At 34.5% G+C, this 57,671-nt stretch carries 50 protein-coding genes and 3 tRNA genes (2 of these 53 running past the window's edge); 13 read left to right on the top strand and 40 right to left on the bottom strand.

What is annotated here, in order from left to right; genetic code table 11:
• The 3 genes from CGC49_RS10795 to CGC49_RS10785 form a co-directional block, all read left to right on the top strand.
• Window positions 1-2,365 carry the 3' portion of a reprolysin-like metallopeptidase gene (locus CGC49_RS10795; RefSeq protein ID WP_369801088.1) on the top strand. It extends 194 nt beyond the left edge of the window, so 2,365 of the gene's 2,559 nt are visible here — the last part of the coding sequence; its start codon lies beyond the left edge, outside the window; it ends in the stop codon at window positions 2,363-2,365.
• Between the two features lie 5 nt (window positions 2,366-2,370).
• Window positions 2,371-3,270 carry a PorP/SprF family type IX secretion system membrane protein gene (locus CGC49_RS10790; RefSeq protein ID WP_095912762.1) on the top strand — a complete coding sequence of 300 codons (900 nt, stop codon included), beginning with the start codon at window positions 2,371-2,373 and terminating at the stop codon, window positions 3,268-3,270.
• Between the two features lie 188 nt (window positions 3,271-3,458).
• Entirely contained in the window at window positions 3,459-3,869 is a 411-nt protein-coding gene (locus tag CGC49_RS10785) for a DUF4293 domain-containing protein (protein WP_095912608.1), read from the top strand.
• Window positions 3,870-4,043: 174 nt separating this feature from the next.
• Here CGC49_RS10785 and CGC49_RS10780 read toward each other — a convergent pair whose 3' ends face one another.
• From CGC49_RS10780 to CGC49_RS10770, 3 genes are all read right to left on the bottom strand, one after another.
• The gene (locus tag CGC49_RS10780; protein WP_095894363.1) at window positions 4,044-4,577 is read right to left on the bottom strand and encodes a hypothetical protein; all 534 of its coding nucleotides are present in this window, start codon (window positions 4,575-4,577) and stop codon (window positions 4,044-4,046) included.
• Between the two features lie 516 nt (window positions 4,578-5,093).
• On the bottom strand, window positions 5,094-6,752 hold the full coding sequence (locus tag CGC49_RS10775) for a S41 family peptidase (RefSeq protein WP_095912607.1): 1,659 nt from the start codon (window positions 6,750-6,752) through the stop codon (window positions 5,094-5,096).
• Window positions 6,753-6,942: 190 nt separating this feature from the next.
• On the bottom strand, window positions 6,943-8,973 hold the full coding sequence (locus CGC49_RS10770) for a cytochrome c biogenesis protein CcdA (protein WP_095894361.1): 2,031 nt from the start codon (window positions 8,971-8,973) through the stop codon (window positions 6,943-6,945).
• Window positions 8,974-9,251: 278 nt separating this feature from the next.
• On the opposite strand from CGC49_RS10770, the gene CGC49_RS10765 reads away from it, so the two are divergent.
• From CGC49_RS10765 to CGC49_RS10745, 5 genes are all read left to right on the top strand, one after another.
• Complete coding sequence (locus tag CGC49_RS10765) at window positions 9,252-10,451, top strand: 6-bladed beta-propeller (protein WP_095912606.1); 1,200 nt, start codon at window positions 9,252-9,254, stop codon at window positions 10,449-10,451.
• Between the two features lie 67 nt (window positions 10,452-10,518).
• Window positions 10,519-11,577, top strand: coding sequence for an efflux RND transporter periplasmic adaptor subunit (locus CGC49_RS10760; RefSeq protein ID WP_095912761.1), 1,059 nt, complete (start codon window positions 10,519-10,521; stop codon window positions 11,575-11,577).
• A 120-nt stretch (window positions 11,578-11,697) separates the two neighbouring features.
• Window positions 11,698-12,864, top strand: a complete 1,167-nt coding sequence (locus CGC49_RS10755; protein WP_095912605.1) for an ATP-binding protein — start codon at window positions 11,698-11,700, stop codon at window positions 12,862-12,864.
• Between the two features lie 32 nt (window positions 12,865-12,896).
• Window positions 12,897-13,994 carry a BF3164 family lipoprotein gene (locus CGC49_RS10750; protein WP_095912604.1) on the top strand — a complete coding sequence of 366 codons (1,098 nt, stop codon included), beginning with the start codon at window positions 12,897-12,899 and terminating at the stop codon, window positions 13,992-13,994.
• A gap of 28 nt (window positions 13,995-14,022) precedes the next feature.
• Window positions 14,023-17,091, top strand: a complete 3,069-nt coding sequence (locus CGC49_RS10745) for an efflux RND transporter permease subunit (RefSeq protein WP_095912603.1) — start codon at window positions 14,023-14,025, stop codon at window positions 17,089-17,091.
• A gap of 234 nt (window positions 17,092-17,325) precedes the next feature.
• Here the strand turns inward: CGC49_RS10745 and tsf are convergent, their stop codons facing one another.
• The 15 genes from tsf to CGC49_RS10670 form a co-directional block, all read right to left on the bottom strand.
• Window positions 17,326-18,288, bottom strand: a complete 963-nt coding sequence (gene tsf / locus CGC49_RS10740; RefSeq protein ID WP_042344361.1) for a translation elongation factor Ts — start codon at window positions 18,286-18,288, stop codon at window positions 17,326-17,328.
• 279 nt (window positions 18,289-18,567) lie between these two features.
• Complete coding sequence (rpsB, locus tag CGC49_RS10735; RefSeq protein ID WP_042006018.1) at window positions 18,568-19,290, bottom strand: 30S ribosomal protein S2; 723 nt, start codon at window positions 19,288-19,290, stop codon at window positions 18,568-18,570.
• A gap of 149 nt (window positions 19,291-19,439) precedes the next feature.
• Window positions 19,440-19,826, bottom strand: coding sequence for a 30S ribosomal protein S9 (gene rpsI, locus CGC49_RS10730; protein ID WP_042006020.1), 387 nt, complete (start codon window positions 19,824-19,826; stop codon window positions 19,440-19,442).
• The gene (gene rplM / locus CGC49_RS10725) at window positions 19,826-20,281 is read right to left on the bottom strand and encodes a 50S ribosomal protein L13 (protein ID WP_042006021.1); all 456 of its coding nucleotides are present in this window, start codon (window positions 20,279-20,281) and stop codon (window positions 19,826-19,828) included. The genes rpsI and rplM overlap by 1 nt, the downstream gene beginning before the upstream one ends.
• A gap of 919 nt (window positions 20,282-21,200) precedes the next feature.
• A complete protein-coding gene (locus CGC49_RS10720; RefSeq protein ID WP_095912602.1) occupies window positions 21,201-23,363 on the bottom strand; it encodes a polyribonucleotide nucleotidyltransferase in 2,163 nt (720 codons plus the stop codon).
• Between the two features lie 255 nt (window positions 23,364-23,618).
• Window positions 23,619-23,888: a 30S ribosomal protein S15 gene (gene rpsO / locus CGC49_RS10715; protein WP_042344363.1), complete on the bottom strand. Its 270-nt coding sequence runs from the start codon at window positions 23,886-23,888 to the stop codon at window positions 23,619-23,621.
• An 87-nt stretch (window positions 23,889-23,975) separates the two neighbouring features.
• On the bottom strand, window positions 23,976-24,788 hold the full coding sequence (locus CGC49_RS10710) for a (Fe-S)-binding protein (protein ID WP_042005584.1): 813 nt from the start codon (window positions 24,786-24,788) through the stop codon (window positions 23,976-23,978).
• Window positions 24,789-25,040: 252 nt separating this feature from the next.
• Entirely contained in the window at window positions 25,041-26,366 is a 1,326-nt protein-coding gene (locus CGC49_RS10705) for a (Fe-S)-binding protein (protein WP_095912601.1), read from the bottom strand.
• A 176-nt stretch (window positions 26,367-26,542) separates the two neighbouring features.
• Window positions 26,543-27,493 (bottom strand): MlaD family protein, encoded by a 951-nt coding sequence (locus CGC49_RS10700; RefSeq protein WP_042005588.1) that lies wholly within the window; start codon window positions 27,491-27,493, stop codon window positions 26,543-26,545.
• An 87-nt stretch (window positions 27,494-27,580) separates the two neighbouring features.
• Window positions 27,581-28,777: an N-acetylmuramoyl-L-alanine amidase gene (locus CGC49_RS10695; RefSeq protein ID WP_042344367.1), complete on the bottom strand. Its 1,197-nt coding sequence runs from the start codon at window positions 28,775-28,777 to the stop codon at window positions 27,581-27,583.
• Between the two features lie 168 nt (window positions 28,778-28,945).
• Window positions 28,946-29,599: a hypothetical protein gene (locus CGC49_RS10690; RefSeq protein WP_042005591.1), complete on the bottom strand. Its 654-nt coding sequence runs from the start codon at window positions 29,597-29,599 to the stop codon at window positions 28,946-28,948.
• 135 nt (window positions 29,600-29,734) lie between these two features.
• Window positions 29,735-30,079: an arsenate reductase (glutaredoxin) gene (arsC, locus tag CGC49_RS10685; RefSeq protein ID WP_042005593.1), complete on the bottom strand. Its 345-nt coding sequence runs from the start codon at window positions 30,077-30,079 to the stop codon at window positions 29,735-29,737.
• 155 nt (window positions 30,080-30,234) lie between these two features.
• The gene (locus CGC49_RS10680; RefSeq protein ID WP_095894353.1) at window positions 30,235-31,005 is read right to left on the bottom strand and encodes a C40 family peptidase; all 771 of its coding nucleotides are present in this window, start codon (window positions 31,003-31,005) and stop codon (window positions 30,235-30,237) included.
• A gap of 390 nt (window positions 31,006-31,395) precedes the next feature.
• The gene (locus CGC49_RS10675; protein ID WP_095912600.1) at window positions 31,396-32,076 is read right to left on the bottom strand and encodes a hypothetical protein; all 681 of its coding nucleotides are present in this window, start codon (window positions 32,074-32,076) and stop codon (window positions 31,396-31,398) included.
• Between the two features lie 93 nt (window positions 32,077-32,169).
• Window positions 32,170-32,769, bottom strand: coding sequence for a SprT-like domain-containing protein (locus CGC49_RS10670; protein WP_042005597.1), 600 nt, complete (start codon window positions 32,767-32,769; stop codon window positions 32,170-32,172).
• Window positions 32,770-32,933: 164 nt separating this feature from the next.
• Here CGC49_RS10670 and CGC49_RS10665 point away from each other — a divergent pair, with 164 nt between their 5' ends.
• Complete coding sequence (locus tag CGC49_RS10665; RefSeq protein WP_042005600.1) at window positions 32,934-33,617, top strand: PAS domain-containing protein; 684 nt, start codon at window positions 32,934-32,936, stop codon at window positions 33,615-33,617.
• A 68-nt stretch (window positions 33,618-33,685) separates the two neighbouring features.
• Window positions 33,686-34,363 (top strand): PAS domain-containing protein, encoded by a 678-nt coding sequence (locus CGC49_RS10660; RefSeq protein WP_042005602.1) that lies wholly within the window; start codon window positions 33,686-33,688, stop codon window positions 34,361-34,363.
• 642 nt (window positions 34,364-35,005) lie between these two features.
• Here CGC49_RS10660 and metK read toward each other — a convergent pair.
• From metK to CGC49_RS10610, 10 genes are all read right to left on the bottom strand, one after another.
• On the bottom strand, window positions 35,006-36,256 hold the full coding sequence (gene metK, locus CGC49_RS10655) for a methionine adenosyltransferase (protein WP_095912599.1): 1,251 nt from the start codon (window positions 36,254-36,256) through the stop codon (window positions 35,006-35,008).
• Window positions 36,257-36,491: 235 nt separating this feature from the next.
• On the bottom strand, window positions 36,492-37,208 hold the full coding sequence (locus CGC49_RS10650; RefSeq protein ID WP_095912598.1) for a sulfite exporter TauE/SafE family protein: 717 nt from the start codon (window positions 37,206-37,208) through the stop codon (window positions 36,492-36,494).
• A gap of 2 nt (window positions 37,209-37,210) precedes the next feature.
• Window positions 37,211-37,678 (bottom strand): FixH family protein, encoded by a 468-nt coding sequence (locus CGC49_RS10645; RefSeq protein WP_095912597.1) that lies wholly within the window; start codon window positions 37,676-37,678, stop codon window positions 37,211-37,213.
• A 92-nt stretch (window positions 37,679-37,770) separates the two neighbouring features.
• Window positions 37,771-38,505, bottom strand: coding sequence for an energy transducer TonB (locus tag CGC49_RS10640; protein ID WP_042005609.1), 735 nt, complete (start codon window positions 38,503-38,505; stop codon window positions 37,771-37,773).
• Window positions 38,506-38,537: 32 nt separating this feature from the next.
• The gene (locus CGC49_RS10635; RefSeq protein WP_042005611.1) at window positions 38,538-38,930 is read right to left on the bottom strand and encodes a VanZ family protein; all 393 of its coding nucleotides are present in this window, start codon (window positions 38,928-38,930) and stop codon (window positions 38,538-38,540) included.
• Window positions 38,923-39,303 carry a glycine cleavage system protein GcvH gene (gene gcvH / locus CGC49_RS10630; protein ID WP_042005613.1) on the bottom strand — a complete coding sequence of 127 codons (381 nt, stop codon included), beginning with the start codon at window positions 39,301-39,303 and terminating at the stop codon, window positions 38,923-38,925. Before gcvH ends, CGC49_RS10635 begins: the two co-directional genes overlap by 8 nt.
• Window positions 39,304-39,440: 137 nt before the next feature.
• Window positions 39,441-40,481 (bottom strand): o-succinylbenzoate synthase, encoded by a 1,041-nt coding sequence (locus CGC49_RS10625; RefSeq protein ID WP_095912596.1) that lies wholly within the window; start codon window positions 40,479-40,481, stop codon window positions 39,441-39,443.
• Window positions 40,482-40,590: 109 nt separating this feature from the next.
• Window positions 40,591-40,672 (bottom strand) — tRNA-Leu (locus CGC49_RS10620).
• Between the two features lie 46 nt (window positions 40,673-40,718).
• Window positions 40,719-40,791: transfer RNA gene (locus tag CGC49_RS10615), tRNA-Lys, on the bottom strand.
• A gap of 35 nt (window positions 40,792-40,826) precedes the next feature.
• Window positions 40,827-40,899 (bottom strand) — tRNA-Lys (locus CGC49_RS10610).
• Between the two features lie 129 nt (window positions 40,900-41,028).
• Between CGC49_RS10610 and CGC49_RS10605 the strand changes: the two genes are divergently transcribed.
• Window positions 41,029-41,556, top strand: a complete 528-nt coding sequence (locus tag CGC49_RS10605; protein WP_095912595.1) for a shikimate kinase — start codon at window positions 41,029-41,031, stop codon at window positions 41,554-41,556.
• A 475-nt stretch (window positions 41,557-42,031) separates the two neighbouring features.
• Here CGC49_RS10605 and CGC49_RS10600 read toward each other — a convergent pair whose 3' ends face one another.
• A complete protein-coding gene (locus CGC49_RS10600) occupies window positions 42,032-43,255 on the bottom strand; it encodes a 6-bladed beta-propeller (protein WP_095912594.1) in 1,224 nt (407 codons plus the stop codon).
• Window positions 43,256-43,738: 483 nt separating this feature from the next.
• Here CGC49_RS10600 and CGC49_RS11315 point away from each other — a divergent pair, with 483 nt between their 5' ends.
• Window positions 43,739-43,924 (top strand): hypothetical protein, encoded by a 186-nt coding sequence (locus tag CGC49_RS11315; protein ID WP_232745183.1) that lies wholly within the window; start codon window positions 43,739-43,741, stop codon window positions 43,922-43,924.
• Between the two features lie 197 nt (window positions 43,925-44,121).
• Here the strand turns inward: CGC49_RS11315 and CGC49_RS10590 are convergent, their stop codons facing one another.
• From CGC49_RS10590 to CGC49_RS10560, 7 genes are all read right to left on the bottom strand, one after another.
• A complete protein-coding gene (locus CGC49_RS10590) occupies window positions 44,122-46,077 on the bottom strand; it encodes a TonB-dependent siderophore receptor (protein ID WP_095912593.1) in 1,956 nt (651 codons plus the stop codon).
• 77 nt (window positions 46,078-46,154) lie between these two features.
• On the bottom strand, window positions 46,155-46,850 hold the full coding sequence (locus tag CGC49_RS10585) for an HmuY family protein (protein WP_095912592.1): 696 nt from the start codon (window positions 46,848-46,850) through the stop codon (window positions 46,155-46,157).
• Between the two features lie 107 nt (window positions 46,851-46,957).
• Window positions 46,958-47,362, bottom strand: coding sequence for a tRNA (adenosine(37)-N6)-threonylcarbamoyltransferase complex ATPase subunit type 1 TsaE (gene tsaE / locus CGC49_RS10580; protein ID WP_095912591.1), 405 nt, complete (start codon window positions 47,360-47,362; stop codon window positions 46,958-46,960).
• A gap of 10 nt (window positions 47,363-47,372) precedes the next feature.
• Window positions 47,373-48,110 (bottom strand): shikimate dehydrogenase, encoded by a 738-nt coding sequence (locus CGC49_RS10575; RefSeq protein WP_095912760.1) that lies wholly within the window; start codon window positions 48,108-48,110, stop codon window positions 47,373-47,375.
• A gap of 190 nt (window positions 48,111-48,300) precedes the next feature.
• Window positions 48,301-48,828: a DUF4136 domain-containing protein gene (locus CGC49_RS10570; protein ID WP_095894343.1), complete on the bottom strand. Its 528-nt coding sequence runs from the start codon at window positions 48,826-48,828 to the stop codon at window positions 48,301-48,303.
• Window positions 48,829-48,939: 111 nt separating this feature from the next.
• A complete protein-coding gene (locus CGC49_RS10565; RefSeq protein ID WP_095912590.1) occupies window positions 48,940-49,437 on the bottom strand; it encodes a hypothetical protein in 498 nt (165 codons plus the stop codon).
• Window positions 49,438-49,508: 71 nt separating this feature from the next.
• On the bottom strand, window positions 49,509-50,294 hold the full coding sequence (locus CGC49_RS10560; protein WP_095912589.1) for a formate/nitrite transporter family protein: 786 nt from the start codon (window positions 50,292-50,294) through the stop codon (window positions 49,509-49,511).
• A gap of 352 nt (window positions 50,295-50,646) precedes the next feature.
• Here CGC49_RS10560 and CGC49_RS10550 point away from each other — a divergent pair, with 352 nt between their 5' ends.
• Entirely contained in the window at window positions 50,647-52,515 is a 1,869-nt protein-coding gene (locus CGC49_RS10550) for an alpha-1,3-galactosidase B (RefSeq protein WP_095912587.1), read from the top strand.
• A 3-nt stretch (window positions 52,516-52,518) separates the two neighbouring features.
• Here CGC49_RS10550 and CGC49_RS10545 read toward each other — a convergent pair whose 3' ends face one another.
• The 4 genes from CGC49_RS10545 to CGC49_RS10530 form a co-directional block, all read right to left on the bottom strand.
• Complete coding sequence (locus tag CGC49_RS10545; protein WP_095912586.1) at window positions 52,519-53,388, bottom strand: hydroxymethylglutaryl-CoA lyase; 870 nt, start codon at window positions 53,386-53,388, stop codon at window positions 52,519-52,521.
• Between the two features lie 106 nt (window positions 53,389-53,494).
• The gene (locus tag CGC49_RS10540; protein WP_095912759.1) at window positions 53,495-55,534 is read right to left on the bottom strand and encodes a ComEC/Rec2 family competence protein; all 2,040 of its coding nucleotides are present in this window, start codon (window positions 55,532-55,534) and stop codon (window positions 53,495-53,497) included.
• A complete protein-coding gene (locus tag CGC49_RS10535; RefSeq protein ID WP_042005640.1) occupies window positions 55,531-56,160 on the bottom strand; it encodes a C40 family peptidase in 630 nt (209 codons plus the stop codon). The genes CGC49_RS10540 and CGC49_RS10535 overlap by 4 nt, the downstream gene beginning before the upstream one ends.
• A 185-nt stretch (window positions 56,161-56,345) precedes the next feature.
• Window positions 56,346-57,671, bottom strand: the 3' portion of a protein-coding gene (locus CGC49_RS10530; protein ID WP_042344391.1) for an ATP-dependent Clp protease ATP-binding subunit. The gene runs 1,185 nt beyond the window's last position; only the last 1,326 of its 2,511 coding nucleotides appear in the window; the start codon falls outside the window, past its right edge; its stop codon occupies window positions 56,346-56,348.

The raw sequence follows: 57,671 nt of genomic DNA, 5'->3' as shown, positions 1-57,671 counted from the left end.
GGGAGATATTGAATCTTTTCGTTTGCAGGAAACACAGGTACTTTCGTCCGTTTTACAGGAAAAATATCCTCATATAAAAACTTTTGCGGGGGTTTCAGTAACTAATCCTTTGAGGAGCATCCGAATTACTTGGTCGCCTCGTGGGTTAAATGCAATCATGGAAGAAAATTTTCACTACTCTTTCATCGAATCTACTGACGATGAAGGTTTTCTTTATGAAGTATATCACCGTGACATGACCGAGAAAAATCCCATAAAATGTACTACTCAAGCATTTGCCTCAGAAAAAAACCTTACAAAAAGAGCTACGTATAGCACTGAAAATAAGGTACGTACCTTTCGGATTGCCATAGCAGCGACACATGAGTACACTCAATATTTTGGAGGAAAATCCAATGCTTTGATTCAGGTTGTAAACACCATCAATCGGGTTAATCAAGTTTATGGTTCGCAAATGTCAATTCAGTTTCAATTGGTTTCCGACCAAAATATTCTGTTTGATACAGAAGCTGCGGATCCTTTAAAAAATATCAATTATGACCAATGGTTGAATGAACAGGGCAATCTAAAAGAAGCTAAGATTCTACAAGAATTATTTGATAATCAGGTGGGTTCTGTGAATTATGACGTAGGACATCTGTTTCATCATGAAGATGTAGGTGGAAATGCAGGTTGTATAGGTTGTGTGTGTGAAAGTGGTAAAAAAGGAGCAGGCTTTTCGGCGATTAATTTTTCTAAAGTTTCTCCAGATTATTTCGAAATAGATCTTTTTTGTCATGAATTGGGACATCAAATGGGAGCATACCATACCTTTTCGTATGATAATGAAGGTACAGATTCACAAGTTGAGCCTGGGAGTGGTTCAACAATTATGGGATATGCAGGGGTGTTGATGAGCCAAAATTTACAACAACGGTCAGATGCCTATTTTCATCATCGGAGTATTTATGACATCATGCAAAACGTCAAAGAAAAACGATGTGCTATTATTACAGATTCTGGAAATACTGTTCCTGAAATTCACGATATTTTGAGTTATACAATCCCCAAAGGAACAGCTTATTTGTTAGAAGGAACAGCTTCTGATGCTGATGAAGATACTTTGCTTTACAGATGGGAACAAGCCGATAGTCGAACAAATTCGTATAGTTTTTCGCCTAATGCAAAGACCGGTGCAATAGCACGTTCGCTACCTCCTTCAATAAATTCAAAACGCTATATCCCGCGATTGAGTCGCATCGTTTCGGGACAGCTAACTCAAACGCATCCTGCCCAAAATAGTGCTTGGGAAACTGTTACTAATGTGGGACGTACCTTGAACTGGTCATTTGTGGTTTCCGATAGGAATACTTCGGCAACCACTGTTGGGAATACAACTTACAAAACGATACAAGTAGTGGTGAATGACAAAGCTGGGCCTTTTTCGGTACTTTCTCATACTACTCCATCAAATTGGTACGTAGGGCAAACCGAAACTATCCGTTGGGACGTGGCCAATACTGATAGTGATAACATCAACGTAAAAACAATATCAGTTCTGTTTTCCGAAGATGGAGGAGCTACTTTTTCTCATACTTTAGCTACAGGTATTCCTAATAATGGAACTGCAAAAATTACAATTCCGAGTATTCCGATAACAAATCAAGGGAAATTTATGATTAAAGCCGAAGGGAATATATTTTTGGCTGTTAATAAAAGTACGATTACCATCAAGGAAAACGATGATGTTGATGGAGATGGCATTATGTCAAATGCAGATAATTGCCCTGAATTGGCAAATCCGAATCAAGAAGACTTGGACAGAGATGGAATAGGAGATGCTTGTGATGATGATTGGGATGGAGATGGGGTTCATAACGATAATGATAACTGTCCACGACAATCCAACTCCAATCAATTGGATTTGGATAGAGACGGTATTGGTGATGTTTGTGATGATGATTTGGATGGAGATGGTGTACCGAACGACAGTGATAATTGTCCAGAAATCTACAATCCGAATCAAGCAGATCTGGATAACGATGGCATAGGAGATCTGTGCGACAATGACATAGATGGTGATGGCATAGCTAATGATATTGACACGTCTTTGGATTATGTTTTGATTTCCAATGCTTTTTCGCCTAATAATGATGGTATACACGACTATTTTTCGATTCTCAGGGCAGAGGAATATCCGAATAGTACCCTACGCATCTACAATCAATTAGGTCAATTGGTTTATGAAACTAAAGGTTATAAAAATCAATGGAGTGGCATGGGAAGCAATGGAAAGAAAGTGCCTCAGGGGTCTTATTTTTACATTTTTACATTAGATAATACAGAAATGTATACCCGCAAAGGTTGGATATTTATAAATTACTAAATACGATGAAAAAACAAATATATTACATAATACTAATTGGATTTATATCGGTGATAAACATATATGCACAAAATCCTACACACATATTTTATAATCAACATAAAAACTTGGTAAATCCTGCGGCTACAGGCCAAGAGAAAGGACATACCATTTCAGTGGACATACGCAATCAGTGGCAAGGAGATACTGAAGCGCCTCAAAGTCAGACTCTTTTGACCACACACCGAATCAATGAGCGTGTAAGTGTCGGTTTTTCAATTCAAAATAATAAAGTTTTTATCCAAAAACAAGCAGGATTATATGCCGATTTTGCATATGCCATACCCATAAATGAATACAGCAAATTGTACGGAGGATTAAAATTTGGAGGTGATTTTTTTAATATAGACGGAAGTCGGATCAGAACTTATACCTCTCCTCATAACACCTACTACGACCCTTATTTACAGACTATATCAGGGAAATTCCAAATAAATATAGGGACAGGAGTTTACTATGAGCATCGTGATTTTTATGTTGGATTATCTGTTCCCAATCTATTGGCATCGGAAGAAGTTAAAGTAAAAGAAGACGTAATGACTTCAGTAGCCCAACGTTTTCATATCTATGGTTTGGCAGGATATTTTTGGAAACTCTCTCCAGAATTTACTCTAAAACCAATGTTGCAGACTCGTTTTGTGAAAGATGTCAGTCCGTCATTTGATCTGACTTTAGCAGGAGTTTACTTGAAAAACAGTGAATTAGGATTGACTTACAGAACGGATAAAGCGTTTAATGCCTATATTATGTTCCACATACCAAAGTATTATGTAGTTGTGGGATATGGCTACGAAAACAATTCACAGCCACAGCTGAACATCTATGCACGAAGCTCCCATGAATTTTTGGTACAATTCAAATGGTAAATCAATAAAATTAGAAAAGTAGTCTGACTATCAGCATATAGCCTTGAAAAGCTATCTTCGATATGTCATACAAAAAAAGAGTTATGTTCGAAAAAGGGTCTCAACAGGAGCAAATAATGAAAAAAACACACTAAAAACCTTTGTAAAACGAATAAAAAGATTTACATTTGCACGTTCAAATTTTTGAGATGATTCAAAGAGTACAAACAATTTATATGCTATTTGTCTTCATAATTGGAGGCATTCTGCCGTTTATATTTTCGTTATATGTGCAAAATCAGCAGTCTGTTTATGCATACTTAGACGATGTTTTGAGTGGTATCTTTTTTGGAATATCAGCTGTTTTAGCTGTATATACCATATTTAAATATAAAACAAGGCAACTTCAGTTTGTTTTGAATAGACTGAATATCCTTATAAGTCTTACTTTACTAGGAATATTTGTATATCGAGTGCTAAGTTCATCCGGAGAAAGTGGAATTTCTGAGAAGGGTGTTGGGATTTTCTTACCCGTCCTTTCTATCGTTTTTTTGTTTTTAGCTAATAAAGCTATCCGACGGGACGAAGATCTGGTAAAATCAGCAGATCGATTGCGATAAAGCCTATAATCTTAGTAGTGTTAGTGCGTTAAGAGAACCTAAGTTTTTACTTAGGTTTTTTTATTGATAAAGTTTTTTAGAGGCTATTTCTAATTTTTCGCCTTTTTCTGAACAGAAAAAAGATAGAACATGTTTCATAATACAAAAATTAGCCTCAATTAAGGGTGTTTGAAATTATGACTGAACAGGCAATGTCATTTTTTCAATTTCTTTAATTTCAATCATAAACTCATCTCCTAATTGTAAGTTTTTTTTACACCAATATTTTGTTATATCTCCATTATTGGAGTGATTAGTTGCTAAAAAATCTAAATCAATTTCTGTTTTTTCTTCTTTATTCAACACAGTTACAATTAAATGAATACTTCCTTTTTCAACTACTGCCGATAGTTTCTCTTCTTTTAAAGTTAGTTCAACACCAATGTTCTTAGGATGCTCAAAAAAATGACTTTCAATTTCTGGAGCTCGTTGTATTATTGGAGAATTTACAGTGATTTCTTCTACCTTTACAGTAAATTTAGCCCCTAAAAATAATTTTTGAAGAAGCCAAAGTGGATAAGTTTCCGTTTGCATATCATATCCACCAAAATTTACGCTGACACAATTTCGTGTATCTCGTATCATTCTACTGATAATCAATCCAATAGAACCTTCTTTGAGAGAGGCAAAGAAAGTTTTATTATCTGTTGTTAATTTTAATCCTATCATATTTTTGTATTATTAATAATCCAAATATCTTTGGGCTCTACAAAAATGTAGCAGTCATCGTATTTTTTATATTTCAAAGTTATTTTTTCTTGAGGAATCTATACGTTCTTCGCATCTCCGTATGATTTTAAAAGAGTCATAATATCCAACAACAATTCTTCTATAATGCCCGCGACAGCTTCTTCTGAGTGGGTTAGCTCTGCAATAGCTATTGCCTAAATTGTTCCTAATAAAGTCTAGTTATTACATCAACTTCATCAGTTACTACCATTTTCCGAATTTTCATCTTTATCAATTTACCATAATAAATCTTTTTCTAAACGAGCAAGTGTAAGTCTATTTCCAACTCCTTTTGGTCTTCATATAATTAGCTCTTCTTTTACCTTCTCATTTATTTCTCTTAATGCCATTAGTATAAAACAGAAGTAATATACAATAAATCGTTTTGTTCGGACTTAATAAGGGTTAAAATTTCTTTATTGATTTCGGTTGTTTTACAACACGCCTTTTTGGCTTTTAATTTTTCTTTTTTGAATCCTCTTTTGAAGTAGTTTTTTTAACAACTTTCTTTTTTGTTATTTTTTTTCGTTTGGCAGGTTCACCCTTGTAATAATACATGCTCTTTTCAATATACAAATCACCTTGATTACGGAGCATTCCCGCTGTATTATCATCATACCAAATTTCAGCTAAACTTGCTTTCAGATATTTGGATATATCATCTCTATTTTTTTTGAAGTCAATAAATATTTTTCGTTTAGACAGAAATTTAGAGAATGCATTCAGCATTTCTTTGGAGATTTTGTAATCCTTAATAAAGCTGCTCTTCTCGGGTTTTACGTTAACTTTCGGATAAGTATCCAAATACTCAAATAAAAAGAAATTTGTCAATCCTGAATTAAGTAATTCATTGACCAAATAGGTTTCAGGCTTGATGTCAGAATGCAGATACACATCTGGATATATCCCTCCTCCTCCGTAAACTACCTTACCTTTAGGCGTAGTAAACTTCAGTGAATCAGGCATTTTAGAGCTATTTAGTTGGAAATTACGAATTTGTTTTCTGCTGTAAGGCTTTTGAATAGACCTTCCTGTTGGAGTGTAGTAACGAGCTGTGGTCAATCGTATGGCAGACCCGTCAGGTAGAGGCATTTCACTCTGTACTAACCCTTTACCAAAAGTGCGTCGTCCGATAATTACACCGCGATCGTTATCCTGCAAAGCTCCTGAAACAATCTCACTTGCCGAGGCTGTTTGCTCATTTACCAATACAAAAACAGGCTGTTCTTCAAACATACCTCCACCAGTTGCATAGGTTTCATCAATTTCCTGACGATTGTTTTTAGTGAAAACAATCATCTTATCTTCTTTTAAAAATTCATCACTAATATCGATTCCTACATTCAGTAGTCCTCCGGTATTATTTCTTAAATCTAAAATTAAGCTGTTAATTCCTTTATCTATAAGTGTTTGTAAAGCAGACCTAAACTCTTGATGAGTAGTTTCAGCAAAGCGATTCATACGAATATACCCCAAGGTATCGTTCACTTTATAAAAGCAATCTACACTTTTAATAGGAATATGTTTTCGAACTATTGGGAGCGTAAAAATACTATCATTGGATTTACGATAGATGGTTAAAAGTACTTCTGAATCCTTTTCTCCCTTGAACGTATTGCGAACCATCTCTGAAGTTAATTTTTTACCAAAAAGAGTGTCATTGTCAGCTTTTAAGATACGATCGCCTAATTGAATGTTTTTACTGAAAGCGTCACTCTCCTCGATAGGTTTCATTACCGCAATAGTGTCTTTATACATATAAAAACTAATGCCTACACCTACAAATTTACCACTGATGTTTTCTGAAATTTCTTGAATGTTTCTCTTTGAGATATAACTTGAATGTGGATCCAATTTTGATAAAATCCCATTAACAGTCAACTCAACAATACTGTCAGGATTTATTTTATCTACATAATCATTTTCTATGTAATCAATCAGTGTCCCAAGTTTTTTTTTACTTGGACTTTCAACAATAGAGTCAATATCTACCACAGGAGTTGGTGTGGGAAGAGGTTCTTGGATATAAAAATCGGACAGAACACGCCCAAGAAAAATGCCTATTCCCAAAATGACACTTATGATAATGGGCAATATGTATGTTTTTATTCTCATATACTAAAAGAGGTTGTCTGAAAAGTGGTTCTTACATGATTTTGGGATTCCATCGCACGAAAAAGGAACTCCTACACACGATTTCTCAGAATTTTAAATACGAAGGAAAACTAACAGGCAAAGTCATGATGCCAAACTCAACTTCTCGGACAACCCTTTATCTATATACAAATTTCATTGTTCCGAGTGGCTATTTGAAAGCCCCCACTCCTTTCGTTAACCATTGATGAAACTCATCAACATCAGGCGTGTAGCCAATCGGATCAATAAGGTTACTTTCATCGTGGTTCATCAGCACGTAAAAAGGTTGTGAATTAGCTTTATAACGAACTGTTTGAAACTCACTCCATTTTTGACCTATGTATTTAATTTGCTTACCTGGTTTTAACTTTGATTCAACTATTTGATTTTCAGGAAGTGGTCGTTTATCATCCACGTAAAGGGAGATTAACACCACATCGTTTTTCAATATGTCAAGTATATGCGGTTTAGCCCATACGTTTTGTTCCATTTTACGACAATTTACGCATGTCCAACCTGTGAAGTCTAACAAAATAGGTTTATTCACTTTTTTTGCATATGCTATTCCTGTTTCATAATCGTCAAAAGCTAAAATATTGTGAGGTTCCAACAGATGAGCTCCTTCGGGTAGCCTGTCCTCTTGACTTGATACGATGCCTCCTGTTTTAGTATATCCTACTCCATAGGGCGACTCACTATAGTGTTGTGGTGGAGGAAATGCACTAATTAAGTTCAGTGGAGCTCCCCAAAGTCCAGGTATCATATAAATCGTGAAAGTTAAGGATAATAGACCCAAACTCAAACGTCCTACCGAAATTTTGTCTACGGGAGAATCGTGAGGTAATCTGATTTTTCCGAATAAATACAAGGCTAATGTTCCAAAAACAGCTATCCAAATCGCTATAAACACCTCTCTCTCAAGCCAATGATATTGATAAGCTAAATCTGCGTTCGACAAAAATTTGAAAGCTAAAGCCAATTCTAAAAATCCTAAAACGACTTTTACAGTATTCAACCATCCGCCTGATTTTGGCAATGAATTCAACCATCCTGGGAAAGCTGCGAAAATAGCAAATGGCAATGCAATGGCTAATGAGAAACCAAGCATACCAATAATAGGAGCTATACCACCCTTAGAAGCTGCTTCTACCAATAATGTACCTACGATAGGCCCTGTACAAGAGAATGAAACAATAGCCAATGCCAAAGCCATAAAGAAGATACCCACCAAACCACTACGGTCGGCTTGCGCATCCACTTTTGTACTCCACGAACTGGGTAAGGTTAATTCAAACGCTCCTAAAAAAGAAGCTGCAAAGAAGATCAATATCAAGAAAAATATAATATTAAACCAGAAATTACTCGCCAAAGCGTTCAAAGCATCTGCACCGAAAATTGCAGTTACTACTGACCCCAACACAACGTAAATTACGATAATTGATAGTCCGTAGAAAATAGCATTTCTGATACCTTTGATTTTCGATTTACTTTGCTTTGTAAAATAACTTACAGTCATTGGAATCATCGGAAATACACACGGAGTGAGCAAAGCAGCGAACCCAGAAAGGAACGAAATAAAGAAAATACTCCAAAGTCCCTTGTTTGCAACATTTTTATTGTCATTTTCTTCCACTTTTTGTGTTTCCTCCTTAACTGTTTTGTCGTTTGGAGTTTTATCATCTCCTTCTAAAGAAAAAATGCCTGCGTTGGAATTGTCCACAGATTGCGTTTGGTTAGCCTCGGTTGAACCTGTGTTTTCACTAAAGATAAACATCAAATCAACCGTATCAGGAGGCAAACAGTTAGCATCATCACATACCATAAACTCCACACCAGCTTTAATGGAAGATAAAGGTTTTAAGATTTTTATACGCTGTTTGAAAGTTGCATTTTTATAGAAAAAGCCGATTTCCATATCAAAAACAGCATCGTGCTTCACTACCGAACCCGTTTCAACTGTTTTACCAACCAATTCAAAAGTACCATCGTTGATGTATTCAAAAGTTGTAGGAACAGGACCATTTGGTGGAATTGTTTGTGAATAAAGTTTCCATCCTTGGTCGATTGTAGCAGTAGTTACCAAGTCATATTCTTGGTCATTAATTTTTTCTACTTTGGTATCCCATTTGACAGGATCAAAAATTTGAGCATTTACCAAAATAAAACTAACTGATAATAAGAAAGTTAATATTTTTTTCATCGTATCACAAAAGTTTTTTTAATAACAAACGACAAAATTAGTTTTTTTGTGGAAAAAAACAAAAATATTCTTTATTTTATTGAAGTGGCTACCACTTAACAAAATAAAGTTTTGATTTGTTTCGAAAAATTTTTACATTTGCTCCAATGAATAGTTTCTTTTTGAAAGAAATTAATTAGATTCTATGGATAATCAAACTCACAAAAATTGCGTATTTAACGAATAGTCATATAATTACTGTCGTAAAACTTTTTTTACGGCAGTTTTGATTTTATATTATGAAAAAGAATATTTTTATACTTTTTTGTTTAGTTTTTTTCTCTTGCCAACAGAGTAAAAAAGGAACAGTTGTAGTCTGGAATAACGAAGGGGCAGAAACGTTTGTAATAGATGCTGTGAATAAAAAAAGTAATCAAACGACTAATTTGAATGATTACATTGAAAGTTGTAGGGTTGTTCCCTTAGAAACAAGAAAAGATGCTTTGGTAAACAAAATTGAGAAAGTAATTGTAGCCAACAATAAGGTTTATCTACATTGTGATAGAGATAAGATATTAATATTTGAAGCAGATACAGGGAAGTTTATAAACAAGATTCATGCCGTTGGTCAAGGTCCAGAAGAATATACAGAGATTACTGATTTTGCAATAGAAAAAAGAACAAACAACATTTGTACATACGATGAACGCAAGCACAAAGTGATTAAATATACAGCAGATGGACGGTTTATCAATGCAGTTAGGACAAAATTTCATGGGTTGAACATTTATAGCGTTAATGATTCCATCTATGCGGTATATGATGATATTAATATTTTGACATCTGAGAAGAGTGACTTGCTGTTGGTAAATAATGATTTTTCAAAACTTGAAGAACTATATTTTCCACATCAAGAAAGATTTTACAACAGAGCTCCTGAAAAATCTAATTATTCAAAACATCACTACTTTAACACGTATGATGATAGAACTTACATAACCCCTTCAATTTATCATTATACGTACGAAATCATTGGAACAAAATTGAAACCTAAATATAATTTTGATTTTGGAGATAAAAATATAGAGCCTACTGACGATATATTTTTCACAGAGGATTTGGTTGACTCAGGAAAGGTTTTTGGTGTTAACTATTACGAAAATAGTCGTACTCTTTTTGTTGAATATGGTCTAAATATGACCAGGCATTTTCTATATATTGATAAAGAAACAAAAAATCAAGTCTTTATGTTGGGTAAAGATTGGAAAAATATGCCTTTGCTGTACTACATTTTTACAGGCAAAATAGTAAGAGCTGTAAATGAAGATGAGGATACATTTATGACTTTAACTTGGTTTGGGGAAGATGATTTTATAAAAAATAACGAACATTTTCTAAATGCAACAGACAGTCTGTACCTACCCGAAATTGATAAATTGAGAAAAGTTAAAAGTGACGATAATCCTGTATTGATTTTTTTTAGAATGAAAAAGTTTTAACATTATGAAAAGTCACGAACACATGTTTTTATCGTTATATCAATCTATTTTCAGAAATCCAAAAAAAATGAAGAAAATAATACTATCTACCATCGGTTTAATTTTTTTATTATCTTGTAAAACAGATACTACGAACGCAAAAGAAGAAAACGTACAGCAGTTGCTTCCCGAATCGCCTACAGAAGTAACCGTTATGCCATTACAATCTAAGCCATTTACGCACGAACTTGTTAGCAACGGTAAAATACACGCCTCGCAAATGGTAGGTCTCAAATTCAAAGCTAACGAAAAGATTGCTCGTATTTTGGTTAAGAATGGTGATAACGTAACCCAAGGTCAGATAATCGCTGCTTTGGATGGATTTTCTTTTGAAAACAAATTACAACAAGCCCAAGACGATGTGAGTCGTGCCCGTTTGGAGTTACAAGATATGCTTATCGGTCAAGGGTTTAAGCTGAAAGATTCCGCAAATGTCCCTCTGCAAACAATGGAACTTCTCAAAGTAAAAAGCGGTTACAACAAAGCATTAAGCCACTACAAAATGGCTAAAAACGAACTTCAAGGTGTTACTTTGTACGCACCCATCAGCGGAACAATCGCCAACCTGAATAGTAAGCCCAACACATATCCTGATATGTCAAAAGACTTCTGTAATATCGTGAATCGGCACAGTATGGAAGTCAGTTTTCCCATTATGGAAAGTGAATTAGGGTTCATACAAAAAGGAGACGAGGTGGAAGTAATGCCCTTTTCGATGCCCGATGTGAAGATGAAAGGGAAAATTACCGAAATCAATCCATGGATTGACCAAAATGGAATGGTACAACTCAAAGCCTCTGTGGCATATCATCCGAAAATGGTAGAAGGGATGAGCGTTCGCGTAAGTATTTTCCGAGCATTGGAAAAACAGTGGGTAGTTCCAAAATCGGCAGTGGTTCTGCGTACCAACCGAAAAGTTCTTTTCACATTGAAAGACGGAAAAGCCTTTTGGAACTACGTTCAAACAGGTTTGGAAAATGCTACCGAGTACACCATAACAGGCGAAACCCTCAAAGAAGGCGACCCGATTATCGTTTCTGGAAATATTAATTTGGCTCACGAATCGCCTGTGGTGGTGAAAGAGTAAGTTGAGACATTGACATTTTTAAAGTATAACTTTAAAAATGTCTGAAAATTAAATGCAAGAATCTTGTATACATTTGTGGAATATATTATTTTTGGACAAAATTAAAGTTGCACTTTAAAAATGTCGAATATTAATATACATATAAGGAGAGAATTATCAACTGAGCTCATAAGATTGAGTGATTTTTACTCAGTTTTGGTAGTTACAGGGCCGAGGCAGTCGGGAAAAACAACCCTTTGTAAGGTGAATTTTCCTTCCTATCACTATGTGAATATGGAAGATATTGCTTTACGAGAACAAATTATGCTCAATCCGAAAGCATTTTTGAAACAATTTCCAAAAGGGTTAATCATTGATGAGGTTCAAAATGTTCCTGAATTGCTTTCGTATATTCAAGTAGTTGTAGATGAGGATAATTCACGAAAATTTGTTCTCACGGGGAGCAACAATTTTTCATTGATGCAAGGTATCACACAATCTTTGGCAGGTAGAGTTTCCGTTTTTACGCTGTTGCCTCTTTCGCTACAAGAATTAGGAGATATTCCATATAGAACAGACACTAACACATTGATTATCAATGGTGGGTATCCAGCTGTTTGGGCGAAGAAAATCCCTGTCCAAGACGTTAGCCGAAATTATTACAACACTTACATAGAGCGAGATGTGAGGCAGTTGATGAAAGTCAAAAACTTATCTAACTTTCAAACTTTTATGAAGTTATGTGCTGGACGCATAGGCACAGAATTGAACATAAATGCTTTATCGAACGAAATAGGAATTTCATCACCCACACTTAAAGAATGGTTTAGCATTTTGGAAGCATCGTACATTGTTTTCCGTTTGCCTCCATTCTTCAAAAATATAGGGAAAAGATTGGTAAAATCACCTAAAATATATTTTTACGATACAGGATTGGCGTGTTTTCTTTTGGGAATAGAAACACCACAACAATTGGCGGTGCATCCGTTGCGGGGAGTATTGTTTGAAAATATGGTAGTTTTGGAGTTTTTTAAAAATAAGTTTAATAAAGGGGTTTTACCAAACTATTATTTCTATCGGGATAAAAACCAAAAAGAAGTAGATTTGATAGAAGAAAAAGCCAATGAAATGAAGGCTTATGAAATAAAATCAGCACAGCTTTTCAATAAGAATTTTATAAAGAATTTAGACTATATCAAGAATCTATTAGGAGAAGAAGTGATTTCTACCCAAGTGATTTACGATGGAGAATTAACAGTCCATTCATCTGAAAACGGAATGGTTAATTTTAGAAATATTCATTTTTGAAAATTGGATAAAAACCAATAAATTACAGAAACATGACAAAAAGAATTTTACCAATGTTGTTGTTTGCAATCGGATTGTTTTCTTGTAAAGACAAAGAGCAAGATCAAACAAATGGAATACGTATTTTAAAAATTCAAGATTCTGAAAAACAAGAAGTTATTGATAAAATAACGTATCTTCCTATTCAAGAAGATGAACAGTTTTTGTTTTCTGAATTATCGAAGGTAATCATTAAAAACGATTGTATTTATATCTTGGATTTACACCAATCCAACTCGCTTCTATGTTTCTCAAAATCAGGGAATTTTATAAGAAAAATAGGCAATCAAGGACAAGCATCGGATGAGTATATTCGTTTACAAGATTTTGATGTAGATGATTCGTATATATATTTATACGATAGAAGACAAAAGAAAATGTTGACTTATGATTTGGAGGGAATTTTTATCGAAAGTAAAAAAACTCCTTTTGTAGGTAAAAATTTTAAGGTATTGCCAAATCAACAATTTCTTTTTGCTTTGGCGAAAGGGGATGGAAAAGAGCCTTTACTTGTGCAGACATCCGCTGATTTTGCAGATCAGAAAAATATACTAAATTTCCAAAAAGAATACGTTGACGACAACGGAACGCCTACCGTTTTTCAGCCTTCACAAGAGCATATTTTATTTAACAGAGCGGTCAATGACTCTGTATTTGTGTTGAATAAAACTGGCGCGATAGCTTCTACTTATGTCTTTGATTTTGGAACTAAAAAAGTACCTAATGACTTAAAAAACAGCTATGAGACCTTGGTGGAAGTTAGAAAAGAAAATGATTTTGCTTATCTGATAGGTGCACCATTGCTGATTCATAATAGATATTTGGTAAGTGAAATTTTTTATGAGGGTAGTAAAGCTACTTTACTATATGATTTGAACGAAGATAAATGTGAAATAACTCAATGGTTGCCTGAAAAAATGTATTCAACAGACATCATTCTACCAACAGCTGCTTTTGATAATGGGGTTGTTGGCTGGATGGATATCGATGTTTACGATGTTTTGAAAGAAAAACCAACACTTTCTGGTGATTTGATGAAGCATTTAGAAGAAGGGGGTAAAATACTTACGTTTTACCATTTTAAAAAATAAATAGGAATAATCTGTCAGAAAAAGTAACATGATAAAATTCTTACTTACGCGTCCGATAGCAGTACTGATGAGCTTTTTAGGGCTTATCATCGTAGGAGCCATTACTTTTGGTTCGTTGCCTGTTTCTTTGTTGCCTGATATTCCCATTCCCGAAATTACGGTACAGGTTACGGGCGAAAATGTATCGGCACGTGAGTTAGAAAACACAGTCGTTACTCCCATTCGTCAGCAACTGCTACAAGTGGGTAAATTGCGTGATATTACAAGCGAAACCCGTGACGGAAACGCCATTATTCGTCTGAAATTTGATTATGGAACGAATACCGATTTGGCTTTTATTGAAGTCAATGAAAAAATTGACGGTTCTATGAGTCGTTTGCCTCGTGATACCAAACGTCCGCAAGTGGTAAAAGCGAGTGCTACCGATATTCCTGTGTTTTACCTAAACCTTTCTCTTAAAGACGATAAAAGCTATTCCGAACCTGATGAACAGCGTTTTTTGGAACTGTCAGAATTTGCTCAAAACATCGTAAAACGCCGTATTGAACAACTTCCTGAGGTGGCAATGGCTGATATTACGGGCTATATGCAACAGCATATCCGCATCATCCCAAATATGGATTTTTTGGAAACGGTTGGACTTCAACTCTCGGATATTGAAAATACACTACAAGCCAACAACGTAGAGCCTGGTAGTATGGTGGTTCGTGATGGCTATTACGAATATAATATCAAATTTTCATCGGTGCTTCGCACCATAGAAGATGTTAAAAACATTTATTTCAGAAAGGGTGACCGACTTTTGCAACTCAAGGATTTTGCCCAAGTAGAATTATCCAAAAAAGGGGAAACGGGTCTTTCGGTTACAGATGGCAAACGCAGTGTAACGTTGGCAATCATCAAACAGTCCGATGAGACAATGCAAAATCTCAAAGAAAGCCTGTACCAAACCCTTGACAATCTTGAAAAATCATATCCCGATGTTCAGTTTTCCATCAATCGAAATCAAACAGAATTACTTGATTATACCATCAGTAATCTGAATCAAAACTTGTTTTTAGGCTTTGTTTTGGTGTTTTTGGTGGCCATCTTCTTTTTGGGAGATGCCAAATCGCCTATGATCATCGGGCTGAGTATGTTTTCGGCTTTGATTATTTCATTTGTCTTTTTCTATTTGTTTGGCAAATCGCTAAATATCATATCTTTATCAGGAATGATATTAGCTTTGGGAATGATGATTGACAGTGCCATTATCGTTACGGATATCATCACCCAACATCGGGAAAAAGGAGAAACTTTGTTTGACGCTTGCGTAAAAGGGACTAATGAGGTGATTACGCCCATTTTGAGTTCTACTTTTACCACCATTGCCGTTTTTTTACCTCTGATTTTTTTAAGTGGGATTTCGGGAGCCATCTTTTTAGACCAAGCCTTTGCCGTAAGTGTGGGGCTGTTGGTTTCGTATTTTACGGGAATTATTCTGCTTCCGATTTTGTATCATACCTTTTATCACAAAAAATGGCTTTCCAAAACTACTATTTTTCGAAAAACACAACAAAAAATTGATAAAATATTATTTTCAAGCTATGATAAAGGCTTCAATTTTACATTTTCACACAAGAAACCATTGTTTTTAGCAATTACTTTGATGATTCCGCTATGTTTTTTGTTGTTTAGGGTGGTTCCGAAGTCCAATATGCCTCATTTAGACCACATCGAACTCATCGCTAAGGTAGAATGGAATGAAAATATCCATATTGACGAAAATAAAAAACGAACTGACAAACTATTTCAGTCTGTGGATGAGTGGACAGTAGAAAGTGCCGGATATATAGGTAATAAACAGTATTTGTTAGAGAAAGAAAACAACCTATCCATCACGGAATCAGAGGTATATTTCAAAGCAAATTCTCCAAAGGAAATAGAAAAAATTAAAGAAAATCTAAGCCAATGGATGCATAAAAATTATCCACAATCAGTGCTTACATTTGCTCCTCCAAAAAATATTTTTGAAAAGATTTTCGATACCAATGAAGCTGACATAATAGCTCAGTTATACTCAAAAAATCGACAAAAAACCCCTTCCATCGCCGATATTAAGCAAGTACAAACACGCATCAAGCAGAGTTCGGGCATCTCCTCAGTAGATATTGCCTTTGAAGAGCAGTTTGTCATCACCATAGATAAGGAAAAACTGTTACGTTACAAAGTGGATTACAGTGAGGTACATCGTGAGCTTAAAACAGCCTTTAAGAACAACGAAATAGCCACCCTGCGTTCATACCAACAATATTTACCCATAACCCTTTCAGGAAACTTGCAAACCATCAATCAGGTACTTCAAAACACAATGGTTCGCACCAACTTACGGGATGAAAAGGAACAATTTATAAAAATCCCGTTACAATCTTTGCTCAGTATTTCGAAAGGACAAGATTTAAAAACAATCGTTTCGGGTAAAAACGGGGAGTATATTCCGCTTGTATATCCAAGTTTGGAAAATGCAGAAAACTTTATACAAGCCACTGAAAACGAACTTAAAAACGATTCACAGTGGGAAGTACAATTTGCAGGTGGGTTCTTTTCAAGCCAAAAAATGCTTGGTGAATTAGTCGTTGTACTCATTATCTCCATATTATTGATGTACTTTATATTAGCAGCTCAATTTGAGAGTTTTACTCAACCTCTTATAGTGCTTATTGAATTGCCTATTGATATTGCTTTTGCTTTGTTACTTCTGTGGGGTACAGGACACACGCTTAACCTGATGAGTGCCATTGGAATTGTAGTTTCTTGCGGAATTATCATCAATGACAGTATTTTAAAAATTGATATGATTAACGAGCTTCGTAAAGTGAATGTGCCTTTGATGGAAGCCATACATACCGCGGGACAAAGGCGTTTACGTTCCATTATGATGACTTCTTTAACCACAATTTTGGCAATGACACCACTTTTATTTTCGTTTGATATGGGTTCAGAATTGCAAAAGCCTCTTGCTGTCGCAATGATAGGTACAATGATGATGGGAACATTGGTAAGTTTGTTTATTATTCCGCTAATTTATTGGTTGATTTATAGAGATAAAAACAAATAGTTCACTCAGTCCGAAAATTAAAGACAATGTGGTAAAAAATGGTGCTTAAAAACCTTGTAAAGTATTGTTTTTTTAAGAGTTATAATGAAATCACTTCGATTATAACTCCTGCAAATATATAAAAATAAGTAACTATGATTTTTAAAAGACTTTTTTACCACATTGCCAAAAATAAAAGAAGCTGTCTAAAAAACATAGGACAGCTTCTTTATTATAAATTAATTTCCCTATAAATTACAAACTAACGCGTTTGAATGTAGTGATTTCAACTCCTTTTGAAGCCACATACTGAGACACTTTCTTAGTTTCATCAGAGATATATACTTGATCTAATAAAGCCTTCTCTTGGTCTAATGAAGTGTTATCACTAATGAAGCGTTGCAATTTTCCAGGAAGGATTTTGTCCCAAATTTGCTCTGGTTTTCCTTCTGCTTTCAATTCAGCTTTCGCATCTTCTTCCGCTTGTTTCAACACTTCGTCCGTAAGTTGAGCATACGATACATATTTAGGAACATTTTTCAAAGGTTTCCCTAAACGCACTAATTCCTCATTCTCTTTTTCAATAACAGCGATACGAGCCTCTGTTTCTTTCGCAATATAGTCAGCAGAAAAATCTTTGTAAGACAATGTTTCGGCACCCATAGCAGCGATTTGCATAGCCAAGTTTTTAGAAACATCATTAGCGTCAGCGACATTAGCTGATAAACCTACCAAAGCAGCAATCTTATTACCGTGGTGTATATACGCACCTACAAAAGGAGCCTCTATTTTTTCGAAAGCCCCTACTTCGATTTTCTCACCAATAACTCCTGTTTGTTCAGTCAATTTTTCAGCAACTGTTATTCCCTTATAGTCAGCTGCCAACAATTCCTCTTTTGAATTCACAGAAAGAGCCATCTCAGCCAAATCTTTTGCCAAAGCAACAAAGGATTCATTTTTAGCTACGAAATCCGTCTCACAATTCAATGAAACGATAGCTCCTTTAGTGTTATCTCCGTTTACTTTTGCAATAACAGCTCCCTCGCTTGAATCACGGTCAGCTCTTTTTGCAGCAACTTTTTGTCCCTTTTTACGTAGGATTTCAATAGCTTTGTCGAAATCTCCTTCTGCTTCAATCAAAGCACCTTTACAATCCATCATACCAGCTCCTGTGGCTTGTCTCAATTTGTTTACATCTGCGGCTGTAATATTTGCCATAATTTTGTGTTGTATTTTATATTAATAAATTCGTTAAAAAAGAAGAAGTAATTACGTTTTGAAAGGCATATTTCGCAAACATAATTACTTCGTTATCTGATTTTAGAGAGTATCTGAAATATTAAAACTTGAAAAACTCTGTCATTGTTTCCCTACTTGGTCAGGATGGCGTTGAACGAGAGAAAAGAATCTTTGACAAATAAAAAAATCAAATTCTCAATGACTCCGTTACACTACACTCTGAATGACATTCAAACAATCTCTCAAATAGTGTAATAATTATTCAGCAGTTTCTGCCTCTTTATTGTCTGACGTTTTTCCTGCAAGACCTTCGTTAATAGCCTCTGTCACGTACGAGAGAATTTTTTCGATAGATTTTGAAGCATCGTCATTTGCTGGGATAACATAGTCCACCTCACGAGGGTCTGAATTGGTATCCACCATAGCAAAAATAGGAATGTTTAATTTTTGAGCTTCTTTAACTGCAATATGCTCACGCATTGTGTCCACAACAAACAACGCTCCTGGAAGGCGAGACATGTCAGCGATAGAACCTAAGTTCTTCTCTAATTTTTCTCTTAAACGTTCGATTTGTAGTTTTTCTCTCTTTGAAAGGGTTTCAAAAGTGCCATCTTTTTTCATTTTATCAATTGAAGACATCTTTTTAACCGCTTTGCGAATAGTAACAAAGTTAGTTAACATACCTCCTGGCCATCTTTCAGTGATGTAAGGCATCTTAACTGATGCTGCTTTTTCTGCAACAACATCTTTTGCTTGCTTTTTAGTTGCAACAAAAAGAATTTTTTTACCTGATGCTGCAATTTTCTTCAAAGCCTCATTAGCTTCTTCAATTTTAGCTGCAGTTTTGTATAAATTAATTACGTGGATTCCGTTACGCTCCATATAGATATATGGTGCCATATTAGGGTTCCATTTTCTAGTCAAATGCCCAAAGTGAACACCTGCATCTAGTAAATCTTTAATTTCTATGTTATTTGCCATTTTTTTAATAGTTTACGTTCCGTTGAAATTTAGCAATACTGAAGTGGAAACCATAACGTTTGCCAACAATATTTGGATGCTAAACTAAATTCCTTCTGAAAAGGAACAACGACAACAATGTTTTTAAATTCTTTAATAAGTCTAACGTATTAACGTTTAGAGAATTGGAATCTCTTACGAGCTTTTTTCTGACCGAACTTCTTACGTTCCACCATACGAGGGTCTCTCGTTAATAGCCCTTCCGGTTTCAATGTAGCTCTATTTTCAACATCAACTTCGCATAAAGCTCTTGATATTGCCAAACGAATAGCCTCAGCTTGTCCTGTTACTCCACCTCCGTAAACATTCACTTTCACATCATAAGTATCCTCTGTTCCTGTTAAAGCGAAAGGTTGTCTTACTTTGTACTGAAGTGTTGAGGTTGTAAAGTAATCATTTAATTCTCTTTTATTTACACTAATTGCACCATTACCTGGTTTCAAATAAACACGTGCAACCGCTGTTTTTCTTCTTCCAATTTTGTGAATTACTTCCATTATTTCAAATCGTTTAAGTTAACGGCTGTAGGTTGTTGTGCTTCGTGTTTGTGCTCTGTACCTACATACACTTTTAAATTACGTAAAATCGCCACACCCAATTTATTTTTTGGCAACATACCTTTAACTGCTTTTTCAATTAAACGTTCAGGGTGTTTCGCTAAGACGTCCTTAGCTGTTTGCACTCTCTGCCCTCCTGGATAACCTGTGTAACGAAGATATTCTTTATCGTTCCATTTGTTACCAGTTAAGTTGATTTTTTCAGCATTGATAACAATCACGTTATCTCCGCAATCAACGTGTGGTGTAAACTCGGGCTTGTACTTACCTCGTAGCAATTTTGCCACTTTTGAAGCAAGACGACCCAATGTCTGTCCTTCAGCATCTACCAAAACCCACTTTTTGTTAGCAGTGTTTTTGTTTACTGAAATTGTTTTGTAGCTTAATGTGTCCACATTTCTAATTTTAAATTAAACATTCCTTTTCCTTATCAAAATACATACGTATCTGAAATTGGGGTGCAAAGTTACAATTATTTACGTAATATGCAAATTTATTGATGCTTTTTTATTTCAGGAAATCATTTCTACTAACACTTTGTAATAGCAAAACTAAATTTAAGGAAGAAAGACTTTCTAACGTAACACACTAAACACTTCCTTAACAAAGAAAGTTATCTATGTTTATTCTAATTTTATCTATTTTGCTAAAAATCAACTCTCATAGGCAAACATTTTTTTTCGGTATTCACTCCTAAAAACTTGGGGAATAAGCAACGTCTTTGTGCAGTAGTAAGAAAAACTCAAGAGTAATTCAAAATACTATCGCTATGATGGGATATCATACTTTGATTAACATAGATTTTAGAATGTTTCTAAAAACAGAAAAAAAACTCTTCGAAAAAACTATATATTTTTGAGAGTAATTATGGTTGTCATATTCAAATTGACTCAGGATTTGTTTGCCACTAAACCTGATACATTTGAGTAATATTTTTGAGTACTAAAGTCTAGCTTTAATTGTTTTTTTCCTGAAAAAGTGAAGTCCTAAACTTTTAACTATATACTACCAATTACCACGCAGCATTTGATCTGTTTTGGTTACTTACCCATTCTTTTTATTTGGTGTGGATTTTCACGACCTTTAAATTATTCAATGGTACCGCCTTAGAAGAAAAATCTTTTGGAATGCAATTTGTGTTTTATTTCTTCTAATATTGAAAAAAAAATAGAAGGTTGTTTAAAAAGCGTTTTTCTATACATTACTCTGAGTGTAGAAATGTTTTTTAATAACTCATTGTTAGATTTTGCTTCTTATCTACAAAAGATAAGGATTATAGATTAAATCTTTTTAAACAACCTTATTGTATTCTGCTTAAGAGTTATGACTCTTTTTCTTATCCGTTCCTGATTTTCCGTTGTTATCTCTTGGTGGACGAGGTAATAAAGCCTTACGAGACACACGTGTCTTTTTTGTTTTAGTATCAACGCCTAAGTATTTCACTTCGATGATATCACCCTCTTTCAATGCATCAGAAACTTTTTCAATGCGTTCCCAAGCGATTTCAGAAATGTGGATAAAAGAATCCTTACCTGGCATAAATTCAACAATCGCACCAATTTCCAACAATCGGATTACTTTCACTTTGTAAGTTTCTCCTTCTACGGGTTCGAACGAAACAGCATGAACAGCATTAATTACTTCTTCAATACCTTCAGAATCAGTCCCTAATATTTCAACTATGCCCAATTCCCCCACTTCCTCAATAACGATGGTGGTGTTAGTACGAGATTGTAGGTCTTGGATATTTTTTCCTCCCGAACCGATGAACGCACCGATATATTCTTTCGGCATTTCCATTTTAACAATTTTCGGAGCATGAGCTTTAACTTCCGACTTAGGTTCGGCAATCGTATCAGTAATTTTGTTTAAAATATGCATACGTCCCTCACGAGCTTGTTCCAAGGCTTTCTCTAAAATTTCATAGGTCAAACCTTTTATTTTGATATCCATTTGACAAGCAGTAATTCCATCTTTGGTTCCTGTAACTTTAAAGTCCATGTCTCCCAAGTGGTCTTCATCACCTAAAATATCCGAAAGTACAGCATATTTATCCCCTTCGGTAATCAATCCCATTGCAATACCCGAAACAGGTTTAATCATCTGAACTCCTGCGTCCATTAACGCCAAAGTACCAGCACAAACAGTCGCCATTGACGATGAACCATTCGATTCTAAAATTTCGGAAACTACCCGAACAGTGTAAGGACAATCAGCTGGAATCATACGCTTCAAAGCACGTTGAGCTAAGTTTCCATGTCCAATTTCTCTTCGTGAAGTCCCTCTAAGTGGACGAGCCTCACCAGTAGAGAACGGTGGGAAGTTATAATGCAGGTAAAAACGTTCTTCACCTTGTTCTGTTGGAAGGTCAATAACGTTTGCTTCACGTGATGTTCCCAAAGTAACCGTTGTCAATGACTGAGTTTCACCACGAGTAAAAATAGATGAACCGTGAGCAGATGGTAGATAATCAATTTCGCACCAGATTGGACGAATTTGAGTTGTATTTCTTCCATCCAAACGGACATTTTCATTTAAAATAAGGTTTCTAACAGCTTCTTTATGAGCCTTTCCAAAATATTTGCTGATTAAAACAGCATATTCTTCCTGCTCTTCTTCCGTAAACAGAGCCATACATTCCTCTTTTACAGCAGCAAATTTGTCGCTACGCTCATGCTTTCCTGTATCTTCTTTAGCAATGGCGTAGCATTTTGGGTAAGCATAGTTATATACTTTATCCTTAATTTCCTCATTTTCAGATTCAGGTTCGTAACTACGTTTTTCAGTTTTTCCAACTTTTTCTGCCAAACGAATTTGAGCATCAATTTGTACTTTGATAGCTTCGTGAGCAAATTTGATGGCTTCGGTCATTTCTTTTTCAGAAACTTCGTCCATCTCTCCTTCCACCATAGCAACGAAATCTTTGGAAGCTCCTACCATAATGTCTATATCCGACTGAGCCAATTGCTCTTTGTTCGGATTTATGATGAATTTTCCATCAACACGACCTACCCGCACTTCGGAAATTGGCCCATCGAACGGAATGTCGGATACAGCAATACAAGCAGATGCTGCTAAACCCGCTAAAGCGTCAGGCATTACACTTTCATCGTGTGACATTAATTGAATCATTACCTGAGTTTCAGCATGATAGTCTTTTGGGAATAAAGGACGTAACACACGGTCAACCAATCGCATGGTTAATACCTCTTGGTCGCTTGGACGTGCCTCACGTTTGAAAAAACCACCGGGGAAACGTCCTGCAGCGGCAAATTTTTCACGATAATCCACCGTTAAAGGTAAAAAATCCGTATCTGGGTTAATTTCTTTGGCAGAAACTACTGTTGCAAGCAACATCGCATTGCCCATCCTAACAACAACAGAACCATCTGCTTGTTTAGCTAATTTTCCCGTTTCGATGGATATTTCTCTACCATCTTCAAGGGTAATAATTTCCTTTTTTACTTCTGGAATCATAAATTCTTTTTTTAATTAAACAATGGGTTGTGTTGTTGTTTATGTTATAATCCCAATGGCCAGTTATGCACCGACAGGCTTAAAAAGATTAATAGAATCTATAGTTGTATGTGTATTTTTCTGTTTTTCTTAGTTTTAAAAAATCTGTCCATGGAAAGACAAAAACACAAAAAGTAAAACACAAAAATATTTTGTCATTTTAAAGGAGAATATAAAAAACGTTTAAAAAAAAAGAGGCAAAAAGCCCCTTTTTGATTATTTTCTAATACCAAGTTCTTTGATTATATTACGATATCTTTCGATGTCGTTGTTTTTCAAGTAGTCAAGCAAACTTCTTCTTTTACCTACCAATTTAACCAACGCACGCTCTGTGTTATAATCTTTACGATTTGCTTTTAAGTGTTGCGTTAAGTGGTTGATTCTGTGTGTAAAAAGAGCTATTTGCCCTTCTGATGAACCTGTGTTCGTTTCTGAACCTGCGTACTTTTTGAAAATTTCCGCTTTAATTTCCTTTGTTAAATACATTCCAATATTGTTTTAAATGATTATTATGTACTGATTTTTAGGTGGCAAAGATACATAAAAATATGTAACCTCCAAATTTTTTATAATTTATTTTTCATCGTTCTGAATTGTAGGAGAAGCCATGCATAACAGTTCCACTACGTCTAAAATTTCGATAACATCCTCTTTTTTCTTACTTTTTATACCGTCTGTGAGCATTGTGTTACAAAAGGGACAAGCTGTAGCAATTACCTCTGGTTGTACTTCCAGAGCTTGTTCTGTGCGTAAAGCGTAGATCTCTTTATCGCCTCTTTCGGATTCTTTGAACATTTGGGCTCCACCCGCACCACAGCACATTGAGCGACTTTTACTTTTTTTCATTTCAACTAATTCGACACCCAATTTTTTTAACAAGTTGCGTGGAGCATCATAAACATTATTGCCTCTCCCTAAATAACAAGGATCGTGAAATGTCACACGTTTACCTTTAAAAAAATCTTTGTCAATATGTAGTTGATTCGATTTGATGAGCTTCTCAATATATTCTGTATGATGCCAAACCTCATAAACACCCCCCAATGCAGGATATTCATTTTTGAGAGTATTAAACACATGTGGACATGTAGTTACGATTTTTTTGACGTTATAAGCTTCCAAAAGCTGAATATTACTCATAGCTTGGATTTGGAAAAGAAACTCATTTCCAGCTCGTTTAGCAGGGTCTCCAGTATCACTTTCTTCAGCTCCGAGTACTGCAAAATCTACGTTAGCTTGATTTAGTAGCTGAACAAACGCCCGAACGATTCGTTTAGCTCGGTCATCGTAACTGCCTGCACTTCCTACCCAAAATAAAATTTCAGGAGATTTACCTTGTGCCATAAGTTCGGCCATCGTAGGTACGTAAAGCGTATTTCTGGTCATAGTCATATGCCGTTAGTAATCTTCAAAGACTTCAATAGAACGTTGTTTCGTCTAATCAGAAAAATATGTTGTACTTTTATTTTTAATCGTTTTATTATTAGGTTTTTAACTGTTTTGTAAAAATGTTTTTTTGAGACTTGAAATTGTAATTTTTCTACCTTTATCTAGCTCACCCTCTTTAGCTTACGCAACTTAAAAATGATTCTTTTTCCTACAGCTTTTAAACCCAAGATGTTTTTATACCTTCTAGAATTAAGATTCATTCACCCAATTCAGGCGGTCAGCTTGGCTATATGCCCATGGAGCTCCGTTATTTTCGATGTTGGTCATCATTGTATTTAACTCGGCAGGAGCTGCCGATTCTTCCATTACTAGGTATTGACGCATATCCATAATTATTGACAAAGGGTTGATACTAACCGGACACGCTTCCACACATGCATTACAGGATGTACACGCCCAAAGTTCTTCAGGAGTGATGTAATCATTCAACAGTTGTTTGTTATCATTCTGAAATTTACCTTTATTGGTATCAATATTTTTACTAACCTCCTCCAGTCGATCGCGTGTTTTCATCATTATGTTTCGTGGCGATAGTTTTTTCCCCGTTAAATTTGCAGGACATTCATCGGTGCATCGTCCACATTCGGTACAGGTGTATGCATTCATGAGTTGTACCCATGTTAGGTCAAAAATGTCCGAAGCACCAAATTTTTCAGGAGGTGTAGCGCTTTCAACAGGTACAGCAAAAGGATCAGTCGTAGGGTCGAGCATTAGTTTTACTTCCTCCAAAACCCGTTGGTTAACTTTTAATGCTCCTTGCGGACGCGTTGAAGCAAAATACGTATTGGGGAATGCTAAAACTATATGTAAATGTTTCGAATAGTACAGATAATTCAAAAAGAATAGTACTCCAATAATGTGTAACCACCAGCAACAACGCTCAATAGCTATTAGTGTTACAGCTGAAAAATTGGTAAAAAGTTTTGATATCCAACTGCTTATAGGGAAACTCCCTGCCTGGATATAGCCTTCAACTCCTAAATCCTGTAGTCGTAGATCCGCAGCATTCATTGTTAGGAAAAGAAGCATTAAAATGGTTTCGATGTAAAGAATATTATTACCGTCTTTTTTAGCCCAATTTTGAAGCTCTTCTTTTTTGAATCGACTTATATTCAACAGATTACGACGAATCCAAAAAACACCTACCGAAATGAGGACTAACAACGCTAACACCTCAAATGAAGCAATTAAAACATCATAAAAACTGCCTAAAAAAGCAAACACACGGTGTGTACCAAAGATGCCATCTATCACAATTTCAAGCATTTCGATATTTATGATAATAAATCCAAGGTATACCAGAATATGCAGAATTCCCGATATGGGACGAACGGTCATTTTTTGCTGTCCAAGTGCAATCCAAAGCATGTTTTTCCACCGCTGTGCTTTGTTGTCAGTCGTATTTTCGTCCTTTCCTAAACGGATATTCCGAACGAGTTTACGAACATTTTTTACAAAAAAAACGATAGCAATCGCAAATAGTAAACAGAATAGTATGTTAGGTAATATACTCATAATCATTTCTTTACTCTATAATAGAGTTCTATTCATTCATGTAGGACTGGAAAACGCTAATAGAACTCTATCAAAACCAATCTTATATGTAACTTAGTAGAGATACCAATTTCATTTCTGAAAATTAGTAAAATCTGCGAAGAGTAGATTGATAGAAGCTAATTTTTAGGATTAGCTTATTCTTTTTCAGAAGATTTATTTTCTTGGTAAGGTTGCTGTTTTTTCCCAAAAACTGAAAAATGCATATAGCGTTTTGGATTTAGTCGTAAATCTTCTAATAATAATTCCAATTGCTTACTGCTGTTGCTCAAATTGTTATACAAAATTTCGTCTTTCATCAGTTTCCCTAAACTACCATTACCTTTTTCCATATTAGCAAGTACCGCATTGAGATTTGCTATAGCTGATTGTGTTTCTTTAATAGTTTTATCTAGGTCAGCGTTTGCTAAATTATTTGAGACTTTAGCTAAATCAGCGGTAATTTTATTAGTATTTTGTAGACTTGCGTTCAAATGCTCTTGATTGGTTGCTAACATTTTATTCAACATTATGGTTGATTTGTTCAAATGTTGCATTGTACTACTTAAATCCGAAATAGCTTTTTTTAAATCAGCTACTGTTTTTTCGTCTAATAGCGTATTTATGGAATTGATTGTTGCATTAGAATCCGTGAGTAAACGGTTGATTTTCTCTTGTGTAGGGTCAATTTTTGAAGATAAGGATGTCATCATGTCTTCTTTAATTGAGCTTGTAAGTATTTCGCCCGATTCGGCAAGTGGAGCATCGTCAAATACAGGTACAATCTGCATTGAAGTTCCCCCTAAAAGACTGCTATAAATTTCAGCTTTACTATTTTTTGAGAAAAGAAAATCCTTTGAACAAGATAGAGTTACTTTAATTTTGGCCGTTTTTTCTTCCAAAGTTACAGCATCAACATTACCGATTTTAACCCCATTGACTGTTACAGGTGTTCCTGATTTTAATCCATTGGAATGATCAAAATAAGCATAGTAAGTATTAGTTCTGCTGAACATTGTTTTGGATTTCAAAAAGTTAAATCCAATGAAAAAACAAGCAATACCTGCAATGACGATGACAGCAGCTTTAAATTCTTTTGATAATTTCATTATGTACTTTTTACGATTTTATGTTTAGTTTCTAAATGTGCAAAGGTACGGATAAAAAAATGAAACTATCTTAAAAAAATATCAAAATCATTCATTTTTTTCAGCTACACTTAATTGTACGGGTTTTCCATCCAAATATGCAATTATGTAAGCATCCTTGTATCCAACTTTTTTTGCATTGGCTAACAGTACGTTAGCCTCTGAGCGTTTGGAGGCTGCTCCATAGAGATAACAGTATAAGTTTCCACATTTTACGGATGAAATTGGAGACAATTTTTTGAAGTTGTAAGGTTTAGCCTCTATTTTTTTGGCACTGGATGACAACTGTATTTTATAGACAACCTTTGATTTTTTGATATTTCCTTTTTTCTGAGTGGTACTATTATTCTTTTTGGTTGTATTACTGCTTTTGGAGGTCGTTTTGGCTGTTTTTTTTATGTTATTTGTCTTTTTAGGGCTTGATGCTTTCTTTTCTGATGACTTAGCAGGTGTTTCTTCTATAAAATTTTCTGGAACAATATGCGAACTACGTGATTGTACCCATGTTTTATAAGACAGAATAGCATCGGCGATGTTTTCTGCAAAATCTGTTTGTCCCTTTTTGGAGGCTAAAAATTTCAACTCATCATTATTTGACAAAAAACCAGTTTCAACCAGTATACTAGGCATATAGGTTTGGTGTAACACAATAAACGGTGCTTGTTTTACCCCTCGATTGTTACGTTGCATCACATTTGTGAAATTATCCTGTACATATTTTGCCAACTGAATACTCTGCTCTAAAAACTCCTCCTGCATGATCGATAAACCGATGAACGATTCAGGTGAGTTTATGTTGTAGGCAGCATATTTGGTTTTGTAGTTATCTTCCAAATAGATTACGGCGTTCTCGGTTTTTGCGACTTCCATGTTTCGGTCGTTAGCACTCAAACCTAACACAAAGGTTTCAGAACCAGCGGCTTGTGTGTGATGGGCATTGCAATGTACCGAAACGAACAAATCGGCTTTAGCTCTATTAGCGATGGCTCCACGCTCATACAAATCGACAAAAACGTCTTTTTTTCGTGTGTAAATAACCTGAATATCAGAGTGTTGTTCTAGTATTTTTCCTACTTCTAAAACAATATTTAGTGCCACATCTTTTTCGTATATCTTTCCTTTCCCAATTTTCCCCGGGTCTTTACCACCATGCCCAGCGTCTAAAACAACGTTGAAAGTAGGAGTTTTTTGTGAAAAAATTAAATTCGACACTAAAAGTGCTAAAAATAATAAGATGTTTTTCATTTCTGTTATGATGTTTTTTTAGTAAGAGATTGTGATTGAATTTTTTATTTATGCTGATTAGTGTATTTAGACATTTTCGAAAATCTCGGGTATATTTTTTTGATATGATGAAATTCTAAAGGTAAAGTTTATTACAATTAGAAATCAATGCTTTTGAACGTCATTAGGTTACTCCTCTTTTTCGATTTCTTTCACGACAACAAATTGAGCCTTTGAGCCCGTTGCCAAATTCCACTGATTCTGAGCAATTATCTTTCCTTTGTCGTCTAATACTTTGAAATCGGCTGTATTGGGCCCAGATTCTCCTTGGTTGAGTGCTAAAAATTCGATTTTATTAAATCCTGGTTTAAGTTGAATTTGAAATCCTTTGTAATCTCCTACTAAAAGAATATCGTGAATTTCGACTTTGTCATTGACCAAAATACTTACTCTGTCTCCGTCAATTGCCTGAAAGTCACGACAATATACGTTTACATGTCCTCCATTACTCAAAAAATCACCAAAAAATTGATTACCTTTTGGAGCATCATACTCTTCTTTTTGTTGGTAATTATTCAAATAAGAACGATTTTCCGTGAATTTTTTGTGTACTAAGTTACTTTTTCGCGTGAAATCAATCTGTTTTTCAGGCGTTTTCATAAATGGATTTTCTTTTGTTTCCACTCCCATCGGTAGGGTGTAAGTATCACTCGGAAGTTCCAAAGTAGGAGCTTTCTCCAATGGAATCACCACAGGTAATTCCCTCTTTTTGTTTTCAAAAGGCTGTGCATTTGCAAAGAAAACAAATCCAAAAAGAGATATTATTAAATAGTGTACTTTCATAGTCGTAAAATTTTAAAGATAAGCCAAGAGCAATAAAAAGGCTATTTTTCGTTACACAAATAGTATGCCTTACATAAAAACTTACTCAAAAATTTTAGAGAATCTACTGAAATATAATTTTTTACAGATAAATTATTATCGTATGAATTCATAAATTTTTTCTTCAGGTCGCCCGATGATGGCTTTATTACCTTGCACTACAATAGGACGCTCAATGAGTTGAGGATGTGTAACTAATAAATCTATTATTTCGTTATCTGTCAATGCTTTATTTTGATAGTTTTCCTTCCATATGCCTTCGTTTTTACGAACCAACTCCATGGGAGGAATCCCTAATTTTTCAAGTAGAGTGATAATTTCTTTTTTCGTCAGCGGATTTTTCAAATATTCCACCACCTCAAATTGTTTTTCTGAATTTTTGAGTATGTCCAGACCACATCTTGATTTGGAACATCTTGGATTGTGATAAATCGTAATCATTTAATCATGTTTTTGATTTGTTATAACTATATAATAAGTCCGGAAAGATGCTGTTTTTCCTATAATGGATTTCGTAGTCTTGATTTATGTCTATCAACTTATATTATTTGTGAATAACAAATCCATAAAAGAGATGACATTCTTTGTAAATCAATTCATTGTGTTTTTTGAACTATTCGTTTCATAAGTCTGAGTTTGTGGGTATAATTTCGTAGTTCGGAGTTGAAAATACCGATATGGTCTAACCTATCAATACGTACTTTGCCATATGAATGGATGATATGATTATCACCCAACAGAATTCCAACATGAATTATATTTCCCTCTTCATCGTCGAAAAAAGCCAAATCGCCTGGTATAGTTTCCTCAATGAAATCGACCAAAATCCCTTGAGAGGCTTGTTTTTCAGGAGTTCGTAAAAGCTTGATTCCATTAAGTTTATAAACAATTTGAGTGAATCCAGCAGCATCAATCCCGAACGGAGTGCGTCCACCAGCCAAAAAGGGAACGTTTAGATAGTCTAACGCAAGAGCAACAATACCTTTTTCAGTAGGTTTTTGTGTTGATTGAGAGGTGTTTATAAGGTGATTGTGTGAAAAAGTAGCTCCACGAGGAATTTGTAAAAACACGTTATTTGCATTTTTTACTCGCAGTTTTGTTATCCAACGGTGGGCGTATTTTTCCTTTTTTTTCAAGCATTTACGATATTCTTTGTCGGAAATCAGCTGAATTTGATTTGCTAAAATCCAACCTTCACTGCCGTCATATAGGACAAGTATTTGATACCAATCTTCTTGTTTATCAATTACTTGCAATAATTCACCAAATAGCAACTGTGTTACCATTCCTGCTTCTTCACACGGATGTAGACGAACAGGCACCACACTCAAATGGCATATCCCATAAGGCATATTTATAATTTTCATATATAACTACTTGCAGCGTACGTATTTAAGCTACAAAAATAGCAACTATTTTTTAGTAAATCACAAAAAAAGTTATGTTTATTTTGAAAATAATCGGATTAACAGGATAATTATTTTTTATTTCACTGATTATCAGTAGTTTATTTATTCATAAGTTTTGTTATATAGTTTCACAGAAATCTTTATTATATCAGTCTGTAACATAAAGATTTTACTCATGAATCATTATTTTAAGTCGTATTATTTCCTTTTTAGAGCCATTTTATTAGGTTGGGTGATATGCTTTAAAGCTCTCTAATACAGTTTTTTAGAATATGGAATACAAACAAAATCCGACTTAATAGAAATCAAGTCGGATTTATTTATGTTTCTAATATACAGAGTATTAAATTAGAATTTTACGTTTAAAACGGCTGAAAATCTGATAATAGGTTCATTAGAACTTATGTTTGAATTCCAAGATGTTGCAATGCCTGTTTCAATATTATTGAAGCAGTACAGGAAATCAACTGCGATTTCTGGCTGAACAATACCTAAGAAAATCCCACTCGTTTTTTTGTTATCGATAATATATACTACTTCCTCTCTTTTATTTTCTCTCTCATAGGCAGCTGTAATACTCTGATTTTTAATTTCATACAAAGGAATGTACATACCTGCTCTGATTTTAAAATATTCACGATCTAACAGAGAATAAAATATGCTACCTCTAAACAGTTTAACATCCGTGTGCGAAGAAAAATCTTTTCTGACTAATCCGATGCGTTGTAAAGATAAACTGTAAGGATTAATCTTATTAAACGCATTAAATCCATAGAAATCAACTCCTAATAAGAAACGAGAGCTTATTTTTCTTTGATAAGAAATATTATAATCCGAGTATGTTTCGTTAAATAGATGTGATGTTGGTTTTGATTGGTCAAAAATAGAACTATCACCATCTTCGAGCAACAGGGTATTCAAAACACCTTTTTTAAAACTGATAAAATTTTTACTTTCCGCGTCTTGTGAGTAAAGCTGATGGGTTATTCCTATCACCAAAAGTAGCGATAAAACTTTGATTTTTTTCATGTTATTCTAAGATTTGTTCAAAGTGCAAACATATGCCATGAATTTAAAAAATCAAAATAATTTGTTTTTTTTATTGAATTCGTTTCTTAATAGTTACATTTTTAAAGGCTCTACTTCGGCATGAGGTTGAAAGACATAAACCTTTTTGGTATTTATTTCAATACATTCAAAACATTTAACACGTTTGCGTCCTTTTTGAAACACACGTCCGTCTGCGATACGAAAAATGCTGCCTAACGGTAGCTCAAAAATAAAACATATATCCTGATTTTCATCATATTTTTTAAGAGTAACCGCTAATAGAGAATCAATATCACTGCTGGATTTTGGGTTTCTGAAATGATTGGCAACCACTTTTAGCAAATCCGTAGGAAAGATAGAGGGAGAAATGAATGGAATCATCAGTTGTTGGAAAGTGTATTTCCATTCGTTCCCGTGAGGTTTTATGTTTCTACCAAATTTTTCAAACGCCACTAAATGAGCAATTTCGTGGATAAGTGTGATTAAAAAGCGGTATTTATTTTCACCAGCATTTACTGTGATAAGATGTTGTCCATCAAGCAGTTGCCTGTAATCCCCATGTCTTGTTTTTCGTTCATTGACAATTTTAAGATGAACATTATTCCGTTTGATAAGTTCAAAACAGGGCATGACAGCATTTTCAGGTATGTATTTTGCGAGTATGCGTTCCATTCGGCAAATATAAGAAATTTATTTTCTCCTAAAATAGTTTAATTGTCCATGTTTATTGTTGTGAATAACTTTAATTTTAATAAAAGTTTAACATTTTTAAAGGGATATTATTCTCTTTATTTTCCGTACTTTTGTCGAGAAATAACCAATACAGATTTTTGCATATGATTAAGGATTATCGAGACATCGAATTGACAGTTGAAAGACCCACTCCTATTGATAAAGAAGTGGTTTGGGATAAATCAAAAGTTATTATAAGTGAGACAGATGTGTACGGTCGTATTACCAACGTGAACGACATTTTCTGTACGGTTGCGGGATATACTCCAGCTGAGATGATTGGTCAGCCACACAGCATCATCCGTCACCCAGATATGCCAAAGGTAACATTCAAAATGCTTTGGGACAACTTGAAAATGGGGAATAATTTTGCAGGTGTCGTTAAAAACTTAGCAAAATCAGGCGAATATTATTGGGTTATTACCGATTTTGAGATGCGTCGTGACGCTTTGGGGAATATCACACACTACATCGCACGTAGAAAATCTGTACCAAAAGGAGTGATTGATAATTACGTAGCCCCCTTGTACGAAACAATGGTGAAACTTGAAAAAATTGGTGGTATGGATTTGAGTGCTCGTTTTTTCAAAAATTATTTGGACAAACAAGGAAAAGACTACATTGATTTTATCATTGATGTAATGGCTGAAAATAGAGAAAATGTAGCGTTCCAAGACATTCCAGTGACATCTATTGATACCAATAAAATGGTTTCCGATGACATCTATACTGTGAGTGATGAGATGAACGAAAAACGTAAAAGTTTCTTTGGTAGATTATTTTCTTAATTAATTTTTACAATATTAATGAAATAATTATTACCTTTGCATTTTAATAACCTAAAATAGAAAGAACTATGTCTGATTTTAAAAGAGTGGAGCCTACAATTCAAAGACCGACTCCGATTGATAGAGAAGTAGTTTGGGACAAATCAAAAGTCCTAATCAGTGAGACAGATAGTTTTGGAACTATCACTAACGTAAATACCGTGTTTTCAGAAGTTTCTGGATACTCGATGGCGGAGCTTATTGGGCAACCTCATAATTTGATTAGACACCCCGATATGCCAAAATTGATTTTCAAAATGCTATGGGAGAATTTGAAAAAAGGAAACAACTTCGTTGGAGTTGTTAAAAACTTAGCAAAATCAGGAGAATACTATTGGGTGGTTACAGATTTTGAAATGCGTCGTGATGCAATGGGTAATATTACACATTATATCGGTAGAAGAAAGGCTGTACCTCAAAAAGCTATAGATAATTACTTAGCTCCGTTTTACGAAACACTGCTGAAGTTAGAAAAAATTGGAGGAACTGAGTTAAGTAGTCGCTATTTCAAAAACTACTTAGCAATGCAAGGTAAAGATTATATCGACTTTGTTATTAGCGTTATGTCAGAAGGAGAAAACAAAACATTTTCAGGACAGGCTGCAGGTGCTATGGATAACAATACTGTGGTTTCTGATGACATTTATGACGTAAGTAATGCTATGAACGAAAAACGTAGAAACTTCTTCGAGAGATTGTTCTCATAGTACAAAAAAGCAAATACAATAAAAAAGACTATCCAAAAAAAGAGGATTTTGTGTATTTTAGACACCCCGTTACCATTTATTAATGACGAACCTCTCTATTCGGATAGTCTTTTTATTTTCTCTTTTCAGGACAATGTGATAAAAAATGGTGCTTAGATGAAAAGAACCAAAAGTGCGAGTCGCACGGGTATTAAAAAATAAAGCAGTCGGCTTCCGACAAATTTTCCAAACTTGCTTCCTGCGGTCACTTCGAACAGTGGAAAAAATTCCACATACTAAGCTCCAAGTTTTCGCTTACTTTGCTTTATTCGTTGATTTTCTTAAAGCTAAATCTCCAATGCCAATGAAAAGCGGTCAAAATACTGAAAAATCTGTGTTGAACCATTAAAAAGTATATTCAATTAAGTACTGAACTCAAAAAAATAAATATGAGACTCAAAAAATTAAGGAATACCCTTAATAATTTTCTATGCTAACCAAAAGCCAAAAGTACTACCTGAAATAAAACTGTCTGAAGAGTTTTACTTAATCACTACCCCTTTAATAAAATAAGCACTTATTATCTTGCAGATTTTATTTTACTAACCAAAACAGTGCGATCATGATTTTTATATTTAAACTCTTCAGACATTATTTGAGTTTTTACACTCCGAAAGCCTCTTTAATTTTATCGATAAAATCCAACTTTTCCCAAGTAAACAACTCAACCTCAACAGTTTTAGTAGCATTATAAGGAGAAGAAAACTCTTTTGTAACAATCTGTGGCACTCGTCCCATATGCCCGTAAGCAGCTGTTTCACTATAGATTGGATTTCTCAATTTCAATCGCTGCTCAATATCGTATGGACGAAGGCTAAAAATTTGCTGTATTTTTTTTGCAATCTCTCCATCAGTTAGGTTTACCTTTGACGTACCATAGGTGTTGACATATACCCCAGTTGGTTCTGCGACTCCTATAGCATAACTTACTTGAACCAAAATTTCATCTGTTATACCTGCAGCTACCATGTTTTTTGCAATATGTCGCATAGCATACGCTGCACTTCTGTCCACTTTACTTGGATCTTTACCTGAGAAAGCTCCTCCTCCATGAGCTCCTTTACCTCCATAAGTGTCAACAATGATTTTTCGTCCCGTCAGCCCTGTATCGCCATGAGGCCCTCCAATAACAAAAATTCCTGTTGGATTGATGTGATAAATAATATTATCATCAAAAAATGGGGCGTACTGCGGATATTTTTTTATTACCCTCGGAATTAGAATAGTAATAATATCGTGTTTAATTTTTTGTAGCATTTCAGCCTCTGAAGCAAAATCATCATGTTGAGTCGAAATCACGATAGTATTGATTCGTACAGGCTTGTTATCATCACTATACTCCAATGTAACTTGACTTTTTGCATCAGGTCGTAGATAGGTAATTTCCTTATTTTCACGTCTTAAATCAGCCAATTCTCTCAAAAGCGTATGTGATAAATCCAATGCTAACGGCATGTAATTTTCCGTTTCGTTTACCGCATATCCGAACATCATCCCTTGGTCACCTGCTCCTTGCTCTTCGGGTTTTGCTCGTTCCACACCTTGATTAATATCAGGTGATTGCTCGTGAATTGCTGAAAGAATACCACACGAATTCGCCTCAAACATATATTCACTTTTGGTGTAGCCTATTTTCTTGATAACATTGCGTGTAATTTGTTGAACATCAATATAAATATCCGACTTAACTTCCCCTGCCAATACCACTTGTCCAGTAGTTACTAAGGTTTCACACGCCACTTTTGAACTTGGATCAAAAGCTAAAAAATTGTCAATTAGAGCATCACTGATTTGATCAGCGACTTTGTCAGGATGTCCTTCTGACACGGACTCCGATGTAAATAAATACCCCATTTCTTAATAGAATTTAGAAAGGATAACTTTGGAAATTGCCTTGTTTTTGGATAGAATATCCTTATGTAAGATAGTATAAGTCACTGTTTTAGCATTTTTTCGGAAGTTCCAAAAAGAGGTTGCAATCAGTCCAAATTTTTCCTCTTGTTAATGATGGTGCAAAGGTAGAATTTATTTATATAATGACAAATTTTTAATGCAAAAAGTTTTTATATCCCGTTTGCTTAAAGTACAATTACCGGTACATGCGTACTTGACAATCAGGATCAGCTTTAATCATCAAGTTCATATTAGATGGAGATAAATAAGGGATCCCCAACCCCAATCCTCGTAAAATAAACAATGCTCCGATAAGGATAATAAAAAAAGGTATAATCTTTTGGATATAGATTTTCGTTTTTGTTTTTAAAAAATTACCTAAATAAATGGTTGCCGTTAGTAAAGGAACTGTTCCCAATCCAAAAAAAAGCATATACATTGCAGAATTTGTTATGCCGGTTTCAGCTAAAGCACCAAACAACGCCATATACACCAATCCGCATGGAAGAAAACCATTAAAAAAACCAATGAGAAAAACGGAAAAAGCTGTTTTATAACGAAGTTGCTGTCCTAAAGCCCGTTTGACAAATCCTATTAAAAAATAAATAGGCTTCGTAAATACGTTTAAGCGAATTTTTACCAAAGAAAGCACAACCACAACTATCATCAGTACTCCTATAATAATAGATAATTGTTGTTGATACTCTCTAACGAATAAACCTTTACCTAAAACTCCGAAAAGCACTCCCAATAGCACGTAAGTCAACGTTTTACCTATGTGATAGGTAGCCACTTGAATAGCCTTTTTGAAAGGATTATCATGTCTCAAAGGCAGTAGTAAGGTCAAAGGCCCACACATTCCTACACAGTGAAAACTTCCTAAAAGTCCTAAAATAAGTGCTGTATAAAGCATTTCTATTTGATGTCTATTTTTTCTGTGGATATATAATCCTGATTATCAAACTGATAGTTAACTTCTACTACCCAACGCCCCTTTGAAAGCACATTCATAGGTACAAGCATTTGATTATCTTTAATTTGCAATGGTATTCTGAAATCTCTTTTTTGATCCGAAGGTCTGTAAAAATATACAGTTCCAACAATAGCATCAGTAGTTTTTTGTGGAAATGTCAATGTAACACCTGCCTCTGAACTCTGAATACCTACTCCCATTTGTTCTGAAGCAGTTTTTTTTGCTTTTTCCATCATATTCTGGAAAGCTAATTCTTTTTTGTAGTAATCCTCAGTAACAAAATCGTGATCATATTTTTTGTTTATAGACATATTGAGAACAAAGTACATGATAAACGTAATAAAAAATGCAAACGCAATAACAATACCTGTCCCCCACCCTATTTTAAATTTCTTCTTTTCTGTAATCATTATCAGTGATAATTTATATTCTGCAAAGATACGTAAATCGAAGCAAAGCACAAAAAAAGAGTCCGAAAATCGGACTCTTACTTAAATTTCTTTTATTGATTCGCCAATTTGAAGTTGATAGGATATTGGTACACTACCGCTGCTGGTCTTCCACGTTGTTTACCTGGAATTAACTTAGGTAGTTTTTCAATGATTCTACGAGCTTCAGCTTCCAACGATTTATCAGGGCCTCGGGTTCCCACAACAGATACAGTACCATCTTTGTTGATACGGAACGTTACCGTTACTTTCCCTTGAATGTTCATCTCCTGTGCTGATTGAGGGTATTGGAAGTTTCGTTTTACGTGTTTATCCAACGATGACTTGAAGCAATCTTCTTGTTCTTTTTTAGTTTTCAACTTCTCACACCCTTCAAACATAGGCTTGTCTTCAATGATGGTAAACGGTACATCTATTTCCTCATCAGGTTCCTCAACTACTTCAATTTCTTCTACTTTGGCAACCACTTCTTCCTTGGTTGTTTCAGTTGAACTAATAATAGTTTCTTCAATCTGTTCTTCATTCTCAACCACTTTTACGTCTTCCACAACTGGTGGCGGTGGCGGTGGTGGTGGCGGAGGTGTAAACTCCTCCATTGCGAATTCTTCCTGATCTTCATCAAGATTTGAATTGTCTAAGTCAGACAAACGACTTTCGTGTTCTTTTCTGTCATACGATTTCATTTCAAATCCTGCATAGGACAACGCAGAAATTAAAGCAAAACCAATAGCAAAAAACAATCCACTACTTTTAGTCAAGTCTGCTTTTGGATTCTTTTTTGGTTGCATAACTTAAATCTTTTTAAAAGGTAATTAAACATTTATTTAACATTAATTAAAAGCTTTTTATTAATGTACTTCATACCGATTAGAGCAACAACTGTGCCAAAAGTATTGAATAAAACATCAAATAAATCTCCACTTCTGTCTTGTGTTATAGTATTTTGCAACCATTCGATACAAATTCCTAACGAAAAAGCAACAACAAATGATAAAATGTAAATATTAGCTACTTTTTTAACATTTTCTTTATTATTTTGAAATGTCAAAAAAAACAGTATTGTAAATATAAAATAAAATACGAAATGAGCAACTTTATCCAAATGAGGAATTTTCGGTAATTCATCTACATTCTTTGGAGGCATTAGACTCAAAACCAGAATAACAATCACCCAAATTAGCAACAAAATGCCAAACGTCTTTTTATTAAGCACCTATCAACTCTTTATAATCGTCAGCAGACATAAGTTCATCTAATTCAGAAGCATCGCTGAACTTCACCTTAATCATCCAACCATCTCCGTAAGGGTCTGTGTTTACTTTCTCTGGTGATTGTTCCAAAACTTCGTTAAAAGAAACGATTTCCCCACTGACTGGTAAAAACAAATCAGATACTGTTTTTACAGCTTCAACAGTTCCAAAAACTTCCTCTTTATCAAGAGTTTCGCCTTCTGTTTCAACTTCTACGTAAACGATGTCGCCCAACTCTTTTTGAGCAAAATCTGTAATACCTACAACGGCTAAATCACCTTCAACACGAACCCACTCATGGTCTTTAGTGTACTTTAATTCTGATGGAATATTCATAATGTTTTAATATTTTATTAACAGACTTCAAAGGTACTATATTTTTTTTGAAATAACAAACGTTTTTAAGATAGAAATTTTAATATTTCTTTTAGATTTTTATCTACATTCTCTATTTTATTTTATAAACACCTTTTTTACAAGATATTAACTTCCCAACTTCGCTCTGGATCATACCCTAAAAATCCTCTCGAAACAAAGAGAGGAGATGATATATTATTGGTATATAACGCTCCTGTACCCAACCCCTGTGGCATTTCAGTATTTAAAGTATATGTCCATTGAGCAATAGCATTAAGCCCAATATTACTTTCCAAAGCACTGGTAATCCACCAGCCTATTTTACATTCATTGGAAAGACGAATCCATTCCTCAGATGATTTATAACCTCCAACTAATGAAGGTTTTAAGATAATATATTGTGGATTAATCTGCTCCAAAAGCTGCTTTCTTGATTCATATCCAAAAACTCCAATAAGTTCTTCATCCAAAGCAATCGGCAGAGGAGTTTGTTCACATAATTTCGCCATTATCTCGCTCTGTTTTGCTTTGATAGGCTGTTCAATGGAATGCAATTCTAAATCCGCTAATTGCTTTAATTTTTCAAGAGCATCTTGAGGAGAAAAAGCTCCATTAGCATCAACTCGAATTTCAATATCTTCAACTGGAAATTCAGTACGCAATCTCTTCAATATCTGATATTCTTGCTCAAAATCAATTGCACCAATTTTCATTTTTATACACCTAAACCCTTGTTGAATCTTTTCTCTGATTTGAGATTTCATAAAATCAGCAGTTCCCATCCATATCAAACCATTAATCGGTATAAGATCCTTCCCTATCGTAAACTCAGAGGGATATAGTTGATACCAATTCTTTGATTCTACAGATAGAAACGCCTGTTCCACTCCAAATTGAATAGAGGGGAATTCTATTAATTGCGTGAGTAGTTGCTCCTTTCCTAAATGAATGTTTTCACATACCCACTGTAATTTCTGTTCATAGTCAGGACGATCGTCAACGCTAAGACCTTTGAGTAAGCCACATTCTCCTACTCCTTTTTTTTCTCCATTAGAGATAAAGAGAAAATAGGTTTCTTTTTGGGTAAGAATTCCTCTTGAAGTTCCTGAAGGACGTTTAAACTGTAAAGTATATTTTTTATAAGATGCTTTTAACATTTATGGTAAATTTTCTTGATTTTTTTTCAGAAACGCAAATTGAAAGCGAAGCTCTGTTTATTGCATATAAAAGGAAAAACCGCCCTAATCGGACGGTTTTTTACAATTGTGCCTACGACTGGATTCGAACCAGCACGCCTTGCAGCACCACCCCCTCAAGATGGCGAGTCTACCAATTTCTCCACGTAGGCAAGGTAACATACAAAAAAAGTTAAGCCTAAACTTAACTTTTTTCTGTGACCTGGCTGGGGCTCGAACCCAGGACCCCAACATTAAAAGTGTTGTGCTCTACCAACTGAGCTACCAAGTCCTCAAAATCAAAAAAAATAAATTGTATAACCCTTGTGACCTGGCTGGGGCTCGAACCCAGGACCCCAACATTAAAAGTGTTGTGCTCTACCAACTGAGCTACCAAGTCTCCTTTAACTATTTCTTCAATGCGGGTGCAAATATATAACATTTTTTTTAGATTGCAAGAAAAAATAAAGTAAATTTGCAGACAAAAATAAACTTTTTTCACAACTATCTGAAAATAAAACATTTAAAAATGAAAATAATTTTACTTGGATACATGGGTAGTGGTAAATCTACACTTGGAAAAATTCTGGCTGAGAGAAGAAATCTTCCATTCATTGATTTAGACTCTTATATCGAATCAAAAGAAAATAAAGAAATCAAAGAAATATTTAAAGAAAAAGGTGAGATTTACTTCCGAAAATTAGAACATGACTACCTAAAAAATTTACTACAATCAGAAAATGACTTCGTATTGGCTTTGGGAGGAGGAACGCCTTGCTTTGGAAATAATATGAATTTAATTTTGGAACATTCGCCTTATGTGTTTTACCTTCGATATAGTCCTAAAAAGTTAGCAGAACGTTTGAAATGCGAAAAAAGAAATCGTCCTTTGATAGCTGATATCGATGATGAGAATTTGGAAGATTTTATACGAAAACATATTTTTGAGCGAAATATGTTTTACAATCAAGCTCATTTCATTATCGCTTCGGATAACTTTTCAATAGATGAAAGTTTAGCTCAGATTGAAATGAATATCATTGAAAAGAGTCAATAAGTCGTATTTAATAAGCTTAACGTATAAAATAATACTTTGAACTATTATAATTTGAACTACATAGAAACAACGGGTAACTTTATGTTTTTTTACCAACTTTCAAGATGAAAAAGTGATTCAAATAAACGGATTAAAAGTTTATAATTTTCATGGCTTGACCTAACTTCATAAAGAATTGATACTTTTATGAAATATTTTTATTGAGTTCATTATTTATTTTCATACAAAGTCCTTTTCCTTAGGTGACGGAGAACCAAAAGTGCGAGCCGCACGGGCATTAAAAAATAAGCAGTCGGCTTCCGACAAATTTTCCAAACTTACTTCCTGCGGTCGATTCGAACAATGGAAAATTTTCACGCTTTATTCGTTGATTTTCTTAACTCCAAATCTCCAATACCGATGAAAAGCGGTCAAAATGCTGAAAAATCAGTGTTGAACCATTGAAAAATATATGCAATTAAGTACTGAACTCAATTCATTTTTTCAATTTATAAACAACTATCACAGGATTCTCATCATCATCTAACGAATTGATAAGTTGCTCTAATTTTTTTTGTTTTTCAGGATATTTTACCTCGATACGTTCTTTATTTTCTAAAAACCGAGCTTTTAATTCATCGGGTGGAACAATTCTAATAAAATAACCATCAGAATTAGATTTCAAATACGTAACCGAATAACCTCCGTCAACATCATTTACCCAGCCACCACCTTTTAAAAATCCGTATTTATTGATGCTGTCAGGCTTCACGCTCCATACCGAAGTTTCCCCCGATTGTTTGCTGTGGACTCCGTACCAATTTTTTTTGTCGTATATGAATGTTATCAGTATCTTGTCAAACATTTCTGAAAAGGAAAGATGTCGAATAAATTTTCTTCCTTTCTCGCTTTTTTCTGATGGACTCGAGTGCATATCAGAAAAAAATTCTTGACTTACTTTGTATTTTCCAAAATTAACAACATAAGTGGGTAAAATTTCGTCCTTTGAAACGGAATATACAGTGTCATTTATACAACTCAATACACGAACCATATCATTATACTTCCATATACTTTGTTGTAAGGTTTGTCCTTTTGAATAATACGGTTTTGATTTTTTCAATTGAATGGTATCTCCTTTGCTGTCAATGATTCCTACGATACAAAGATTAGGATCATCTATTGGAGTTGTGTGTGGAAAGTGATGTATTACAATTCTATCATTATTTAAAACATCAATATTTAAAATTCCATCTGCAACGGGGGTCTCTTTTAGGTATTCACCATCAGTGTTATACCACAAAATCTTTCGTGTCCAATTGCTATGAATGGCAACAAGGCTGTCGTGTAGTGAAGAAGCTCGAATACCTAAGTATTCTTTGGGTCCTTGTCCATTTTTACCTATTTCTCGTAGAAATTTTCCATCTCGGGAATAACATAAAAGTCGTTCTCGAACTTGTAGTAAGAGATAATTTTCATTCAATGCTACATCAAAAATGATATCTACCAGCGAAGCGGGATATTCCGGACGAATATATTCTATATCCTCTACAAAATCGCTTAAATTCAGTGGCTCTATAGGGTTTTCAATGGCTTTTTCTAAGTCAATTATTTTTTCTAAGGAAGAAGCACTTTTTGTACCTTGATTGGATTGTGTTTTACTTTCGGAACACGCTATCAACAACATAACCATTCCGATTAAAATTTGTGTTGTTTTCATATGATTCGTTTTTAAAATCCTATTTTCCCCTATAAATCAACCAATAAATTAACAGAATAATAAACAAACTTACCAATGTTCCCATCATCATTGTACCTATCATTGCAACCACAAGAGACCCTTGCAATTCTGAACCCAAGTTTCTTCTGAGAACAAAATAATGGTCGTGTTATAAAAATTATGATGATATAAAAAATTGACAATCAAGGAAATGTAGTAATTTTATTGAACACAAATAAGAATTATACTGTATTGTCCCGATTGTTAAAGTACAAAGATAGTAAAAAACGGAAAAATTTCTTAAGGAAAGTAAAATTATCTTTGCAAGGGTTGTCATCGCCAATTCATCGCCGACCATAATTTGACCTATAAAGGTTGTTTATCAATAATTTACTAAAATATTTTGATTCCTTTGGTAAGAAAAGCAGGTATACGAGATATTGCTGAAATCGAATAAGTTAGCATTAAAAAGGAAATTGTAGTATGTCAATAGGTAATCGAAACAAGAAAACAGTTCGAAAACTTCGTGAAAAATTGAAAAGATTAGGCATAAGTTTTGGACAAATTTGCACCGATAATTGGGAGGCTTTTATTTCTGTTTTTGAAGAAGATAATCATAAAATTGGTAAAAACACACTACTCATATTGGAGAAAATAACAGGAATTTAAAGTACAGAATTTGTAGAACTGTCAGAAAAACTTGTTTTTCAAAGAGACTTGAAAATCATTTAAAGCCTTTGAAATTACCTTTTTTTTACATCAATTTTGGGTATACCTAATCAATACTTTGGAAAATACGACCGAAAAATGATAGCTAAAAGTACAAATCTGCTGTATTTTACTTTAAAAATTTAAGAAATGGGCTATCAGTAACTATATTTCACTCCTATATAAAACGTTCGTCCTGGACTGATAGATGAATAAAATCCAACGGTGTTAGCTTTGTAATTTAAAAGATTATTAACACCTGCATTTAGCACAAAACCCAAAGGCAGTTTCATGGAAGTTTGCAATCGCCAAATCCAATAAGGCTCATAAACCGAATAATACTCTTCAAAAGTATTTCTTTCTTCACTAGAAAAAAGAGTAGTTGAACTCACATATTTTCCGCTGATTATCAGGCTAGGAATGTATTTCAGACTGTCAGAGGGCGAATATTCTCCTTTGAGGGTAAATGTATGTGGTCGATGGTCGGAAAGACGTTTTTCGATATCATAAAAAGCATAGGAACTCTTCAATCGAAAGAATTTGTTCAATCGATACGCTACCGAAAACTCTGAGCTTATAATTCGTGTAGCACCTTTGAAATTGGTATAGTCAATTGAGCTATGTGAATCTGACCATACGAAATCGATTTTATCTGTCACTACGGAATATTGAGTTATAGCTGTGATATTCAGTTTTTTAGTACTGTAATCTACTGAAAAATTGAAATTATCGCTTAATTCTGGTTTAAGGGTTTCGTTCCCTTTAATTTGAAATCCTCCACCCCAAGGATGGAACCAATTGGTATAGAGCTCTTTAATCGTAGGAGAACGAAATCCACTGGAATATCCACCTCGTAAAGTAAATTCATCTATAGTGTACATTCCCGACAAACGGAACGTGAAATGTTCCTGAAATAGAGAATGATAGTCCATCCGAACTCCTGCCACGAGAGTGAAGCGATCAGACAAAATCCAATCTTGTTGAGCAAAAAGTGTATAGTTTTTGCTGTCTTTACTAGCTTCCGTACCTTTCTCGTTAAAACGCAGACTAATCAATTCATCCACAAGAACTTCAGCTCCTGCAACAAGCGTATGTTTTCTAGAAATTAGATTGTTATATTGCGTAGAGACACGTTTTAGAGTGTTTTCATAGTTTTTTTCCTGCTCATTTAAAAGGCGATAGTAGTTGAATTTACTATAACGATCAAAACTTCCTGTAAGTTTAATCGATTCATTTTGAGATAGTTCATAAGTGGATTTGAGTGATAAAGCATAGTTGTAATAACGTTCAAGTACTTTTTTAGCATTTTCAGTCCCATCATTTCGTTCACTAAAATAATAGGCAGGTTTGAGTTCTAAGTCCCACTTTGGAGAAATTTGAAAGTTTAACTTTGGATTTATTCCATAGTTTGTAAATCCAGCAATATGCAAGTAGTCATGAGGCAACTCTTTAACTCTCCCGTCAGTATAAAAAATTTTTCGTTGTTCGGTATCTTTCAGCAAGTACGGTTCTCGCATTTTGTAGAATGACCCTATTTGAAGACTTCCCCATTTTTGTTTACTTCCTATGGAAAGATTGGCTCTGTGGTCAATATTGGTATCATATAGATAACTTGAACTAACATCGAATGATTTCTGAGCATTTTTTGTAATAATGTTGATAACTCCACCAATAGCGTTGGAGCCATAAAGCGAAGATGAAGCACCTTTGATAATTTCAATTCGCTCAATGTTGTCTAAGTCAATTCGTTCGTAATCAATATTTTCAAAAGTTTCTCCTGCAACACGTTCGCCGTCAATCAAAAAGAGGACATACTTTCCACTAAAACCCATCATATTGATGTTCGGGCGACCTCCATCATACGTAAAATTGATTCCTGAAAATTCGTTTTCTAAAAAACTTTGAAAGTCAGTAGATTGTGATTTATAAATATCTTCCTTCGTCAGTAGTTGAACTACAATAGGAACGTTTTTTAGCTTTTTTTCACTTCGTGTTGCTATAACCGTAACTTCCTCAAGTTCAATAGCTTTTTCTTCTTTCTTAGAACTATCATTCTGGCCGAAGGCATTAGCCACCAGCATTAAGAAAATCAAAGAGAAAAAAACTCGAAACATGGTTTTATGGTATATAAATAATACAGAATTGCTACACTGTTATTGGTGTAGCAATTCATGCGCATCGTCTTTAATTGTTAAAATTTCCCTTCTTTATTACTTACTTGGTATTTAAAAGAAATATAATAAGGGGCATTTTTATCGTTTGTATAGCTTGTAATTTGAATTTTCGCATATTTTCCTGTAGCAGTTTTCACTACATAAACCCAATTATTGGGAGTAAAAACAGGCACTCCTGCACCATATCCAAAGGTAAAAGGTCCATTATCGTGGATTAACTTTGTTTTCACTGTTTCACGAATAGCCTCTGGAATCTTAGCTACAATACCTTTACTTTCGATAAATCTCCAAAATCCATCTGAATACCCTAAAGATAAAACTGGTGAACTAACATTTTGATCAACAGATCTTTCAACAAAGGTAGTACGTTGAATGTCAGGTATATACCCTGCAGTAGGAGCCTCTTTAACTTCTTCAAAAACCTTTTGTTCTGTTTTTAAAGTTCCTCGTGTTTTAACATCATATTGATTAAAAGCAATGTCCCATTCGTTATTAGTCTCAGGGTCCTTTACTATCACCTCTTTATTTTTGTCAAACGAAAAATACACAAAAGAAGTAGCATTTGTTTCTGTTACATTTAGATTAGTAACTGTTTTAACTTCTCCTACAGGTTCTGTTTTTTCAATCTCAGGTTCTGTTTTTTCATTGTCTTTTTTACAAGCCGTAAATAGAACTGTTCCTGCTAAAATAATTGATAAAAAAATTCTTTTCATTATAGTATAATTAATATGTTATTTTAGGTGCAAATATACAATTTTATTTAGAATAAAGATAAATTATTTCTTTTTTTTTATGTATTCTTGCAGAGTAAAAAGGTAAATCACGCTACTCTAACTTTTCTTGTATTTTCATCAATCCATTCAAAGGATAAAACAGCGTGTTTATCGGGAATATACGAACTTACACGCTCCGCCCACTCAATAAAACACCAATTCCCCGAGTACAGATACTCCTCAAAACCAATGTCAAAAGCCTCTTCTTGATGTTCAATTCGGTAAAAATCGAAGTGAAAAACCACATTTTCTGAGCCTTCGTAATGGTTTACCAAACCAAATGTAGGACTTGCTGTGATGTTATCAATTCCTAAGTTTTTTACCAAGGCTTTGATAAAAGTTGTCTTTCCCATTCCCATACTCCCTTGAAAAACAACTATTTTAAAAGTTAATAGAGGTAGTATTTTTTTCGCTGTTTCGTCTATTTCTGATAATGAATACGTAAATTCCATTTTCTAAGTATTATTTATTCCAAATTTCCCAAGCTTTTTCAGCTTGTAACTCCAACATTCTCAACCCATTAATTATGGTAGCGTTTTTATTTTCTCCTTCCTGTAGAAAGGCTGTTTTTGATGGATTATATATTAAATCGTACAACAAATGTTCCGATGTGATAAAGTGATAAGGAATAGGAGGGCTGTCGTTCACATTCGGAAAAGTTCCTAAAGGTGTACAATTGACGATGATTTTGTATTCTGATAAAATATCTGCTCCAAGATCGGCATATGTATACTGTCCCATTTTTGGATTTCTTGACACAAACTTGAATGAAATTCCCAACATCTTGAATGCATGTGCTATTGCACTTGATGCTCCACCTGTGCCTAAAATTAAGGCTTTTTGGTGGTGTTCTTTCAATAAGGGGCGTATGGATTCCATAAAACCCACATAATCTGTATTATATCCGATGATATCACTATCTGTGAATTTGATTGTATTTACCGCACCAATAGCTTCGGCAGTTTCGTCCAATTTGGTGAGTAGCGATATTATTTCTTTTTTGTAAGGAATGGTAACATTTAATCCCTTAATATTCGGATTTTCAGCCAACTTTTGCGGTAATTCTGCAATGGTTTGTATGTCAAAGTTTACATACTGAGCATCTGAGATATGTTCTTTATGGAATTTTTCATTGAAATATTTTCGTGAAAATGAGTAGGATATGTTTCTTCCTACCAAACCGAATAGCCTTTTTTGCATTTTGAAAGTTTTGATTTTTGTGGTACGTCTGCCTCTGTCAAAAGAAAACCATCCCAAAAGTTGAACTAATTTTTTCCCTGAATCTGCAAAAGATACTCTAAATTATAGACTTTAAAAAGTCAGAATTACCATTGCGGGTTGCCGGTTAGTAAAAACAACTTTTGGGACAGCTTTCTTCAAAGTATTTTAGCTATTTTGGAGGATATTTCTCTAAAATTTTATCTACAAATCTAGTGATAGCTTTCTCTTTAGCATTCATATTTCGAGGAATATATCCTAAACCTTTCCCTTGCCAAATCAGTTCTTTTTTCTTAGCATCAATGATTTCAATAAAAAGAGTTCCTTCAGCATTGGTACTTACGCTGTAATTTGAATGTCCCCAAAAAGGGCCATATCCCACTCCCCATCCCCAATAGTAGGGATTGTTGTTATACACATTAATATTTTCACGTTCTTGCGTAAAAATATTGACAAGCACATCGGGGTTTTCAGAAGTTTGCATCCCTTTTGTAGTCAAATTGTGTTCAATAGCTCGTAAAATGCGACGTTTGTCCAAATCAGAAATCGGAACTTTGTCAATACCTTCTTTGAAAAAACCGAAAGTCTTATACTCCGAAAAGTTGGCTTGTCGATCATAATCAGTCGCAACCTGAACCATTGCACACGAACTGAGCAATAGGGTAACAAACAATACAATAATAGTTGATAATTTTTTCATACTCTATAATTTTTAGTGAAACACTATTATTAAATTCATAGAACATACTACAAATTTCATACCGAATTTATAGTTCTGTCGCCCAATAATTCGTAGATATGTCCGACTCATCTATTCCAAAAAATCGTCCAAGACCTCTCGGAGTTCATACATTTGTGGAACTCCTTTGGTTCGGCTGATTCGTGCGAAAATATATAGAAAAAACCATAATGCGACCATTAACGCCATCATTATCAAATCAAAACTAAAACTATCTTTGAGAATATGATGAGAGTAGGCCAATACTAAAAAAATGACAAAAGTAGTGGCGATAGCGAAATGTAGAAACACAAAAAACGTCCAAAGGGTAGGTTCTGGACCAAAAAGAGCTCGAATGCGTGTGCCTCCCTCTTCTTTAGGTTGAAATTCAACTTGCAGGTGCGGAGAGTAATATTTTCGCTGATTTTTATGAATATGTATCCATACCTGCCGGTCAGAAATCACCAATAGATACTTCTCTTTGAATATTTCTTTACATTCTCTGACACGATGCAATAGCTCATCAACCGGCTTCTCACTCTCGACAATAAAGCGTGGACGCAAAGGAACACTTTTATTTAGATTCTTCATAATTGTTGGGTTAGTTTATAAAAATTATGAATCGAGATTTGAAAATATTAGTAAACCTGAAATTCAACAATTTATTTTTTTTTACTTCCGTATAAAAAACCATAAACCCCTCCTACGAAGATAGCTCCTCCGACAATATTTCCAAGCGTTGCAGGGATTAAATTATCTACGAAAAAAGCTGTCCAAGTTACATTTGCACCGTGAAAAATTCCTGTGGGAATATAAAACATATTGGCGATGGAATGTTCAAATCCCATAACAACGAATGCCATCACAGGCCACCATAAACCTGCTAAACGTCCAAGCATTGTTTGAGATGAAAGTCCAAGCCAAACCGCCAAACAAACTAACCAATTGGCTCCTATTCCTCGTATAAACACCTGATGCCAAGGTAAATGTGTTTTGTATTCAGCCAACTTAGTGATGTAACTTGCATAAGGTTCAGACTGCATAATTCCTGAATGATACACAAAAATGTAATCAAAAATAATTAATCCGATGAAATTCGATATAAAAATGATTATCCAATTTTTAAGGAAATAAGTTTTTGGAATTTCGCCTTGTATTGTAGCTGGAATTAGGTTGGCATTATTTCCTGTGAAAAGTTCGCCTCCAACTAAAATGATGAGCATCAACCCCAAAGGGAATGTAGCTCCACTGATAAGTTTTGGCAGTATGGGATTTGTTTCGGCTATTCCTCCAATACCCGCTCCTGCTAATGAGGAAAGTACGCCTCCCATTCCAATGTAAAAACCTGCAAGGATGCCTAAAATGACTAATTTTCCAAAGGTGGTGTTATATTTTTTTAGAGCCATTCCTTTGGTTATTTCAATAACTTCGTGTGGTGTGTTTATCATAATTTTAATTGAACATTTTCGGTTGTATCGCCCACAAAGGTACTAAATGTAGAGGAATATAGCAAGTCAGAATCTCTGAAATTGTTTGTAGCACATTTAGTCATCAAAATCAAATTTTTGCTTAACAAAATTGGAAAGTAAATTCTTTTGACTTTTGAAAATTCAATTTTAATGAGAGAGGTTACATCGGTTGAACTAAATTTCAATAACAGTTTCTCATAATTTTAAAATATACAACTCAATGGTTAAAATTTGTTTTCATTCAACGCGTAATTTGTACTAGAACAATAGTCGAAAAAAAGTTTATTTTCGTAAATTTGTCGGAGTTTAGTAATCCAAAATATAAATTAAAATGAATAAAACTGTACTACTATTGAGTTTTCTATGCTTAGCCTGTCAGCATCCTCAAGAAGAGAGACAGGTCAAAATTTCTGATTTTGTTTCTAAAAATCAGAATGTTGAAAATTATTCTCCTATTGTTGGAGCTTTGATAAACTCATTACAACAAACGGACAATACCCAACCGACAACCATTGTTTTAGATAAAAACATCTATCATTTTCACAGCGATGGTGCTTTTGAGAAGGAATTGTATATCTCCAATCATGACCAAGACAACCCTAAAAAAGTAGCTTTTTACTTGGAAAATATGAAAAATATCACCATCGACGGTAACGGTAGTGAGCTAATTTTTCATGGTACGATGATTCCCTTTGTGATGAAAGGTTGTGAAAACATTACCTTGAAAAATTTTTCAATAGATTTTGAATTACCACATTTGCGACAACTTCAAATTCTGGAAGTTGATGCTGAAAACAATATTTCTGTAGCTGAGATACATCCTGCAGGGAATTATAAAATTGAAAATGAAAAATTACTTCTTTTGGGTGAAGATTACCAATTACAACCTACTTGGGTAATGGCATTCGACCCTAATCGGCGATTGTCCTACAAACGAGCTGATGTTGATTTCAAAACAGAAAAAATCACTGAATTACGTCCGAATGTACTAAAAATTGAAGGCTGGAGTCAAAATCTTTTGACCAAAATAGGAGAGCGATTTGCTTTACGAACTTATAACCGACCTACCCCTGGAATTGTGATAGACTACTGCAAAAATACAAATGTAGAAAATGTCAAAGTTCACTATGCTTGGGGCATGGGTTTGCTCGCTCAAATGTCTGAAAACATTACTCTTAACAAATTTTCAGTATGTTTGAAAGGAGATAATGATCCTCGTTATTTTACTACTCAGGCAGATGCCACACATTTTTCAGCCTGTAAAGGAGTGATTCGTTCCGAAAATGGATTGTATGAAGGTATGGCTGACGATGCTATAAATGTACATGGAACGTATCTAAAAATCATTGATAGAGTAGATGATAAAACCATAAAAGCTAAATATATGCATCCACAAGCGTGGGGATTTTTATGGGGAGAAGTAGGGGACGATGTACAGTTTATTTCTTCTCAATCAATGGACTTAGTAGATGGAAAAACTTACAAAATAGCTTCCATTAAGGCTGTAGATAGACCAACGGAGTTTGGGGCAAAAATTTTTGAAATCTCTTTTACACAAGATATTCCTAAAGAACTCAATGGAGACCAACCCTTTGGAGTTGAGAATCTTACCTGGGTACCCGAAGTCGTTTTTAGTAACAATGTCATTCGTAATAATCGAGCCAGAGGAGCTTTGTTCAGTACTCCAAAAAAAGTGATATGTGAGAATAATTTATTTGATCATACTCACGGAACGGCAATTTTGTTATGCGGTGATTGTAACGGATGGTATGAAACAGGAGCTTGTCGTGATGTGATTATTCGTAACAATACGTTTATAAATTCTTTAACGGCTAATTACCAGTTTACAAATGCTGTAATATCTATTTACCCAGAGATACCAAATTTGGATCAGCAACAACAGTTTTTCCATTCAGGAATTGTGATTGAAAACAATGAATTCCAAACATTCGACGCACCTATTCTCTATGCAAAATCCGTTGATAATATGATATTTAAGAATAATACAATCAAGAAAAACAACGATTTTGAGCCTTTCCATTGGAACAGACATATGTTTTTGCTTGACCGAGTGAATAACGTAAAAATTAATGAGAATAACTTTGACATACCACTTTCTCAATCCGATGTCAAAATAAACCTTTCTGAAGGAAATTCAATTGAAATTCAAAGAGATAGCCTAAAAACACAAGGAAAGTAACATTTAATTCTGAAAGATTTTCATAGTTTCATTATAGCTACTTTCAAATGCCAATAGATTTAAACCTATTGGCATTTGTTGTTTTTGAAAATAAGAAATCAGTTTTTCAGTAGGCATATTTCCTACAAGCTCATCCTTAGCCATAGGGCAACCTCCGTATCCGCGAATAGCTCCATCGAAACGCATACATCCCGATCGATAAGCATTATCCACTTTTTCGTGCCAATCGTTAGGCGAAGTGTGAAAATGAGCTCCAAATTCAACGGTAGGATATTTAGGTATAAGATATGTAAATAATTTTTTAATAGTCTCACCCTCAGCACTTCCAATGGTGTCAGAGAGCGAAATAATACGGATATCTTTTTCTATAAGTTTTTCAACCCAATGTTCTACAATTTCTTCGTTCCAAGGGTCTCCATACGGATTTCCAAACCCCATGGATACATAAACAACCAGCTCTTTGCCACTTTTTTCCGTTTTATTTTTTACATAATCCAGCGTTGTAAGACTTTCCGCTATGGTCTTGTGAGTGTTTCGCATCTGAAAATTTTCTGAAATTGAAAACGGATAGCCTAAATAGTCAATTTGTGGATACTTGGTAGCGTCATCAGCTCCTCGTTCGTTAGCAATGATGGCAAGTAGTTTACTTTTAGTATCTGATAGGTCTAATTTTTCTAATACCTGAGCGGTGTCCGCCATTTGTGGAATAGCTTTTGGCGATACAAAACTACCAAAATCAATAGTATCAAACCCGATATTCAGTAAGGATTGGATATAATCCACTTTTTTTTCGGTAGCTATAAAATCTTTCAATCCTTGCATAGCATCGCGCGGACATTCAATGATTTTGATATGTTTTTTAGAATGATTCATTGAAGAAAATAACTTGTTTAGCAATGCAAATATAGTGTTTTTTTACAATCTTGAAACACTTTACTTATGTTGAAACATTTTGAAAATGCTGTTTTTTCAGTATATTCTATTTCCCATAAGAATTCAAAACAAAAGCTCCCTCTTCAGAGGTTGCATAAAATGGGATATTTTGTTTTTCACAAGTTTCCCGCCATTTCTTCAGTAAATAAGGAGGATTTGTTCCGTTAGAAATTACATTTTTAGGCTTAATTTCCAGTAACATACGCTCAAAATTCACCTTAGGAGCATCCATTAAAATCAGATTGTCTATTACCAATCCTAAGTCTTTTGGGTATATTCCTAAACTATCAACGAATAAAATATTTTTATGTTGAAAATCAGTAATAGAAGGAATTTCTTTTGTTTTCACATCGTTTATACCTTTAGCTTTTTGGTAGTTTTCAATTAAGCGGAAATTTTGAGTTGTATCAGGTTGATATACAGTAATTTTATTGCCCTTTCGTTTTAAGAAAATATTTTGCTTGTATTTTTGAAAAACAATAAACTCTTCTGTAGTTTCAGATTGATATTTGCCGTAGAACAACACTCCTTGAAAAATTATTACAGAAATTAAAAACAGTATTATACGTTTGTACTGTACTTTATTTACTAAATATATTACAGTAATTAAAACTAAAACACTGGTAATTAGAATCTTATTATCAAAATAGATGTGCTTGATAACAAAATCCTCTTGATTAGCAATCAAACCTGCAAACGTATTTATACAGTTGATTAAAAACTCTGTGATTGAGACTAAAAACAGGGGTACTACGTTTAAAAATCCACAAATTAAAGACAAAATCCCGAATATTAAGATTGGAGCTAACAAAGGAACAATCAGTAGATTAGATATAAAAAACAAAGTAGGGAACTGACGGAAATAGTACAGACTTATTGGTAGAACAATGATTTGTGCTGCAAATCCGATAAGCAATAATCCCCAAAAGTAACTGACGATTTTGTTTTTCGGTTGCCACCAGCGTTCCATTCGTGGGTAAAACACTAAAATAGAAAATACAGAAGCATAACTCAACTGAAATCCAACTTCATACAAAAAGTTTGGTCGAATAAGTAATAAGAACAACATAGAAAGCATGAGTGAATCAAAGCGTCCACGTCTGCGATTGAGCAACGAAGCGACTCCCATAAAGCTAAACATTGTAACAGCTCGTAATACGGATGACGACAATCCTGCAATAAAAGCAAAACTCCATAAACTGACAAGTAATATTCCAAAACGTATTGATTTCCAATGTTTTTTGTCAGGTATTTTTTTTAGTAAGTACAACAAGATGATGGTTATAATCCCCACATGAAGCCCTGAGATAGCGAGAATATGTACAGCTCCTGCGTTGATGTAATTTTGATATACTTCTTCATCTAAATCAGATCGATTTCCTAAAAGAAGCGTTTTCAATAAGGAAGTAGTTTCTTTTGAAAAATACGTTTCCAATATAGTTTCGCTGTTACGGCGTATGTTTTCAGCTACTGAAATAATGGAAAAAGAAGATTTTTCACCAGAAATGAGTGTGTAATTTGATACGTTCGCAAGTCCGAATACATCTTGTCGTTCCATATATTGTTTGTAGTCAAACTGGTATGGGTTTTTAGGAGTAGGAATGTCATTCAGTTTCGATGCAAAAATAATCACATCATTTCGTTGAAAATCAGTATTTTGAATAGCGTTTTCAGGAAAGAAGCATAAAATAGATCCACTTGTAGGTTGATGGTCAGCTGAGAGTAAGTCTGCTTTATAGGTTATTCCAAAACTTGATTTTGAAGTTTGTTCAATAATTTTAGCTTTTAGTAAATAAGGAGTTTGTTTTTTCAATGCATTTGTGTAATGTGTTGATTTTGTCGTAGGATCATGCAGTATACTAACAAATATTCCAACTGCGATTGAAGTTAAAAAAGTAGTTAAAACAAACCCTTTACTGAAAATTGATTTTTGAAGTGATAGAAACAGATGTACACCTAATATGAAAATTGCTATAGCTATGGATATTGAACTCGTCTGTAAAGACAAAAAATCACCCTTTGGAATTGCAATACCTATTACAATTCCGATAAGAATGGTTAGTATGGCTAAATTTGTAAATTTCACATAACCCGTTTTGCTTTTCTGTATGCTTTTGACCAATATCCCTCATTAAGAGATGATACGATAACTCCTCGTGATGTTGAAGAATGTATGAATTTGACTTCACTTCCCGTTTCTACTACAATGCCTACGTGCGAAATACGATTTGTTTTCCCCGTAGCAAAGAAAAGCAAATCCCCCACTCGAATATTATTAAGTTTCACACCATTTCCTTGATTTGCCATATCAGTGGAAGAACGACTAAGAGGTACGCCTACCGTTTTGTAAACCGTACAAACAAAGCCCGAACAATCCATTCCAGAACGGGTAGTTCCACCGTAGCGATACGGCGTTCCTAAATAAGAAAAAGCAGTATCAATCACTTTTTTGGTAGTTCCTTTTGCGTTTGAGGATGCTGGAATCTCAGTGTTTGTATCTCGAATAGGATTTTCAGCTTTTGAAATATTGGTTCTCTGTTTCGTTTTTATAGGTTGTTTGGAAGTAACATATTTTGTAGTACTGTTTTTTGCTTTTTTATTTTTTTTTGTAGTTGATTTATAGGAAGTTGTAGTCCGCTTCCGTGTGCTATATCGTTCAGCACAGGAAGTTAATAACAATCCAAAAATTAGTAATAACAGTTTTATTTTCATCTTTCAAGTAGATAGAATAATCAGCAATTTCTCATCATTAAGTTTTTAACTTTTGTGCTATTTGACCTGTACGAGTTTCAATACCAACCCTTTAAGTTAATACTTACAATAGCAAAAACTTTGCCAAAGTTTTAACACCTCAGCAAAGTTAATTTGCATTTTCTGTTGAATAAATACACTATAATTTAGTTTACAACAATTTTAAGATTTTCATTTTGCTCGTCTACATCAAAATATATCGTATTTCCTTCTTTGATATGTGAAGCTACTATTTCTTCCGCCAGTATATCTTCTACATATTTTTGAATGGCACGTTTCAGCGGTCGGGCACCATATTGTTTGTCATAGCCCTTTTCAGCAATGAACTCTTTCGCTTTTTCACTCAATTCGATAGTGTAACCTAAATCCTTAATGCGTAAGTATAATTTTTTCAATTCAATATCAATGATTCGGAAAATATCCTCTTTACTCAACGGATTGAAGGTTATCACATCGTCAATGCGGTTTAGAAATTCAGGAGCGAATACCTTTTTCAGAGCATTTTCAACGATTGATTTTTCATGTGCATCTGATTGTGAGGTTTTTGCAGCGGTTCCGAACCCGATTCCTTGTCCAAATTCCTTGACCTGTCTTGCTCCAACATTTGAAGTCATAATGATGATACAGTTTCTGAAATCAATTTTTCGTCCAAGGCTGTCTGTCAAAAAACCGTCGTCAAGTACCTGTAATAACATATTAAACACATCAGGATGTGCTTTTTCAATTTCATCTAAAAGCACTACTGAATAAGGTTTGCGGCGTACCTTTTCCGTTAATTGTCCTCCTTCCTCATAGCCAACATAACCTGGAGGAGCTCCAATAAGTCGAGTGGTTGAGAATTTTTCCATGTACTCGCTCATATCAATGCGAATCATCGTGTCTTCTGAATCAAACAATTCCCGAGCTAACACTTTAGCTAACTGTGTTTTACCTACTCCTGTTTGCCCTAAAAATATAAACGAACCAATGGGCTTATTAGGATCCTTTAAACCTGTCCTGTTTCGTTTGATTGATTTGATAATCTTTTCAACAGCAACATCTTGCCCAATAATCTTTTCTTTGATAGTATCGGAAAGTGTTGAAAGTTTATTCATTTCTGTCTGAGCAATTCTACTTACAGGAATGCCACTCATCATAGATACCACATCGGCTATATGCTCTTCTGTTACAGTGTCGCGATTCAGTTTGGCATCTTCTTCCCACTTGCGATGTACCTCTTTTAATGTGGCTTCGATTCGTTTTTCGTCATCACGCAAACGAGCTGCTTCTTCAAATTGTTGACGAGCAACAGCATTATTTTTTGCTTTTACAACTTCTTCCAATTCTTCTTCCAATTCCAAAATCTTCTTAGGAACTTTCATTTGAGTGATGTGGATTCTTGCTCCAGCCTCATCCAAGGCATCTAAAGCCTTATCGGGTAAGAAACGATCAGTGAGGTATCTACTTGTTAGTTTAACACAGGCTTCAATAGC

The organism is Capnocytophaga sp. H4358 (genome assembly GCF_002302515.1).
Lineage (GTDB): Bacteria > Bacteroidota > Bacteroidia > Flavobacteriales > Flavobacteriaceae > Capnocytophaga > Capnocytophaga canis.
This window is presented reverse-complemented; position numbering and strand designations above follow the sequence as displayed.

Bases quoted from the DNA above. Each gene is read 5' to 3' on its own strand.
- CGC49_RS10790 (WP_095912762.1), top strand. From the start codon at position 2,371: ATGAAAAAACAAATATATTACATAATACTAATTGGATTTATATCGGTG.
- CGC49_RS10785 (WP_095912608.1), top strand. From the start codon at position 3,459: ATGATTCAAAGAGTACAAACAATTTATATGCTATTTGTCTTCATAATT.
- CGC49_RS10780 (WP_095894363.1), bottom strand. From the start codon at position 4,577: ATGATAGGATTAAAATTAACAACAGATAATAAAACTTTCTTTGCCTCT.
- CGC49_RS10775 (WP_095912607.1), bottom strand. From the start codon at position 6,752: ATGAGAATAAAAACATACATATTGCCCATTATCATAAGTGTCATTTTG.
- CGC49_RS10770 (WP_095894361.1), bottom strand. From the start codon at position 8,973: ATGAAAAAAATATTAACTTTCTTATTATCAGTTAGTTTTATTTTGGTA.
- CGC49_RS10765 (WP_095912606.1), top strand. From the start codon at position 9,252: ATGAAAAAGAATATTTTTATACTTTTTTGTTTAGTTTTTTTCTCTTGC.
- CGC49_RS10760 (WP_095912761.1), top strand. From the start codon at position 10,519: ATGAAGAAAATAATACTATCTACCATCGGTTTAATTTTTTTATTATCT.
- CGC49_RS10755 (WP_095912605.1), top strand. From the start codon at position 11,698: ATGTCGAATATTAATATACATATAAGGAGAGAATTATCAACTGAGCTC.
- CGC49_RS10750 (WP_095912604.1), top strand. From the start codon at position 12,897: ATGACAAAAAGAATTTTACCAATGTTGTTGTTTGCAATCGGATTGTTT.
- CGC49_RS10745 (WP_095912603.1), top strand. From the start codon at position 14,023: ATGATAAAATTCTTACTTACGCGTCCGATAGCAGTACTGATGAGCTTT.
- tsf (WP_042344361.1), bottom strand. From the start codon at position 18,288: ATGGCAAATATTACAGCCGCAGATGTAAACAAATTGAGACAAGCCACA.
- rpsB (WP_042006018.1), bottom strand. From the start codon at position 19,290: ATGGCAAATAACATAGAAATTAAAGATTTACTAGATGCAGGTGTTCAC.
- rpsI (WP_042006020.1), bottom strand. From the start codon at position 19,826: ATGGAAGTAATTCACAAAATTGGAAGAAGAAAAACAGCGGTTGCACGT.
- CGC49_RS10720 (WP_095912602.1), bottom strand. From the start codon at position 23,363: ATGATTCCAGAAGTAAAAAAGGAAATTATTACCCTTGAAGATGGTAGA.
- rpsO (WP_042344363.1), bottom strand. From the start codon at position 23,888: ATGTATTTAACAAAGGAAATTAAAGCGGAAATTTTCAAAAAGTACGCA.
- CGC49_RS10710 (WP_042005584.1), bottom strand. From the start codon at position 24,788: ATGACCAGAAATACGCTTTACGTACCTACGATGGCCGAACTTATGGCA.
- CGC49_RS10705 (WP_095912601.1), bottom strand. From the start codon at position 26,366: ATGAGTATATTACCTAACATACTATTCTGTTTACTATTTGCGATTGCT.
- CGC49_RS10700 (WP_042005588.1), bottom strand. From the start codon at position 27,493: ATGAAATTATCAAAAGAATTTAAAGCTGCTGTCATCGTCATTGCAGGT.
- CGC49_RS10695 (WP_042344367.1), bottom strand. From the start codon at position 28,777: ATGAAAAACATCTTATTATTTTTAGCACTTTTAGTGTCGAATTTAATT.
- CGC49_RS10690 (WP_042005591.1), bottom strand. From the start codon at position 29,599: ATGAAAGTACACTATTTAATAATATCTCTTTTTGGATTTGTTTTCTTT.
- arsC (WP_042005593.1), bottom strand. From the start codon at position 30,079: ATGATTACGATTTATCACAATCCAAGATGTTCCAAATCAAGATGTGGT.
- CGC49_RS10680 (WP_095894353.1), bottom strand. From the start codon at position 31,005: ATGAAAATTATAAATATGCCTTATGGGATATGCCATTTGAGTGTGGTG.
- CGC49_RS10675 (WP_095912600.1), bottom strand. From the start codon at position 32,076: ATGAAAAAAATCAAAGTTTTATCGCTACTTTTGGTGATAGGAATAACC.
- CGC49_RS10670 (WP_042005597.1), bottom strand. From the start codon at position 32,769: ATGGAACGCATACTCGCAAAATACATACCTGAAAATGCTGTCATGCCC.
- CGC49_RS10665 (WP_042005600.1), top strand. From the start codon at position 32,934: ATGATTAAGGATTATCGAGACATCGAATTGACAGTTGAAAGACCCACT.
- CGC49_RS10660 (WP_042005602.1), top strand. From the start codon at position 33,686: ATGTCTGATTTTAAAAGAGTGGAGCCTACAATTCAAAGACCGACTCCG.
- metK (WP_095912599.1), bottom strand. From the start codon at position 36,256: ATGGGGTATTTATTTACATCGGAGTCCGTGTCAGAAGGACATCCTGAC.
- CGC49_RS10650 (WP_095912598.1), bottom strand. From the start codon at position 37,208: ATGCTTTATACAGCACTTATTTTAGGACTTTTAGGAAGTTTTCACTGT.
- CGC49_RS10645 (WP_095912597.1), bottom strand. From the start codon at position 37,678: ATGATTACAGAAAAGAAGAAATTTAAAATAGGGTGGGGGACAGGTATT.
- CGC49_RS10640 (WP_042005609.1), bottom strand. From the start codon at position 38,505: ATGCAACCAAAAAAGAATCCAAAAGCAGACTTGACTAAAAGTAGTGGA.
- gcvH (WP_042005613.1), bottom strand. From the start codon at position 39,303: ATGAATATTCCATCAGAATTAAAGTACACTAAAGACCATGAGTGGGTT.
- CGC49_RS10625 (WP_095912596.1), bottom strand. From the start codon at position 40,481: ATGTTAAAAGCATCTTATAAAAAATATACTTTACAGTTTAAACGTCCT.
- CGC49_RS10605 (WP_095912595.1), top strand. From the start codon at position 41,029: ATGAAAATAATTTTACTTGGATACATGGGTAGTGGTAAATCTACACTT.
- CGC49_RS10600 (WP_095912594.1), bottom strand. From the start codon at position 43,255: ATGAAAACAACACAAATTTTAATCGGAATGGTTATGTTGTTGATAGCG.
- CGC49_RS11315 (WP_232745183.1), top strand. From the start codon at position 43,739: ATGTCAATAGGTAATCGAAACAAGAAAACAGTTCGAAAACTTCGTGAA.
- CGC49_RS10590 (WP_095912593.1), bottom strand. From the start codon at position 46,077: ATGTTTCGAGTTTTTTTCTCTTTGATTTTCTTAATGCTGGTGGCTAAT.
- CGC49_RS10585 (WP_095912592.1), bottom strand. From the start codon at position 46,850: ATGAAAAGAATTTTTTTATCAATTATTTTAGCAGGAACAGTTCTATTT.
- tsaE (WP_095912591.1), bottom strand. From the start codon at position 47,362: ATGGAATTTACGTATTCATTATCAGAAATAGACGAAACAGCGAAAAAA.
- CGC49_RS10575 (WP_095912760.1), bottom strand. From the start codon at position 48,110: ATGCAAAAAAGGCTATTCGGTTTGGTAGGAAGAAACATATCCTACTCA.
- CGC49_RS10570 (WP_095894343.1), bottom strand. From the start codon at position 48,828: ATGAAAAAATTATCAACTATTATTGTATTGTTTGTTACCCTATTGCTC.
- CGC49_RS10565 (WP_095912590.1), bottom strand. From the start codon at position 49,437: ATGAAGAATCTAAATAAAAGTGTTCCTTTGCGTCCACGCTTTATTGTC.
- CGC49_RS10560 (WP_095912589.1), bottom strand. From the start codon at position 50,294: ATGATAAACACACCACACGAAGTTATTGAAATAACCAAAGGAATGGCT.
- CGC49_RS10550 (WP_095912587.1), top strand. From the start codon at position 50,647: ATGAATAAAACTGTACTACTATTGAGTTTTCTATGCTTAGCCTGTCAG.
- CGC49_RS10545 (WP_095912586.1), bottom strand. From the start codon at position 53,388: ATGAATCATTCTAAAAAACATATCAAAATCATTGAATGTCCGCGCGAT.
- CGC49_RS10535 (WP_042005640.1), bottom strand. From the start codon at position 56,160: ATGAAAATAAAACTGTTATTACTAATTTTTGGATTGTTATTAACTTCC.